This is a genomic window from Variovorax sp. Varisp41 (assembly GCF_047325085.1).
Lineage (GTDB): Bacteria > Pseudomonadota > Gammaproteobacteria > Burkholderiales > Burkholderiaceae_C > Variovorax.
Genome location: NZ_CP168540.1, coordinates 6,342,210 through 6,399,880, shown reverse-complemented (window position 1 = coordinate 6,399,880; position 57,671 = coordinate 6,342,210). Strand labels below are relative to the sequence as shown.

Sequence of the window (57,671 nt, the reverse complement as noted above, 5' to 3'; positions counted from 1 at the left end):
CTCGCCCACCGGTTGCCCGGTGAGCCGGCGCGCCGCCGACTTCGATCCCTTCGAGGACGGCTACCAGCAGGACCCGCCCGAGTACGTGCGCTGGGCGCGCGAGCAGGAGCCGGTGTTCTACAGCCCGAAGCTCGGCTACTGGGTGGTCACGCGCTTCGAGGACATCAAGGCCATCTTCCGCGACAACATCACCTTCAGCCCCTCGATCGCGCTCGAGAAGATCACGCCCACCGGCCCCGAGGCCAACGCGGTGCTCGCGAGCTACGGCTTCGCGCTCAACCGCACGCTGGTCAACGAGGACGAGCCGGCCCACATGCCGCGCCGCCGCGTGCTGATGGACCCGTTCACGCCCGAGGCGCTCAAGCATCACGAGCCGATGGTGCGCCAGCTCGCGCGCGAATACGTCGACCGCTTCATCGACGACGGCCGCGCCGACCTGGTCGACCAGATGCTGTGGGAGGTGCCGCTGACCGTGGCCCTGCACTTCCTCGGCGTGCCCGAGGAGGACATGGACACGCTGCGCCAGTACTCGATCGCCCACACCGTCAACACCTGGGGCCGCCCGAAGCCCGAGGAGCAGGTGGCGGTGGCGCACGCGGTCGGCAACTTCTGGCAGTTCGCGGGCAAGGTGCTCGACAAGATGCGCCTGAACCCCGACGCGCCGGGCTGGATGCCCTACGGCCTGCGCAAGCAGAAGGAGCATCCCGAGGTCGTGACCGACTCCTACCTGCACTCGATGATGATGGCCGGCATCGTGGCCGCGCACGAGACCACCGCCAACGCCACGGCCAATGCGATGAAGCTGCTGCTGCAGCATCCGCAGGCCTGGCGCGACATCTGCGAGGACCCCGGCCTGATCTCGAGCGCGGTGGAGGAATGCCTGCGCCACAACGGCTCGGTCGCGGCCTGGCGCCGTCTCGCGACCAGGGACGTGCAGGTCGGCGGCATCGACATCCCCGCCGGCTCGAAGCTCCTGATCGTCACCTCCTCGGCCAACCACGACGAGGCGCATTTCGCCGATGCCGACCTGTTCGACATCCGGCGCGACAACGCCAGCGACCACCTGACCTTCGGCTACGGCTCGCACCAGTGCATGGGCAAGAACCTCGCGCGCATGGAGATGCAGATCTTCCTCGAGGAGTTCACGCGCCGCCTGCCGCACATGAAGCTGGCCGAGCAGCAGTTCAGCTACGTGCCCAACACTTCGTTCCGCGGCCCCGAGCACCTGTGGGTCGAATGGGACCCGGCCCACAACCCCGAGCGCCGCGATGCCGCGCTGCTGCAGCAGCAGGTGCCCGTGCGCATCGGCGAGCCTTCGAAGCATGCGATCTCGCGCCAGATGGTGGTGCGCAGCGTGACCCCGGTCGCCGAGGGCGTGGTGAAGCTGCGCCTGGCCACGCCCGACGGCCGCCCCGTGCCGCGCTGGACGCCGGGTTCGCACATCGACATCGAATGCGGCTCGCCCGAGCGCTCGCGCCAGTACTCGCTGTGCGGCGACCCGGCCGAGGCCGACGTGCTCGAGATCGCCGTGCTGCGCGAGGAAGAAGGCCGCGGCGGCTCGGCCTGGGTGCATGCCAACGTGCGCCCCGGCGACAAGCTCAAGGTGCGCGGCCCGCGCAACCACTTCCACCTCGACGAGAGCCGCCAGCGGCTGATCCTGATCGCCGGCGGCATCGGCATCACGCCCATCGCCGCGATGGCACGCCGCGCCAAGGCCCTGGGCCTGGCCTACGAGATCCACTACAGCGGCCGCAGCCGCGCGCGCATGGCCTTCGTCGACGAGCTGGCGGCGCTGCATGGCGAGCGCCTGCACGTCTACGCGAAGGAGGAAGGCCGGCGCTGCGACCTCGCCGCCCTGCTCGCCACGCCGCGCGAAGGCACCCAGGTCTATGCCTGCGGCCCCGCGCGCATGCTCGACGCGCTCGAGGCCTGCTGCGCCGCCTGGCCCGAGGACTCGCTGCGCGTGGAGCATTTCGAATCGAAGCTCGGCACGCTCGATCCGTCGAAGGAGCATGCCTTCGAGGTCGAGCTCAAGGACTCGGGCATCGTCGTGCCCGTGCCCGCCGACCGCACCGTGCTCGACGCACTGCGCGCCGCCAACATCGACGTGCAGAGCGACTGCGAGGAAGGCCTGTGCGGCTCGTGCGAGGTGCGCGTGCTGGCCGGCAGGGTCGACCACCGCGACGTGGTGCTGACGCGCTCGGAGCGGGAGGCGAATGGACGGATGATGACTTGCTGCTCGCGGGCTTGTGCGGGGGAGCGGTTGGTGCTGGAGCTTTGAGCGCCGCCAGGCCCGTTCAGGGCCGCAGCGTCTCCCGCACCAGCAACGGATCGCGCGCGATCTCCTCCTCGCGGAACGGAAAGCGCAGCCAGTCCTTGCGCGCATAGCGCAGCACCGGCGCGGCGCCCGCGCCGTTCGTCACCGCGGTCTCGCGCTCGCCGTGCGCGAGCAGCGTACGAGCCTGCACGCCGCGTGCGTCGAAATGGACGATCTGCAGGTAGGTGTTGCCGTGCGAAAGCTCGCCCATCGCGTAGTCGCCGTCGCGCGCGCAGGCCACGGTGAAGTAGCCCTCGGCATCGCAGCCGCCGTAGAGCGGCACGGCGCGGCCCTCGCTGCGCGCGAAGCGTTGCGCGCCCAGCGGGGTGTCGAGCGGCCAGCCCCTGGCCGCCATGTCCTCGACCGCGCCCGCGAGCGCGCGCGCCACGCGCGGGTCCGACGCCCGGATGGCGTCCGGCGTCGTCAGCGGCGATCGCGGCGAGAACGGCGTGGCATAGAGCTCGGCCGGCGCGATCTTCTGCACGCGGGCCCAGAAGAAGTCCCACAGCAGCGCACCGCGGTCCTGCGCATCCGCGCGGTCGGACCAGCGGCGCAGCACCTCGCAGGCCGGCTGGATGTCGACCGAGCGCGCGGCGGCCACGGCCTGGCCCGGGGCGGGATCGCCGGCGCCGAGCGCCACGCTGCCGGCCGGGCAGATGCCGTCGAGCAACGGCGTCTTGAAACGCTCGGCGCTGTAGGCGCGCGCTTCGAGCACCTTGGCGGCCACGCGGTCCGCGAGGGAGCGGGCCGAGCGCGAGCCGGCGCCCGCCAGTTCGCCCGCGATGCCGAGGCCCTCGAGCGCGCGCAGCGACAGCGCCGCTTCGCCACCGCCGAGGTTGCTGGCGAAGCCCGTGAGCGGTTGCGCCGGATTGGCCAGCCAGTGGCTGTTGTTCATGTTGGCGACGAAATCCCGGCGCAGCAGGCCGGGCATGCGCGCGGCGGGTATCGCGCCCTGCTGGACGGCGGCGCCATCGCCTTGCCAATCGCAGGCCGAGCGGCTGCCGTCGAGCACCGGCGTGGCCGCGTCGAAGGCCGCGAAGGCCTGCGACAGCGGCGTGGCGCAGGCGGCTCGCAACGCATCGGGCACGTTCGGCGCGGCGCCGATGTCGGCATACCAGGCACGGTCGTCGCCGCGCCCGATGGCCGCGGTGTTGACCCAGGGCATCGCGGCCTCCTCGCGCTGGATGGCGATGAACTCGTCGAGCGAGCGGGCCTGGTTCCAGCGGAAGAAGTTGCGGAAGATGCGGTGGTTGTCGGCATTGACGTCGCGCAGCGCGACCGCCTTGCGCGCGCTCCAGCCGAGCGCCGGGTGGCGCGCGCCGAGATCGGCCACCGGCCCGAAGCGGGTGCTGTAGAGGGTGCGGCGCTCGATGGCGGTCGAACCGTCGGGCCGCCGTACCTCGACGGCCAGCGGCCGCGCCCGCATCGGCTGCGAGACGCCATCGACCATGTAGCGCGTGGGATCGGCCGGGTCGAGCGTGAGGTCGAACAGGCCGAAGCGCCGCGCGGCCGACACGGTGTGGCTCCAGGCCACGTCGTTGTTGAAGCCGATCATCACCACCGGGATGCCGAGGAAGGACACGCCCGCCACGTCGAGCCGGCCCGGCAGCGTGAGGTGCGACTGGTAGAAGCGGTCGGGCCCGCCCCAGTACCAGTGCGGATTGCCGAACAGTACCCCGCCCCGCCCGCCGGTGGCCTGGCCGCCGAAGGCCAGCACGTTGCTGCCGATGCCGATAGCGTCGCCGACCGGGATGGCCAGGCGCGAGGACAGCGAGAGCCGGTCGGGCGACACGGGCGGCGCATCGGCCGCGGGCCGGGCCTTCACGATCTCGGCGAGGAAGGGGAGGTAGCCGCCCACGAGGGCCGCGGCCACCATCCGCCGGTAGACGTCGTCGGCGCCGATGGGCTGCACCCAGGGCGCATCGGCGCAGGCCGGCCTCGCGGCGCCCCGGGGCCGCGGCTTGTCCAGCGTCGCCAGGTAGCGGTTGTAGCCCTCGGCGTAGCCCGCGATCAGCGCATCGAGCGCCGCGGGCTGCTCGCGCTTGAGCGCCTCGATGGCCGGCGCATCGGCGAAGGCCTTGAAGAAGAAATCGAGGTCGAGGTTGGCGGGCGTGCCGAAGGTCGATCTCGTCGCGGGCTTGCTGTCGGGACCGAAATAGAACGAACGCTGGCCGCGGTAGGTGACGAAGGCATCGGCCAGCGTGCACAGGGCATCCTGTGCCTGTGCATAGCCTTGCCCGATGCCCAGGCCGCGCCAGTCCGATGCGCGCACGTGCGGCATGCCGTCGGCGGTACGGCGGATGTCGATCGCGGAGGCGGACACGCGCTCGCGAACGGGCTCGCCGGGCTCGCGCGCGCCGGCGGGCGGGCCCGCCAGCAGCGCCAGCACGAACGCCATGCCCAGGGCACGCGTGGCGCGCGCCGTCGGTTGCCGGCCCGATGCCGCCGGGGCACCTGCCATCGAAGAAAAGATCACGCGCGACTCCGCCTGGTTGCGGCAACACAGCCCGATCGGTAGCCGAGGGCCGTTGCTCCTCCGGAAGACGGCGGTGGCGCCGCCTTGTTCACTGCAGCCCGGTGCGCGGGACGGTGGCGTCGTCGCCGCACGCGGGCCGCGACAGCGCCGCGCCGGCCAGTGCCCACAGCGTGAGGGCATCGTCGAGCGCGCGCACATGCAGCGGGTCCTCGCCGAGCCAGGTCACCAGCCTGTGGGCATGGGCGCGCGAAGGCTCGTCGTGCAGGCGGCTGAAGAGCGTCCAGGCAGTCGCGACGGCAGCTTCGGAACGCGTGAGAGAAGAGTTTTTCATCGTCGACTGCCTTGCGAATGTGCCGAAGCGTTGTCTGCGTCTTCGTACTGACGCACGACCCTGGCCTATGTTCATTCCGGGCCGCTCCGGGAAAGCAGGCGCTCACCCGGGCGCGCGGCGCGAAGGCCTCGGCCGCCCGGCGGCGCCTCGCGCCATCCCCCGCCGAGCGCCCGATAGAGCGCCACGCGCGCCTGCAGGCGCGACTGCAGCAGCTGCACCTGCTGGTCGCGTGCGCCGTAGAGCGTGCGCTGCGCATCGAGCAGCGCGAGCAGCGTCTCGGCACCGGCGCGGTAGCGCGACTCCGAGAGCTCGGCGGCACGGCGGGCCTGCAGCAGTTCCTCGGCCTGGATCTCGGCCTGGGCGTCGAGACCGGCCAGGCCGTTGAGGGCGGTCTCCGTGTCCGCGAAAGCGGCGGCGATGCTGCGGCGGTAGGCCTGCAGCAGTTCTTCGCGGCGCGCCTCGGCCAGCGCCTGCTCGCCGCGCAGCCGTCCGCCATCGAAGACCGGTGCCGCGAGGCCCGCCACGAGGCCGTAGGCCGGGTTGTCGAACGGGTTGCCCGCGCCGCTGCCGCCGCGCCATCCGAGCGTGGCGCTCAGCGACACGCTCGGCAGCAGCGCGGCGCGCGCGGCCTGCACGTTCGCATCGGCCGCCGCCAGGCGTGCCTCCGCGAAGGCGATGTCGGGCCGGCGTGCCAGCAGTTCGGAAGGCAGGCCGGCGTCGATCGCGGGCACGCGCAGGGCCTCGAGGCGCGCGTCGCCGGCCGGCACCCCGCCCTGCGCCGACGACGGCAGACCGAACAGCAGGGCCAGCGCCGTCTGGGCGTCGGCGGCCTGCTGCCCCAGCGCGAGAAGCTCGCGCTGACGCGCCGCCACCAGCCCGCGCTGCTGCGCGAGCTCGAGCGGCGTGGCGGCACCGGCGGCATGGCGCGATGCCACGAGCCGCAGCACGCGCCGTGCGTTGTCGAGGTTGTCGCGCGCGATGGCTTCGCGCTCGCGCAGCGCCGCCCGCTGCAGCCATGCCGAGGCCACCTGGGCATTCAGTCCGAGGCGCGCGGCATCGCGGTCGAATTCGCTGGCGCGCAGCCCCTGCAGCGCCTCGCGCCGCGAGGCTTCGAGGCGGCCCCAGAGGTCGAGTTCGTAGCGTGCCGCGAAGCCCAGGAAGTTCGAGTCGCCGCCTTGGCCGCCGCGGCCGCCAAGGCGCGCGTCGCGGCTGGCGTCGACGGTACCGGCCAGCGTGGGCAGCAAGGCCGCGCCCGCGATGCGCGCCTGCGCGCGGGCCGCCTGCACGCGCGCGGCCGAGATCGCGAGGTCATGGTTGCCGGCCTGCGCCCGTTCGATCAGCTCGTCGAGCTCGGCGCTGCCGAAGCCACGCCACCACTGCGCATCGGCGGCGCCGGCCTGCGCGGCGGCCGGCGCCGCGGAGCGCCACGCGGCGGGCAGGACCACCGCGCGGTCGGCGTCGGCCGGCGGCGTGGCGCATCCCGCCAGCAACAGGGCACCGAGCGCCAGCGGGAGCCACGGCGCGCGAGGGAACGGGGAAGTCAGCGGCATGGCGTCGGAAGGCTGGGGACGAAAAGGGCGCACGGTCGCTGCCTACTGGGATGCGAGGGCCACCACGGGATCGAGGCGGGCCGCGCTGCGCGCCGGCATGAAGCCGAAGACCAGGCCGGTCAGCACGGCGCAGCCGAAGGCGCCGAGCGTGGCGGCGAGCGAGAACACCACGGGCACGCTCGCGAGCATCAGGCCCGCGACGATCAGCAGCCCGGCCACCACGCCGACGGTGCCGCCCACCGAGGTGACCAGCACGGCCTCGGTCATGAACTGGCGCAGGATGTCGGTCTGGCGCGCGCCGGTCGCCATGCGGATGCCGACCTCGCGCGTGCGCTCGCGCACCGTCATCAGCATCACGTTCATCACGCCGATGCCGCCGACCACCAGCGAGATCGCGGCGATCAGGCCGAGCATCACGGTCATGGCGCGCGCGGTGGCCGACTGCACGCGGATCGCCTCGACGCGGTTCCACACGCGCACGTCGCGCACGCGGCGGCGCTCGGCGAGCGCCGTCTCGATCGCCTCGGCGGTCTGCGTGGCCTGCTCGAGGTCGCGCACCTGCACGCCGATCCAGGTCGGGTTGCGGTGGCCGAACAGCCGCGCGGCGGCCGAGGAGAACGGCACGATGACGCGTTCGTCCTGGTCCTCGCCGTCGGTGGAGCCCTTGGCCGCGAGCACGCCCACGACCTGGAACGGCACCTTGTCGATCAGGATGTCCTGCCCGACCGGATCGCTGCCGTCGGCGAACAGCGCACGGCGCACGGTCTGGCCGATCACCGCCACCTTGGCCACGCGCCGCTCGTCGAGCGCGTCGAACATCTGGCCCTCGCTCACGCCCCAGCCGAGCACGCGCGCGAAGCCCGGCGTGGTGCCGCCGCCCTCGGTGGCATGGTCGACGTTGCCGCGGCGCGCGACCACGCGGTCCTCGATGTAGGGCGCGACGTCCTCGACGTTGGGCACGCCGGCCACGATCTCGGCATCCTCGAAGGTCAGCGGCGCCACGGGCGAGCGCACGCTGCCCTCGCGCGCGGCGAGGAACATGGTGCGCACGCCGAAGGTCTCGAACTGCGCCATGACCTGCCGCTGCGAGCCGCCACCGACCGCGAGCATCGCGATCACCGAGGCCACGCCGATCACGATGCCCAGCAGCGTGAGCCCGGTGCGGAAGCGATGGGCCCACATCACGCGCCAGGCGGCGCGCGCTGCCTCGTGCAGGTCGGCGGCGAGCGAGGCCTGCGAGCGCGGGCCCGCGCGCCTCGAGGCGGCGGCATGCGCCGGCGGCGGCGCATCGGTCGCGACGGCGCCGGAATCCGCCACGATCTCGCCGTCGCGGATCTCGATCACGCGCCGTGCCTGCGCCGCGACCTGTCGGTCGTGGGTGATCAGGATGACGGTGTGGCCCGCGTCCGCGAGTTCGCGCAGGAGCTTCATGACCTCGGCGCCGCTGCGGCTGTCGAGGGCCCCCGTGGGTTCGTCGGCCAGCAGGATGCGCCCGCCGTTCATCAGCGCGCGCGCGATCGCCACGCGCTGCTGCTGGCCGCCCGAGAGCTGGTTCGGCCGATGGTCCAGCCGCGCGCCCATGTCCAGCCGCCGCAGCAGCGCGGTGGCGCGTCCGCGGCGCTCGGCCTCGGGCATGCCGGCATAGAGGGCCGGGATCTCGACGTTCTCGCGCGCCGACTCGGTCGGCACCAGGTGATAGCCCTGGAACACGAAGCCGAAGGCCTCGCGGCGTAACCAGGCCAGCGCGTCGGCATCGAAGCCGGCCACGTCCTCGCCCTCGAACAGGTAGCGGCCGCCGCTGGGCCGGTCGAGGCAGCCCAGGATGTGCATCAGCGTGGACTTGCCCGAGCCCGAGGCACCGACGATCGCGACGAACTCGCCGGCATGGATGTCCAGCGAGATGCCGCGCAGCACCTGCGTGGCGGGACTGTCGGGGTCGCCCTCGCGGCCGTAGGACTTGCGGATGTCCCGCAGCGAGATCAGCGCCGCCGCGCTCACGGCTTGGGCGCCCCCTGCGCCAGCGCGCCGACCACGACGCGGTCGCCGGGCACCAGGCCCTCGAGCACCTGCGCGCTCACGCGGTTGCGCACGCCGATGCGGATCGCCCGGGTCTCGATCGAGCCGTCGGCGCGCAGCAGCCGCACCGAGGGCCGGTCCGCGGCGCCCGCCCCTGCCGGCAGCAGCGCCGCCGCGGGCACCGCGACGACGTCCTTCGCCGAAGCCTCGACGAAGGCGACCTGCGCGGTCATCTGCGGCATCAGTTCGCCATCGGCGTTGTCGACGTCGAACAGCGCGGTGTAGACCACCACCTTGCTCGGCGCGCCGGTCGGCGTGGCGCCGCTCTCCGTGCTGCCGGTCTTCGAGGCGGGCGTGGGCGGCGCGGGCAGCAGCTGGCGCACGGTGCCGCTCCAGCGGCGCTGGTCGGCGGCGCCGAGCGTCGTGAAGTAGACCGCCATGCCGGGCTTGACGCGCCGCACGTCGGCCTCCGAGACCTCGGACCAGACGGTCATCGAGGACAGGTCGGCGATGCGCAGCACGTTCGGCGTCTGGTAGGTGGCATTGAGGGTCTGGCCTTCGCGCGCGTCGACCGAGACCACGGTGCCGGCCATGGGCGCGAAGATGCGCGTGTAGCCCAGGCGCGCCTCGTCGGCCTGCAGCGTGGCCTGGGTCTGGGCGATCTGCGCGGCGAGGTTGTCGATGCGCGCCGCGGCCGAGGCCAGCGTCGCCTCGGCCGATTGCACGTCCTCCTCGCGGGTCGCGTTGTCGGCGGCCATCCTGCGCTGCCGCGCATGCTGCTGCCCGGCCCAGCGGTGCTGGGCGCGCTGGTCGGCGAGTTGCGCGCGCAGGCCCGCGAGCGAGGCGCGCCCGGCATCGACCGTCGCGCGCTGCACGCTCGGATCGATCTCCACCAGCAGCTGCCCCTTCTGCACCCGGTCGCCGGGCTGCACCGCCAGCCGCAGGATCTGTCCCGAGACCTGGGCGCCGACATCGACGTAGCGCCGCGGCTGCAGCGTGCCGACGGCGGTCACGCTCGATTCGATGTCCGCGCGCGCGATCGCGACCGAGGCCGCTGGCGCCGCGGGCCGGCTCGTCCAGAGATAGCCGGCCCCGACGGTGGCCGAGACAAACACGAGGAACAGGGGAAGGACGAATCTGCGCATGGAAGAGGAACGGGGCATTCGGCGGAAGCGGGCGATGGAGGACGCCGCTCGCGCCCGGCGCGCGGGACACCGGGGGAAAAAGGCGGCGCACATGGCGGGACGCGGACCGGCGCCGGCCGCGCATGACCGCACGGGACGACGGTCCGTGCCGCCGCGCCGGCGGCGACGCGGGCCCGGTGCCTAGAGCTGCGCCACCCGGACGTCCTCGCGCGCCGCGCTGCGCATGCGCGGCAGTGCGGCGAGCAGCGCGTTGCCGATCTCGCCGGTGCGCACGGAGGTCACCGACAGCAGCGTGTCGCTGATGCCATGGCTGTCCTCGCAGGCGCCCTGCAGGAAGATGCCCGGCTGGAAATCGGGCGTGGCCTCGAGGCGGTAGTGGCGGTCGACCGAGAAGTCGCCGAGGTACGGCGCCAGCGGCTGCAGCAGGCCCTTGTGCTGCTCGCGTTCGTAGCCGGTGGCGAGCACCACGGCGTCGTAGCGCACCGTGCTTTCCACGCCCGCGTCCTGGTCGCGCAGCTGCAGGTGGATGCCGTCGGCCGAGGCGCGCACAGCGCGCACCTCGTGCTGGCGCAGCATGCGCAGGCGCTCGCCGCGCGCCACCTTCTGGTCGTAGAAGACCTTGTAGATCTGCTGGATCAGGTCGAGGTCGGCCACCGCGTAGTTGGTCTGCGCGACCTCCTCGAGCAGCGCGGCGCGCTCCTCGCTCGGGCGGCTGTAGACATAGTCGGTGAAGTCGACGTTGAAGACCTCGTTGACGAACGGACTGTCGTCCGACGGCCGGATCGAGCGGGCCCGCATCACGAAGTCGACCTGCGGCGCGCCCGGGCGGCCCTGCAGGTCCATGAAGATCTCGGCCGCGCTCTGGCCCGCGCCGACGATCGCGATGCGCCGGCCCGCGCCGCCATCGAGCACCTTGGCGATGTCGCGCAGGTAGCCGCTCGAATGCAGCACGCGCCCGTCGCCGCGCAGCGGCCGGAAGCACTCGGGAATGCGCGGCGTGCCGCCGATGCTCACCACCAGGTTGCGCGCGAGCCGCTCCTGCACGCCGCCGCCCTCGCGCCGCGAGCGCACGCGCAGCAGCGGCACTTCGGCGCCCTGCTTCTCGGGCAGCACCTCGAACACCTCCTCGCCGTAGGCGCAGGCATCGTCGAACTGGCGCGCGGCCCAGCCCAGGTAGTCGTTGAACTCGTGGCGGCTCGGGAAGAAGCTCTTGAGGTTGATGAAGTCGGGCAGGCGCCCGCTCTCGTGCAGGTAGTTGATGAAGGTGAAGCGGCTGGTGGGATTGCGCAGCGTCGCGAGGTCCTTGAGGAACGAGATCTGCATGTGGGCCTGCTCCAGCAGCATGTGCGGATGCCAGGCGAAGCTGGGCTGCCGCTCGATGAACAGCGCGTCCGCCGGCCGGCCGCCATGGCGCTTCTCCTCGAGCGCGATCGCCAGCGCGATGTTCGACGGGCCGAATCCGACGCCGATCAGGTCATGGATGTGCTGCATGAATCTCAACTCCTGTCTGTTGGGTGTGGGCGTGCGCGGGCCGCGCCTCAGGCCGCGAGGCTGCCGGGCGCGCGCGCGCGGTCCTCGGCGATGCGTCCCGCGCGCATCGTGATGACGCGGTCGGCGACGTGGAAGTAGCGGTCGTCGTGCGAGATGACCACCAGCATGTGGCCCTTGGCGCGCAGCTCGGGCAGCAGCTCGGTGTAGAAGAGATGACGGAAGGCCGGGTCCTGGTCGGCCGCCCACTCGTCGAACACCAGCACCGGCCGGCCCTCGAGGTAGGCATGCACCAGCGCGAGCCGCTTGCGCTGGCCGGTCGAGAGGTCGACGGTGCTGAAGGCGCCGTCCTTCACGCTCACCTTGTGCGCGATCTCCAGCCGCTGCAGGTAGGGCAGCGCCGCCTGCGGCAGCGCGTGCGCGGCGGCCTCGCCCTTCTCGCGCGACACCAGGTCCTCGAACAGGTAGAAATCGGAGAACACGGTGGTGAAGAGCTGGCGGTAGTCGTCGCGCGACTGCGGCGTGACGGCGGCGCCGTCGAGCAGCACCTCGCCCTGCTGCGGCGCGTACAGGCCCAGCAGCAGCTTGATCAGCGTGGTCTTGCCCGAGCCGTTGTCGCCCACCACGAAGACCATCTCGCCGCGGCGCAGCTCGAGGTCGATCGGGCCGAGCACGAACGGCGCCTCGCCCTCGGGCGCGTCGAAGGCATAGCGCACGCCGCGCATGCCGATGCCCTGCGCCATCGCGGCGCCGCCGCCGGCGCGCTCCAGGTGCAGATGCGGCTCGGGCGTGGCGAAGCGCGCGGACAGGTCGGCGATGCGCTTGAAAGCGACCTTGGCGCGCCCGACGTTCGGCAGCGTGCCCGCGATGATGTCGATCGGCCCCTTGATGAACAGCAGCACCAGCACGAAGCCGCTGAGCACCGCGGGCTCGGTGCTGCGGAACGCGGCCCAGCCGAGGATCAGCGCGATCAGCAGGAAGAACAGCGCCGAGCCGAAGGCGGTGGCCATGACGTGGATGTTGATCGCGCGGCCGTTGACGCGGCGGATGTCGTCGACGATGCGCTCGATCTGGCCGCCGAAGATGCCGACGCGGCGCTCGCGGTGCATGCGCAGTTCCTTGGCGCCCTCGCTGATCTGGCGATAGGCCTTGTGCAACTGGTCCTCGTGCTCGCGCGCCTTCCAGAAGCCGGCCTCGGCGCGGGTCTGGGCCACGATCTGCGCCGTCGCGCCGAGCACCAGCGCCACCATCAGCAGGCAGAACAGCGGCAGCGACAGCACCGCCAGGTAGGTCAGGCAGCCGAGCGCGACCGCCAGCGCGATCAGCGTGGACGAGAGCACGAAGGCCGCGTCGCTGATCATGTCGACGTCCTGCGACAGCACCGGCATCAGGCGATGGGTGCGGTAGCGCTCGAGCGCGTCGATCGGCGCGGCGAGGATCTTCTGCGCCAGGCTCTTGCGCACCTGCGCCACCAGCCGCTGGCCGACGAAGTTGGTCGACACGTCGGAGGCCATGCGCCCGAACAGCGCGACCAGGCACAGGCCGATGAAGGTGAACAGCAGGCCCCCGGCCATGCCGCCCTGCTGGTTGAGCACCTCGTTGATGGTGCGCAGCAGGAACACGGTGGCCACGCCGGCGCACACGCCGGTGATCGCGGACAGCGCGATCCAGGGCAGGAAGGGTCGCAGCAGGCGCAGGGCCTCGGAGCGGTGGCCGCCAGGGGATGTCATTCGAAGACTCTTTCCGCCACGAGGGGCGATTGCACGGCCCCGCAGGGCACGGATTGCCGGCGGCACGACGCCGCTTGCGGGGTAGACGCGCCAGCGGCGCCGATGTTCATCGCGCAGCCGGCGATGAACATGCGGCGTGGCCGAACGTCCTTGCGTGATGTACCGCCCCATCCGTTGCCCGTGTCGCGGGCGAGCCCACCCATGCTCGCGCTGCTGAAGCCGTTCTTCCAGGGCCAGTTCGCGCCGATGGGCGAACGCCTCCAGTGCGCGGACGCGATCCCGCCCGGTGCACTGCGGGTCGACAGCCTGCTGCACGGCGACGTGCTGCGCGCCCTGATGCAGCGCCAGGCCGCGGTGCGGCAGGTGGCCGGCCCCGACCTGCGCGCGGTCGCCTCGGCCTGGGTGCTGGACTACCTGGGCGCGCTGCTGCCGCCGGTGGTGGCCGCGGCCACGGTGGTGCAGCACGTGTTCCCGATGGATGCCGCCGAGGTCTGGGTGCGGCTCGACGCCGGCGGCGGTCCGATCGACTTCCACCTGCGCGAGATCGGCATGCCGCTGCCCGGCGCCGATACCGCGCAACGCTACGAGGCCCTGCTGTGGCGGCACCTGCATCCGCTGTTCGAGGCGCTCTGCGCGCTCACGAAGGTGGCGCCGAAGATCCTCTGGGGCGACGTGGCGCGCGTGCTCGAGCCGATCCTCGCGCAGGCCCATGCGCTGACCGGCGGCATGGCCCGCGTCGCCGAGGACCGCGAGCACCTGCTGTGCGCCACCCGCTGGCCGCGCGCCCCGGAGAGCCTGCAGGGCGCGAACCCCATGCACGGGCGGCAGCGCGTGCTGCCGCGCCCGGCGGGCGATCCCCGCCCACCGCTGCGGCTGCACCGGCAATGCTGCCTCTACCACCTGCTGCCCGGCGAGGAGCACTGCGGGGCCTGCCCGCTCGCGCCGCGGCATCGCGAGGCCGGCGCCGCCGAGGCGTGAACAGATCGCACGCCCCCGCGTCTCTTCACGAAGGTACCGGCGGCGGCCCGCCTGCGAGCGGTCGCCGCCGGCGTTCGTCCATCCCAACCCGCACACATCCATGCCCAAGGCAAAGCTCGTCTACGTTCTTTCGCTGAGAAACGGCGCCGCCGACAAGGCCGGCCAGCACATCGCCTACCAGGGCGGCCAGCGCTACATGAAATCGCCGCTCGAGTACCTGGCCCACGCGCTCGAGCACACGCCGCTGGGCGAGCAGTATTCGCTCGAGGGCATCGTCTACGACGACGACGAGCAGTCGCCGCGCGACCAGGCGGCCCTGCGGGACTACGGCTTCGCCTGGCATCCCGACAAGGCGTGGATCTTCCCGGCCGAACAGCGCGTGCAGGGACGACTGCTGCGCGAGATGCTGCACGCGGTGCCGTCGACCTACAGGCGGCTGCCGCTCGATGCCGCCGAGCGGCCGGCCGCGAAGAGCGCCTACGAGCGCACGCTGCTCGACAAGCTGCTCACGCTGCAGGCCGACATCGTCGTGCTCGACGGCCTGCTGATCATCCTCGACGAGCTGGTGCGGCCCGGCGCGCATTTCCATCGGCGCATGGTCAACATCCATCCGGGCATCACGCGCATCGAGTCGCCCTACGAGCGCCGCGGCGCGCACGCCACGCTCGACGCGCTGCACGGCGCGCAGGGCCTGCGGGTGAGCGACTGGCACACGATGGCGAAAGTGCCCGCGCCACGAGTGACGAAGACCGGTGCGTCGCTGCACTACGTGGACAACGGCATCGACTCGGGCGAAGTGATCTTCGACGTGCTCGGCACCGACATCGGGCCCGGCGATTCGATCCTCGAGCTGCGCTGGAACAACTTCAACCTGAGCCTCTTCCCCGCGCTGCACCAGGGCCTCGAGTTGCTCGCGCCGCACGTCAGGCGCGGCGCATAAATACGAAAGAACTATTTCGCCACCCGGTTGCAGAAAAAGCGCATGCCTCGGGGAACACCTGTTGTAACCATGTCACACAAATAAGAACCATTCTCACTAAAATCCGGCCGGCTCAACAATGAAGAGAACTTTCATGCGCAACCTTCCCCTGCCCCGCCAACGCCTGCTGAATGCCTCGCTCGTGGCGGCCTTCGGAACCGCCACCGCGCTGTGGGGGCTCTGCGCCGCGGCACAGACCGCCGACGCGCCGCCGGCCGGCACGGCCCCCGTCACCGGCCAGAGCGGCCAGACGCTGCCGCCGGTGACCGTCAACTCCGAGACCGAGTCCTCGGCCACCAGCCGCGTGAACGGCTACGTGGCCAAGCGCAGCGCCACCGGCACCAAGACCGACACGCCGATCATCGAGACGCCGCAGTCGATCTCGGTGGTGACGGCCGATCGCATCAGCTCGCTCGGCGTGACGCGCCTGTCCGACGCGCTCGCGTACACCGCGGGCGTGAAGATGCTCGACGGCCTCGACAGCCGCTTCGACTGGCTCACGCTGCGCGGCTTCGACGCCTACTCGCCGGGCTTCTATCTCGACGGCATGCAGGTGCGCAACAACTCCAACTACGCGGTGTGGCGCCTCGAGGGCTACGGCGCCGAGCGCATCGAGGTGCTGCGCGGCCCCTCGTCCGTGCTGTACGGCCAGACCGGTCCCGGCGGCATGATCAACGTGGTGAGCAAGCGCCCGACCGAGGAGCGGCTGCGCGAGATCCAGGTCCAGGTCGGCAACCATTCGCAGAAACAGATCGCGGCCGACTTCTCGGGCCCGATCGACGCCGAGGGCAAGCTCCTCTACCGCCTCACCGCGCTCGGCCTGGACAGCAACACGCAGGTCAACTACGCGGCCGACAAGCGCCAGTACTTCGCGCCCTCGCTCACCTGGCGGCCCTCGAGCGACACCTCGATCACGCTGATGGCGCACTACACGAACTACAAGGTCGGCAACACCTACGGCTTCCTGCCCCCGCAGGCCTCGCTGCTGGCCTCGCCCAACGGCCGCATCGCGACCTCGACCTTCCTCGGCGAACCCGACTTCGACCGCTTCAACCAGAAGCAGTGGGACGTCGGCTACCAGCTCGAATCGCGGCTGAACGACACGATCACCATCCGCCAGAGCGCGCGCTACGGCAAGATCAAGACCGACTACCGCCAGATCTACGGCGGCGGCTTCGCCACCCTCGATCCCGAGAACCCGTTCAGCCCGCTGAACTACCGCGTGGTCAACCGCCAGCTGTTCGCCAGCAGCCCCGAGCAGGGCGACCTCTTCACCATGGACAACCAGATCCAGGCCAAGCTGAAAGCGGGCTCCTGGCAGCACACGCTGCTGGCCGGCCTCGACCACCAGCGCAGCAGCTTCGACACGGTCCAGTACTACGGCGCCGGCCCGCAGCTGGACGTCTTCGCGCCGGTCTACGGCGCGCCCTTCGAGCTGCCCGCCACGCCGAGCACCAACTCGTACGTGCGCCTGGTGCAGACCGGCTTCTACCTGCAGGACCAGATCAAGTGGGGCGATCGCTGGGTCGCCACCCTGGGTGGCCGCTGGGACCGCGCGAGCGTCTTCAGCATCAACCGGCTCGATGACAACAGCACCTCCTACCAGGTCGACCGCAAGTTCACCGGGCGCGCCGGCCTGGTCTATCTCGCACCCAACGGCATCGCGCCGTACGTGAGCTATTCCGAGTCGTTCTCGCCCTCGACCTTCATCAACCCCGACACCAAGAAGCCGTTCCAGCCCGAGACCGGCAAGCAGTACGAGGTCGGCGTGCGCTACCAGCCCACGGGCACCAAGAGCAGCTACAGCGCCGCCCTGTTCGACCTGCGGCGCAAGAACATCGTGACCTTCGACTCCGACTTCGTGCCGCGCCAGACCGGCGAGGTGCGCGTGCGCGGCCTCGAGCTCGAGGCCACCTTCGAGCCGGTGAAGAACCTCAACCTGGTCGCTGCCTACACCTACACGCCCTCGGCCAAGATCACGGCGGACGCGAACCCCGAGAAGATCGGCAGGCAGCTCATCGCCACGCCGCGCAACCAGATCGCGATCTGGGGCGACTACCGCTTCGGCAACGGCGTGAAGACCGGCCTGGGCGTGCGCTTCGTCGGCTCGACCTGGGGCGCCAACAGTTCCTCGATCGCGAAGATCCCCTCCTACACCGTGGTCGATGCGATGGTGGGCTACGACTTCGAGAACTGGAGCCTCGCGCTCAACGTGCGCAACCTGACCGACAAGATCTACGTGGGCCGCAGCTGCGACCAGTACAGCTGCGGCTACGGCGAGCGCCGCAAGGTGGTGGGCACCGCGACCTATCGCTGGTAGGCACCCGCGCCGCGAGGCGCACTCCACGCAAGAAGAGCGGGGCCATCGGCAACGAAGGTCCCGCTCTTCCTTTTGGGGAAGGTCGCCGCTCGCTGCAACCTGGTCGGGCGGGGACGCGGCCGGCGGACGCGCCCGCCGCGCCCCGGCTTCAGGCGCTCGCTTCCCGCGCGAGCAACCTCGACAGCGCCTGCAGCAGCGGTTCGCTCTCCACGATCCGGATGTGGTCGGCATCGACATAGCCGTGCGCGACCGACGCGCCGAGCTGCCGGCCCAGCCCCTGCACCTGCGCCTGGGGCCGGTCCTTCACCCACCAGCAGTGGGCGGCGGCGGCCACCGCGTCCACCGGTCCGCGCGAGCGCCGTGCCGTCTCGGCGAGAGCGCGGCTGGTGACGTACAGGCGCACCAGCTCGCCGGCCGTCACGCCTTCGTGGGCGCCGAGGCCCGTCGCGCGGCCCTGCGCCATCTGCGCCTGCATCCAGTCGCGCAGCGCCTCCTCGGCCTGCATCGGGTCGGCGATGCCCTCGGGCAGCACGCAGCCCGCATCGAGCCGCACGCCGATCGATTCGAGGAAGACCGGGAATTCGCCGCGCCAGGGCTTGGGCGCCTCGTGCTCGCCATCGAGCGAGACATAGGAATCGACCAGTCCGAGGAAGCGCACGTCCTCGCCCATGGCCTCGAGCCGCGCCGCCATGCGCGCGGCCAGCGTGCCGCCGAGCGACCAGCCCAGCAGGTGATAGGGACCGACGGGCTGGCGCTCGCGGACCATCGCGACGTAATCGTCCGCCATGCGGTCCAGCGACTCGTCTCGATGCGCGGGATCGGCCAGCGTCCGGCAGGCCAGGCCGAGGACCGGGCGCACGCCGTCGAGCCGGCGCGCGATCGGCAGGTAGCCGAGCACGGTGCCGAAGCCCGGATGGATACAGAACAGCGGCGGCACCGCCTCCACCGCCTTGTTCAGCGGCGTGAGCGCCGAAGCACTCGTCGCACTCGCTTCCACGAGGCCGCTGATGGTCGGCCGCGCCATCAGCCGCTGGAGATCGAGGCCCAGGTCCGGCAGGCGGCGGCGCAGTTGCTCGAGCAGGCGCAGCGCGAGCAGCGAGTGCCCGCCGAGCTCGAAGAAGTTGTCGTTGCGCCCCACGCGCTGCACGTCCAGCACCTCCGCCCAGATACCCGCCAGCGCCTGCTCCACCTCCCCCTCGGGCGCCTCGTACGCCCGCGCACTGTCCAGCTCCGGCGCCGGCAGCGCCCTGCGGTCCACCTTCCCGCTCGCATTCAGCGGCAACCCCTCCAGCACCACCACCGTCGCCGGCACCATGTAGTCCGGCAGCACCGCCCCCAGCCGCTCGCGCAAGCGCGCCACATCCAGCGCCTGCCCCGCATGCGCGCTCACATAGCCCACCAGCCTCGCGCCGCCCGCGCCCTCCAGCGCCACCACCACCGCCTCGCGCACCTCCGGCTGCGCCAGCAGCTGCGCCTCGATCTCCCCGAGCTCGATGCGAAGCCCGCGCACCTTCACCTGGTGGTCGATGCGCCCCAGGTAGTCCAGGTGCCCGCGCGCATTCCAGCGCACCAGGTCCCCCGTGCGGTACAGCCGCTGGCCGTCGGCCGCCGCCACGAAGCGCTCCGCCGTCAACCCCGCCCGGTGCAGGTACCCGCGCGCGAGGTTCACACCGCCCAGGTACAGCTCCCCGGCCACCCCCACGGGCACCGGCTCCAGCTGCGCGTCCAGCACCCACGTGCTCGTCTCGCTGATCGGTACCCCGATCGGCACCTGGTTCGTGCCGTCGTCGCGGCAGCGCCAGTGCGTCACGTCGATCGCCGCCTCCGTCGGCCCGTACAGGTTGTACAGCGCCGCCGCGGGCAGCCGGCGCAGCACCTCGTTCTGCGCCTCCGCCGGCAAGGCCTCCCCGCTGCACACGATGCGCCGCACGCTCGTGCACGTCTCCACCCCGCGGTGCGCGAGGAAGGCCTGCAGCATCGAGGGCACGAAGTGCAGCGTGCTCACCGCGTGCCGCCGGATCAGCTGCACCAGCCGCTCGGGGTCGCGATGGTCCCCCGGGGCCGCCACCGCCAGGCGCGCGCCCTGCATCAGCGGCCACAGGAACTCCCACACCGACACGTCGAAGCTGAACGGCGTCTTCTGCAGCACCGTGTCCGTGGCCTCCAGCGCGTAGGCCTGCTGCATCCAGGCCAGCCGGTTGAACAGCGACCGGTGGCGGTTGGCCGCTCCCTTGGGCCGCCCGGTGGAGCCCGAGGTGTAGATCACGTACGCCAGGTGCTCGCCGTGCACCGCCACCCCGGGGTCGGTATCGGGCTCGTCCGACAGATCCAGCGTGTCCAGCGCCAGCACACGCAATCCCTCGCAGCCCGGCACGCTCAGGTGGCTCTGCGTGAGCACCAGCGCCACGCCGCTGTCGGCCACCATGTAGCTCAGCCGCTCCGCCGGGTACTCCGGGTCCAGCGGCACGTAGGCGCCGCCGGCCTTCAGGATCCCGAGGATCCCCACCACCATCTCGATGGAGCGCTCCACCGCCAGGCCCACGCGGCTCTCCGGGCCCACGCCCATTGCGATGAGACGGTGCGCCAAGCGGTTCGCGCGTGCGTTCAGCTCGCCGTAGCTCAGTTGCAGCTCGCCGAAGACCACCGCCTGTGCGTCGGGGCGCGCCGCCGCCTGGCGCGCGATCAGCCGGTGCACCGGCTCGGCGCCCTCATGGCGCCGCGGGTTCTCGCTCCACGCGGCGAGTTCGCGGCGCTCGTCCTCGGGCATCGGCGCGAGCTCGCCCACGAGCGGCTCGGGCGTTCCATCCTGCGCCAGCGCCAGCGCCCGCGCGATGCCGCGCAAGGCCGCATGCATGTAGTCGCAGACGCGGCGCGCGCTGACGGTGTCGTGGATCTGCGCCACCAGTTCGAAGCCCTCGCCCTGGTCGTCGACCGACAGCGTCACCGGATAGTTGGTGCGCTCCTCGCCGCCGAGCACCTGCAGGCCTTCCCAGGCCGAGCCGGCCGGCGCCGCGCCGGGCACTGCCTCCGGCGGCCGCGTGTAGCGGTAGTTGAGCAGCGCCGAGAACAGTGGCGTGCCACCGGGCAGCGCGCTGCAGCGCTGCGCCAGCGAGAGGTTCGCATGCTCGTGGTGCAGCAGCGCGCTCAGCGCCTCGTGCGCGCCGCGCACGCTCTCGCGCACCCCGCGCGCGCCCAGCTTCAGCCGCAGCGGCAAGGTGTTGATGAACAGGCCCAGTGCCCGCTGCGCGCCTTCGCCGCCCTGCATGCGGCCGAACAGCACCGTGCCGAACACCACGTCGTCCTTGCCCGTGGCCTTGGCCAGCACCAGCGCCCACGCCAGGTGGAACAGCGTCGCCGCGCTCACGCCATGGCGCTGCGCCTCGGCGCGCAGCTGCGCGGCCAGCGCCGGCTCCAGCGCCTGGCGCGCCTCGACGATGCGCGTGCCGTCGCCCTGCACGTCGAGCAGCCCGAAGGGTGCCGTGGGCTCGTCCACGTCGCCCAGCATCTCGCCGAAGAAGGCCTCGTGCTCGGCCTGGCTCACGCCCAGCCGCGCCTGCGCCACGTAGCGCCGGAACGGCACCGGCGCGGGCAGCTCGGCCGCGCGGCCCTGCTGCACCAGCGCGATCTCCTCGACCAGCAGTTCCAGCGTGGTGTGGTCCAGCACCATGTGATGGTTCGACAGGTGCAGCAGCCAGCGGCCGCGCGCCGCGTCGTGCGCCGCGAGGGCGCGGATCATCGGCGCCTCGCGCACGTCGATGCGATGCCGCGCGGGATCCACCCGGGCATCGAGTTCGGCGTCGATGTCGCCGGCATCGCCGCCGGCCGCGCCGCGCTCCAGCCATTGCACGGGCAGGCGGGCCTGCCGGTGGACGACCTGCACCGGCTCGGGCAGTCCTTCCCACAGCACCGCGGTGCGCAGGATGTCGTGCCGCGCGATCACCTGGTCGAAGCTCGCGACGAAGCGCTCGAGACGCTCGCGGCTGTCGAAGCTCAGGCGCTGCGGCGTGATGTAGGCGTCGCCCTGTGTCTGCAGCAGGTGATGGAACAGCATCCCCTCCTGCAGCGGCGCGAGCGGATAGATGTCCTGGATGTTCGCGGCGCCACCGGGCACCGCGGCCTCGATGCGCGCGATCTGCGCCGCGTCGAGCGCGACCAGCGTGAGCATCTCGGGCCGGATCGCCTCGCAGCCCGCCGGGATCAGGTTGTCGGGCACGACCACCTCGCGCCGGCCCTGCTCCTGCAGCAGCGCACGCGCGAAGCCCTCGAGCTGCGGCTGCTGGAACAGCGTGCGCACCTGCGCCTTGAGGCCGCGCGCGCGCACCAGCTCGAGCAGGCGCAGCGCGAGCAGCGAGTGCCCGCCGAGCTCGAAGAAGTTGTCGTGGCGCCCCACGCGCTGCACGCCCAGCACCTCCGCCCAGATATCCGCCAGCGCCTGCTCCACCTCCCCCTCGGGCGCCTCGTACGCCCGCTCGCTCGCGAACTCCGCCTCCGGCAGCGCCTTGCGATCCACCTTCCCGTTCGCGTTCAGCGGCAACCCCTCCAGCACCACCAGCGCCCCCGGCACCATGTAGTCCGGCAGCACCGCCCCCAGCCGCTCGCGCATGCGCGCCACGTCCAGCACCTGCCCCGCCTGCGCGCTCACATAGCCCACCAGCCTCACGCCGCCCGGGCCCTCCTTGGCCACCACCACCGCCTCGCGCACCTCCGCCTGCGCCAGCAGCTGCGCCTCGATCTCCCCGAGCTCGATGCGGAACCCCCGCACCTTCACCTGGTGGTCGATGCGGCCCAGGTAGTCCAGCTGCCCTTCCGAGTTCCAGCGCACCAGATCTCCCGTGCGGTACAGCCGCCGGCCATCGGCCGCCGCCACGAAGCGCTCCGCCGTCAACCCGGGGCGCCCCAGGTAGCCGCGCGCCAGCCCCGCGCCCGAGACATGCAGCTCCCCCGCCACCCCCACCGGCACCGCGTTCAGCTGCGCATCCAGCACGCACAGCCCCAGGTCCGCGATCGCCGTGCCCACCGGGCTGCGCTGGCCCGCGAGGTCCGCGCGCGTGATGCGCCGGTACGTCACGTGCACCGTCGTCTCCGTGATCCCGTACATGTTGATCAGCCGCGGCGCCTCGTCCCCCATCCGCTCCATCCACGGGCGCAGGCTCTGCGGCTCCAGCGCCTCGCCGCCGAAGATCACCTGGCGCAGCGCCAGCCGACCGGCCGCCGCCTCCAGCCCCGGCGCGTGCACCAGCTGCCCGAAGGCCGAGGGCGTCTGGTTCAGCACCGTCACGCGCTGCTCGCACAGCAGCCGCAGGAAGTCCTCCGGCGAGCGGCTCACCCAGAACGGCACCACCACCAGCCGCCCGCCCGTGCACAGCGCCCCGAAGATCTCCCACACCGAGAAGTCGAAGGCGTACGAGTGGAACATCGTCCAGGTGTCGCGCTCGCCGAAGTCGAACCACTGCCGTGTCGCGTCCAGCAGCCGCGTGACGTTGCGGTGGCACAGCTGCGCTCCCTTGGGCCGCCCGGTGGAGCCCGAGGTGTAGATCACGTACGCCAGGTGCTCGCCGTGCACCGCCACCCCCGGGTCGGTATCGGGCTCGTCCGACAGATCCAGCGTGTCCAGCGCCAGCACACGCAATCCCTCGCAGCCCGGCACGCTCAGGTGGCTCTGCGTGAGCACCAGCGCCACGCCGCTGTCGGCCACCATGTAGCTCAGCCGCTCCGCCGGGTACTCCGGGTCCAGCGGCACGTAGGCGCCGCCGGCCTTCAGGATCCCGAGGATACCCACCACCATCTCGATGGAGCGCTCCACCGCCAGGCCCACGCGGCTCTCCGGGCTCACGCCCATTGCGACGAGACGGTGCGCCAGGCGGTTCGCGCGTGCGTTCAGCTCGCCGTAGCTCAGGTGGTGCTCGCCGAAGACCACCGCCTGCGCGTCCGGGCGTGCCGATGCCTGACGCGCGATGCGCTCGTGCAGCGTCGCCTCGCCCGCGAAACGGCCACGCGGCGCGCCCCAGGCGGACAGCTGCGCCGCCTCTTCGCTCGACAGCAGCGGGAGCTCGCAGATCGGCCGCGCGGGCGCGCGGTCGAGCGCATCGACGATGCCGTCGACCGCCGCGCGCATGCAGTCGCACACGCGCCGCGCGTCGATCGCCTCGTGGATCTGCGCCACGAGTTCGAAGCCCTCGCCGAGGTCGTCGACCGACATCACGAAGGGATAGTTGGTGCGCTCCTCGCCGCCCAGCGATGCCATGCCCTCCCAGGCCGAGGCGCGCGCCGGGTCCGGCGTGGCCGGTGCCTCGGGGCTGTAGCGGTAGTTGAGCAGCGCCGAGAACAGCGGCGTGCCGCCAGGCAGCGCGCTGCAGCGCTGCGCCAGCGAGAGGTTCGCATGCTCGTGGTGCAGCAGCGCGCTCAGCGCCTCGTGCGCGCCGCGCACGCTCTCGCGCACCCCGCGCGCACCCAGCTTCAGCCGCAGCGGCAAGGTGTTGATGAACAGGCCCAGTGCCCGCTGCGCGCCTTCGCCGCCCTGCATGCGGCCGAACAGCACCGTGCCGAACACCACGTCGTCCTTGCCCGTGGCCTTGGCCAGCACCAGCGCCCACGCCAGGTGGAACAGCGTCGCCGCGCTCACGCCGTGGCGCTGCGCCTCGGCGCGCAGCCGGCGGGAGAGGCCCGCATCCAGCCTCGCCCTCGCTTCGCGCACGCGCGTGCCGTCGCCCTGCACGTCGAGCAGCCCGAAGGGTGCCGTGGGTTCGTCCACGTCGCCCAGCATCGCGCCGAAGAAGGCCTCGTGCTCGGCGCGGCTCACGCCCAGCCGCGCCTGCGCCACGTAGCCGCGGAATGGCACCGGCCGCGGCAATTCGGCCTCGCGGCCTTGCTGGATCAGCGTGATCTCCTCGACCAGCAGTTCCAGCGTGGTGTGATCCAGCACCATGTGATGGCTGGGCAGTTGCAGCAGCCAGCGGCCGCTTTGCGCGTCGTGGGCCGCGACCGCGCGGATCAGCGGTGCGCGGCGGATGTCGATGCGATAGCGCGACGGATCCACGTGCGCCTGCAACCGCGCGGCCGCGTCGGGCGCCGCATCGTCCAGCCATTCCAGCGCCAGGGCGGCGTGGCGCTGTACCACCTGCACCGGCTCGGGCAGTCCTTCCCACAGCACCGCGGTGCGCAGGATGTCGTGCCGCGCGATCACCCGGTCGAAACTCGCGACGAAGCGCTCCAGCCGCTCGCGGCTGTCGAAGCCCATCGCATGCGAGGTGATGTAGGCATCGCCCTCGGCCTGCAGCAGGTGATGGAACAGCATGCCCTCCTGCAGCGGCGCGAGCGGATAGATGTCCTGGATGTTCGCCGCGCCACCGGGCACCGCGGCCTCGATGCGCGCGATCTGCGCCGCGTCGAGCGCGACCAGCGTGAGCATCCCCGGCTCGATCGCCTCGCAGCCCGCCGGGATCAGGTTGTCGGGCACGACCACCTCGCGCCGGCCCTGCTCCTGCAGCAGCGCGCGCGCGAAGCCCTCGAGCTGCGGCTGCTGGAACAGCGTGCGCACCTGCGCCTTGAGGCCGCGCGCGCGCACCTGCTCGAGCACGCGCAGCGCCAGCAGCGAATGCCCGCCGAGCTCGAAGAAGTTGTCGTTGCGCCCCACGCGCTGCACGCCCAGCACCTCCGCCCAGATATCCGCCAGCGCCTGCTCCACCTCCCCCTCGGGCGCCTCGTACGCCCGCTCGCTCGCGAACTCCGCCTCCGGCAGCGCCTTGCGGTCCACCTTCCCGTTCGCGTTCAACGGCAACCCCTCCAGCACCACCAGCGCCCCCGGCACCATGTAGTCCGGCAGCACCGCCCCCAGCCGCTCGCGCATGCGCGCCACGTCCAGCACCTGCCCCGCCTGCGCGCTCACATAGCCCACCAGCCTCGCGCCGCCCGGGCCCTCCTTGGCCACCACCACCGCCTCGCGCACCTCCGCCTGCGCCAGCAGCTGCGCCTCGATCTCCCCGAGCTCGATGCGAAGCCCGCGCACCTTCACCTGGTGGTCGATGCGACCCAGGTAGTCCAGCTGCCCTTCCGAGTTCCAGCGCACCAGGTCCCCCGTGCGGTACAGCCGCCGGCCATCGGCCGCCGCCACGAAGCGCTCCGCCGTCAACCCGGGACGCCCCAGGTAGCCGCGCGCCAGCAGGCCTCCGCCGATGTACAGCTCCCCCGCCACGCCCAGCGCCACCGGCTCCAGCTGCCCATCCAGCACCCACGCGCTCGTCTCGCTGATCGGACGGCCTATCGGCACCTGGCTGCTTCCATCGTCGCGGCACGTCCACTGCGTCACGTGGATCGTCGTCTCCGTCGGCCCGTACAGGTTCTGCAGCGATGCCCCCTTCAGCCTGCGCAGCGCCTCCGACTGCGTCGCCGCCGGCATCGCCTCCCCGCCGCAGATGATGTAGCGCAGCCGCGTGCTCCGCTCGATCCCCTCGTGCCCGAGGAAGGCCTGCAGCATCGAGGGCACGAAGTTCAGCGTCGTCACCTGGTGGCGCTGGATCAGCCGCACCAGCCGCTCCGGGTCCCGGTGGTCCCCGGGGTTCGCGATCACCAGCTTCACGCCGGTGGTCAGCGGCCAGAACATCTCCCACACCGACACGTCGAAGCCGAACGGCGCCTTGTGCAGCACCGTGTCCGCCGCCGTCAGCCCGTAGTTCGCCTGCATCCACGCCATGCAGCTGGACAGCGCCGCGTGGCGCACCGCCGCGCCCTTGGGGCGCCCCGTCGAGCCCGAGGTGTAGATCACGTACGCCAGCTGCTCGCCGTGCACCGCCACCTCGGGGTCGGTCGCGCGCTCGCCCGAGACATCCACCGTGTCGAGGTCCAGCACCCGCGGGCCGCCCGCCATCGAGGCCACCGAGGCCGGCGCGCGCAGGCCGCCCTGCACCAGCAGCAGCGCGATGCCGCTGTCCTCGATCATGTAGCCCAGGCGTTCCGCCGGGTACTCCGGATCCAGCGGCACATAGGCGCCGCCGGCCTTGAGCACCGCGAGGATGCCCACCATCATCTCCACCGAGCGCTGCGCCAGCAGGCCCACGCGCGTCTCGGGCTTCACCCCCAGCGCGATCAGGCGGTGCGCCAGCCGGTTCGCGCGCGCGTTGAGCTCCCCGCGGCCGAGCACCTGCTCGTCGAAGGCCAGCGCCGGCGCAGCGGGCTCGGCCCGCGCGTGCGCCTCGATCAACGCGTGCACCGCTCGCCCATCGCCGTGCGCGCTCGGGTTCTCGCTCCAGGCGGCGATGCGCAGCCGCTCGTCCTCGGGCACGACGGCGATCTGCGAGACCAGCCGGCCCGGCTCGTCCGCGAGCGCATCCGCCAGGCCGCGGATCGCGGCCGCCAGGTAGCCGTTGACGCGCGCGGCGCCCACGCGCTCGTGCACCTGCGCCACCAGCTCGAAGCCCTCGCCCAGGTCGTCCACCGACATGCCGAACGGATAGTTGGTGCGCTCCCTGCCGCCCAGCACTTCCATGCCGTTCCACGCGGCCCCCTCGGACGGCGCCGCCTGCGGGCTGTAGCGGTAGTTGAGCAGTGCCGAGAACAGCGGCGTGCCGCCGGGCAGCGCGCTGCAGCGCTGCGCCAGCGCGAGGCTCGCATGCTCGTGGTGCAGCAACCCGGCCAGCGCGGCGTGGGTCTCGCGCACGCCGTGCACCACATCGGCCGTGCCGATGCGCACGCGCAGCGGCAGCGTGTTGATGAACAGGCCCAGCGCGCGCTCGCCGCCTTCGCCGCCGTCCATGCGGCCGAACAGCACCGTGCCGAACACCACGTCGTCCTTGCCCGTGACCTTGGCCAGCACCAGCGCCCACGCCAGGTGGAACAGCGTCGCCGCGGTCACGCCGTGGCGCTGCGCCTGATGCCGGATCCGCGCGCTGAGCTGCGCGTCCAGCGGCTCGCGCTGCTCGACGATGCGCGAGCCGTCGCCCTGCACGTCGAGCAGGCCGAAGGGTGCCGTGGGCTCGTCGACATCGCCGAGCACGCGCGAGAAATAGGCCTCGTGCTCGGCGCGGCTCACGCCCAGGCGCGTCTGCGCCACGAAGCGCCGGAACGGCACCTGCGCGGGCAGCTCGCGCTCGCGGCCCTGCTGCACCAGCGCGATCTCCTCGACCAGCAGGTCCAGCGTCGCATGGTCGAGCACGAGGTGATGGGTCGCCACCTTGAGCAGCCAGCGCCCCCGCGCCGCATCGTGCGCGGCGATGGCATGGATCATCGGCGCCTCGCGCACGTCGATGCGGTAGCGCGACGGATCGACGAAGGCATCGAGCCGCGCGGCCACGTCCCCTTCCGCGCCAGCCTCTTCGGCCGGCAGCCAGCGCAGCCGCACGCCCGCGCGCCGCAGCACCACCTGCACCGGCTCGGGCAGTCCTTCCCACAGCACCGCGGTGCGCAGGATGTCGTGCCGCGCGATCACGCGGTCGAGGCTCGCGACGAAGCGCTCCAGCCGCTCGCGGCTGTCGAAGCCCAGGCCCAGCGGCGTGACATAGGCGTCGCCCTGCGTCTGCAGCAGGTGATGGAACAGCATGCCCTCCTGCAGCGGCGCGAGCGGATAGATGTCCTGGATGTTCGAGGCGCCGCCGGGCACCTCGGCCTCGATGCGCGCGATCTGCGCCGCGTCGAGCGCGACCAGCGTGAGCATCTCGGGCCGGATCGCCTCGCAGCCCGCCGGGATCAGGTTGTCGGGCACGACCACCTCGCGCCGGCCCTGCTCCTGCAGCAGCGCGCGCGCGAAGCCCTCGAGACGCGGCTGCTGGAACAGCGTGCGCACCTGCGCGGACCAGCCCCTGGCCCGCACCAGCTCGAGCAGGCGCAGCGCCAGCAGCGAGTGCCCGCCGAGCTCGAAGAAGTTGTCGTTGCGTCCCACGCGCTGCACGCCCAGCACCTCCGCCCAGATACCCGCCAGCGCCTGCTCCACCTCCCCCTCGGGCGCCTCGTACGCCCGCGCACTGTCCAGCTCCGGCGCCGGCAGCGCCCTGCGGTCCACCTTCCCGCTCGCATTCAGCGGCAACCCCTCCAGCACCACCACCGTCGCCGGCACCATGTACTCCGGCAGCACCGCGCCCAGCCGCTCGCGCAAGCGCGCCACATCCAGCGCCTGCCCCGCATGCGCGCTCACATAGCCCACCAGCCTCGCGCCGCCCGCGCCCTCCAGCGCCACCACCACCGCCTCGCGCACCTCCGCCTGCGCCAGCAGCTGCGCCTCGATCTCCCCGAGCTCGATGCGAAGCCCGCGCACCTTCACCTGGTGGTCGATGCGCCCCAGGTAGTCCAGGTGCCCTCGCGCATTCCAGCGCACCAGGTCCCCCGTGCGGTACAGCCGCTGGCCGTCGGCCGCCGCCACGAAGCGCTCCGCCGTCAACCCCGCCCGGTGCAGGTACCCGCGCGCGAGGTTCACACCGCCCAGGTACAGCTCCCCGGCCACCCCCACGGGCACCGGCTCCAGCTGCGCGTCCAGCACCCACGTGCTCGTCTCGCTGATCGGTACCCCGATCGGCACCTGGTTCGTGCCGTCGTCGCGGCAGCGCCAGTGCGTCACGTCGATCGCCGCCTCCGTCGGCCCGTACAGGTTGTACAGCGCCGCCGCGGGCAGCCGGCGCAGCACCTCGTTCTGCGCCTCCGCCGGCAAGGCCTCCCCGCTGCACACGATGCGCCGCACGCTCGTGCACGCCTCCACCCCGCGGTGCGCGAGGAAGGCCTGCAGCATCGAGGGCACGAAGTGCAGCGTGCTCACCGCGTGCCGCCGGATCAGCTGCACCAGCCGCTCGGGGTCGCGATGGTCCCCCGGGGCCGCCACCGCCAGGCGCGCGCCCTGCATCAGCGGCCACAGGAACTCCCACACCGACACGTCGAAGCTGAACGGCGTCTTCTGCAGCACCGTGTCCGTGGCCTCCAGCGCGTAGGCCTGCTGCATCCAGGCCAGCCGGTTGAACAGCGACCGGTGGCGGTTGGCCGCTCCCTTGGGCCGCCCGGTGGAGCCCGAGGTGTAGATCACGTACGCCAGGTGCTCGCCGTGCACCGCCACCCCGGGGTCGGTATCGGGCTCGTCCGACAGATCCAGCGTGTCCAGCGCCAGCACACGCAATCCCTCGCAGCCCGGCACGCTCAGGTGGCTCTGCGTGAGCACCAGCGCCACGCCGCTGTCGGCCACCATGTAGCTCAGCCGCTCCGCCGGGTACTCCGGGTCCAGCGGCACGTAGGCGCCGCCGGCCTTCAGGATCCCGAGGATCCCCACCACCATCTCGATGGAGCGCTCCACCGCCAGGCCCACGCGGCTCTCCGGGCTCACGCCCATTGCGATGAGACGGTGCGCCAGGCGGTTCGCGCGCGCGTTCAGCTCGCCGTAGCTCAGTTGCAGCTCGCCGAAGACCACCGCCTGCGCGTCGGGGCGTGCCGCCGCCTGGCGCGCGATCAGCCGGTGCACCGGCTCGGCGCCCTCATGGCGCCGCGGGTTCTCGCTCCACGCGGCAATCTGCGCGTACTCCCCGGCGCCGAGCAGCGCCACCGCGCCGGCGGCCTGCTGCGGCGCGTCCACGAGTGCCCGCAGCAGCGCCAGGTAGTGCCCCGCCATGCGCTCGATGGTCGCGGCATCGAACAGCTCGGCGGCATAGTTCAGGCTCGCGCGCACCCGGCCGTCGGCGCTCTCGAAGGTGTCGAGCGTGAGTTCGAACTGCGCGGCCTTCTCGCCGAGCTCGTGCTCGGCCAGGGCCAGGCCCGGCAGGCTCTCCAGCGCGCCGAAATCGGTGCGCTGGTGGTTGAACATGACCTGGAACAGCGGGCTGGTGCCCAGGCTGCGCTCGGGCTGCAGCGCCTCCACCAACTGCTCGAACGGCAGGTCCTGGTGCGCCTGCGCGCCCAGCGCCGCGTCGCGCGCCTGGCGCAGCGCCTGCAGCAGGCTCGCGCGCTCGTCGATCAGGTTGCGCTGCACCTGCGTGTTGACGAAGAAGCCGATCACGCCCTCGGTCTCCACGCGATGGCGATTGGCCACCGGCACGCCCACGCGGATGTCGCGCTCGCCGGTGTGGCGGCTCAGCAGCACCTGGAAGCCCGCCAGCAGCGCCATGAACAGCGTCGCGCCCTCTGCCTGCGCGCGCTTCTGGAGCCCGGCCACCAGCTCGCTCGGCAGCTCGAACCGCGCGAGCGCCGCGCGGTAGCCGCCCTCGGCGCGCCGCGGCCGGTCCACCGGCAGCTGCAGCACCGGCTGCCCGCCGCCGAGCTGCTGCGTCCAATAGGCCAGCTGGCTGTTCTTCTCGCCGGCCTCGAGCCAGTTGCGCTGCCACACGGCGTAGTCCGCGTACTGGATCGGCAGCGTGTCTTCGGCGCCCGTCTCGCCGAGCACGCGCGCGCGGTACTGCGCCACGAATTCGTCGACCACGATCTGCATCGACCAGCCATCGGAGACGATGTGGTGCATCACCACCACCAGCAGGTGCTCGTCCGCCGCCATGCGAACCAGGCCCACGCGCAGCAGCGGTCCGTGCGCGAGGTCGAAGGGCGTGCGGCCCAGGCGGCGCGCGGCCTCGTCGGCCCGCGCCGCGCGCTGCGCCGGCTCGACCTCGCCGAGGTCCACCCGCTGCAGCTCGAAGCCGCCCGCCTCGAGGATCACCTGCTCGGCCAGCCCGTCGGCATCGGCGCGGAACACGGTGCGCAGCGCCTCGTGGCGCGCCACGATCGCCGCGAAGCTCGCCTGCACGGCCTCCACGTTCAGTGCGCCCTTCAGGCGCAGCGCGCCGCTGATGTGGTAGGCCGTGCTCTGCGGATCGAGCTGCCAGAGGAACCACTGGCGCAGCTGCGCGTAGGAAAGATGGCAGCGCCCGCGCGCCGACGCGTCGCGCGCCAGGATCGGGAACTGGCCGATGCTCAGGCCCTCGGCGCGGATCTTGTCGTAGACGGCGCGGCGTTGTTCCGGGCTCAGGCGGGAAAAGCGCTCCGCGATGCGGCGAGTCGCCGTGGTTTCCATCAAGCTGTCTCCATGCTGTCGATGAACGAGTCGATGTCCAGCAGCGCCTCGTCGGTGGGTTTGCCCCGGCCCGCCTGCGCGATCAGCGCGGCCATGCCGGCCAGGGTCGGGTTCGGGAAGATGTCCTGGATGCGCAGCTCGGCGCGCAGCGCGGACTGCACGCGCGAGGCGACCTGCACGGCCAGCAGCGAATGGCCGCCGAGTTCGAAGAAGTTGTCGTGGCGGCCCACGCGCGCGGCGCCGAGCAGCTCGCGCCAGATCGCGGCCAGCGCTTCCTCCAGCTCGCCCTGCGGCGGCTCGAAGGGCCTGTCGCTCGCGTACTCGGCCTCGGGCAGCGCCTTGCGGTCCACCTTGCCGCTGCCGTTGAGCGGCAGCCGCTCGAGCACCACGATCGCCGACGGCACCATGTAATCGGGCAGCGCCGCGGCCACGCGCTCGCGCAGCGCGGCTGCATCCGCCTCGCGGCCCGCGTGCGATGCGACGTAGGCGACCAGCCGCGCGCCGGCCGCGTCCTCGCGCGCCACCACCACCGCCTCGCGCACCTCGGGCTGCGCGAGCAGCTGCGCCTCGATCTCGCCGAGCTCGATGCGATAGCCGCGCACCTTGACCTGGTGGTCGAGCCGGCCCAGGTACTCGAGCTGGCCCTGCGCGTTCCAGCGCACCAGGTCGCCGGTGCGGTAGAGGCGCTGGCCGTCGTGCGCGGCCACGAAGCGCTCGGACGTCAGGCCCGCGCGCCGGTCGTAACCGCGCGCCAGGCCGACGCCACCGATGAAGAGCTCGCCCGGCACGCCCGCGGGCGCGGGGTTCAGCGAGGCATCGAGCACGCGCAGCTGCGTGTCGGCGATCGGCCCGCCGATGCGTGGCCGTCCGTCGACCCGCACCGCGGCCGACCAGATGGTGGTCTCGGTCGGGCCGTACATGTTCCACAGCTCGACGCCGCAGGCGCGCAGGTCGTCGGCCAGGTCCGGCTGCAGCGCCTCGCCGCCGCACAGGCCCTTGAAGTTCGGCAGCGCGCTGCCCTTCCAGCCGGCGGCGCGCAGCAGGCGCCAGCCCGCGGGCGTGGACTGCAGCATGGTCGCGCCGCTGCGCTCCATCAGCTCGCCGAGCGCGCCGCCGCTGCGCACCACGTCCCTGGAGGCCAGCACCAGCCGGGCGCCCGACAGCAGCGGCAGGTACAGCTCCAGCGCCGCGATGTCGAAGGACAGCGAGGTCACGGCGACCAGCACGTCGTTGGCCGAGAGACCCGGCGCCTCCTTCATGCCGAGCAGGAAGTGGCCGAGCGCCCGGTGGCGCACCATCACGCCCTTGGGCCGGCCGGTGGAGCCCGAGGTGTAGATCACGTAGGCCAGGTGCTCGCCGCTCACGGCCACGCGCGGGTCGTGCGCGGGCTCGCCCGAGAGGTCGAGCGTGTCGAGCGCCAGCAGCCGCAGCGCCCCGGTGCCGGGCACGCGCAGGTGGCTCTGCGTGAGCAGCAGCGCGATGCCGCTGTCCTCGACCATGTAGGCCAGCCGGTCGGCCGGGTACTCGGGGTCGAGCGGCACGTAGGCGCCGCCGGCCTTCAGGACCGCCAGCACGCCCACCACCATGTCGATGGAGCGCTCCACCGCGATGCCCACCTTGGTGTCGGGACGCACGCCCAGCGCCACCAGGCGATGCGCGAGCCGGTTGGCGCGCGCGTCGAGCTCGGCATGGCTCAGCGACTGCTCGCCGAAGACCAGCGCGACGGCCTGCGGCGTGCGCCGCGCCTGCAGTTCGATCTGCCGGTGCACCGGCGGCACCGCGTCGTGGCGCCGCGCATTCGTGCCCCAGGCCTCCAGCGCCTCGCGCTCGGCGGCGGGCATCGGCACCAGGTCGGCGGCGAGCGCGGCCGGCCGGCCGTCGTCGGCCGCCAGCGCCTGCACCACGCCCTCCAGTGTCGCGAGCACGTAGCCGCAGACACGGCGCGCGTCGACATCCTCGTGGATCTGCGCCGCGAGTTCGAAGCCCTCGCCGAGGTCGTCCACCGACAGGGTCACGGGGTAGTTGGTGCGCTCCTCGCTCGCGAGCACGCGCACGCCGTCCCACACCATGCCCTCGGCGGCTTCCGGCCCGGCCTCGCGCCGCGGGGCATAGCGGTAGTTCAGCATGGCCGAGAACAACGGCGCACCGCCCTGCAGGCCGCTGCAGCGCTGCGCGAGCGACAGCCGCGCGTGCTCGTGCTGCAGCAGGCGGGTCAGTGCTTCGTGCATGCCCGCGAGGCAGGCGCGCAGGTCGCGCGCGCCGAGCCGCATGCGCACCGGCAGCGTGTTGATGAACAGGCCCAGCGCGCGGCCGGCGCCCTCGCCGCCGTCCATGCGGCCGAACAGCACCGTGCCGAACACCACGTCGTCCTTGCCCGTGGCCTTGGCCAGCACCAGTGCCCACGCCAGGTGGAACAGCGTCGCCGCGCTCACGCCGTGGCGCTGCGCCTGCCGACGGATCGCGCGGGCCAGCGCGGCATCGAGCACCTGGCGCGCCTCGACGATGCGCGTGCCGTCGCCCTGCACGTCGAGCAGGCCGAAGGGCGCGGTGGGTTCGTCCACGTCACCCAGCATCTCGCGGAAGAAGTCCTCGTGCTCGGCCTGGCTCACGCCCAGCCGCGCCTGCGCCACGTAGCGGCGGAACGGCACCGGCTCGGGCAGTTCGGCCGCGCGGCCCTGCTCGATCAGCGCGATCTCCTGCACCAGCAGCTCCAGCGTGGTGTGGTCCACCACCATGTGATGGGCGGGCAGTTGCAGCAGCCAGCGGCCCTGCGCGGCATCGTGCGCCGCGAGGGCGTGGATCATCGGCGCCTCGCGCACGTCGATGCGGTGGCGCGCGGGATCGACCCGCGCCTCGAGGCGGCGCGCCACGTCCATGCCGGCCTCGTCCGCGCCGGGTTCCTCGAGCCAGCGCAGCTTCAACGCCGCCTCGCGCAGCACCACCTGCACCGGTTCGGGCAGTCCTTCCCACAGCACCGCGGTGCGCAGGATGTCGTGCCGCGCGATCACCCGGTCGAAGCTCGCGACGAAGCGCTCCAGCCGCTCGCGGCTGTCGAAGCCCAGCAGGTGCGGCGTGACGTAGGCATCGCCCTCGGCCTGCAGCAGGTGATGGAACAGGATGCCTTCCTGCAGCGGCGCGAGCGGATAGATGTCCTGGATGTTCGCCGCGCCACCGGGCACCGCGGCCTCGATGCGCGCGATCTGCGCCGCGTCGAGCGCGACCAGCGGGAGCATCCCCGGCTCGATCGCGGCGCAGCCCGCCGGGATGCCGTTGGGCGGCACCACGACCTCGGCCGGCGCCGTGTCCTGCGACTGCACGAGCGCCTGCGCGAAGGCCTGCAGCCGCGGATGCTCGAACAGGGTGCGCACCTGCACGGACCAGCCGAGGGCGCGCAGCTTCTCGAGCAGGCCGAGCGCGAGCAGCGAGTGGCCGCCGAGCTCGAAGAAGTTGTCCTGGCGCCCGACACGCGGCACGCCCAGCAGCTCGGCCCACAGCGCGGCCAGTCGCGTCTCGACCTCGCCCTCGGGCGCTTCGTGGGGGCGCTCGGCGGCGAAGGCCGGCGCGGGCAGCGCCTTGCGGTCCACCTTGCCGTTGGCGTTGAGCGGCAGCGCGTCGAGCAGCACCAGCACGGCGGGCACCATGTAGTCGGGCAAGGTCGCGCCCAGGCGCTCGCGCAGCGCCGCGACATCGATCGCGCGGCCCGCATGCGCGCTCAGATAGCCCGCGAGCTGCGCGCCGCCGGGCCCTTCGACGGCCAGCACCACGGCCTCGCGCACCTCCGGCTGCGCGAGCAGCTGCGCCTCGACCTCGCCGGGCTCGATGCGAAAGCCCCGCACCTTGACCTGGTGGTCGGCGCGCCCGAGGTATTCGAGCTGGCCGTCGGCATTCCAGCGCACCATGTCGCCGGTGCGGTAGAGGCGCCGGCCGCCCTCGGCGGCGACGAAGCGCTCGGCCGTGAGGCCGGCGCGGTTCAGGTAACCGCGCGCCAGCCCCTGGCCACCGAGGTAGAGCTCGCCGGCCACGCCGGGCGGCACCGGGTTCAGCGCGGGATCGAGCACCAGCGCGAGACGGTCGCCGACCGGCCGGCCGATCGGCGCGTAGTGGCTGCGGGTCTCGCCCACGCGCCACGCGGTGGGCCCCACCACGGCCTCGGTCGGACCGTAGGCATTGACCAGGATCTGCGCGCGCACCCGCTCGCGGGCGCGTTCCACGGTATCGCGCGGCCAGCCCTCGCCGCCGACCATGCACAGCCGCAGCGGCAGCACCTCGTCCGCATCCTCCAGGCTGCGCACCAGGGCGCCCATGTAGGGCGTGGGCATCACGACCGAGTTGACGCGCTGCGCGCGCATCTCCCGCAGCACCTCGGCCACGGTCTGGCGCCGCGCGTCGCACAGCACCATCGCGCAGCCGGTGCTCAGGGTGGCGAGGAAGCGCTCCTGCGCCGCGTCGAAGGAGATCGACAGCAGCGCCATCTCGCGATCGCCGGCATCCATGCCGTTGGCCCGCGCGACCGCGCGCACGTGCATGGCGATCGGGCCGTGCGCCACGGCCACGCCCTTGGGCTGGCCCGTGGAACCCGAGGTGTAGATCACGTAGGCCGCGTTCGCCGCGTGCAGCGCCGGGCGCGGGTCGTGCGCGGGTTCGTCGTCCAGCGCCAGCGTGTCGAGCGCGAGCACCGGCCACGCCTCGCCCGCCGGCAATGCCGGGGCCGAGCGGCCGTGCGTGAGCAGCAATGCGATGCCGCTGTCGCGCAGCATGTGGGCCAGGCGCTGCGCCGGATAGTCGGGGTCCATGGGCACGTAGGCACCGCCGGCCTTGAGCACCGCGAGCAGCGCGGTCACCGCCTCGGCGCTGCGCTCCATCGCGATGCCGACGCGCCGTTCGGGCCCGATGCCGAGCGCCGCGAGGCGGTGCGCGAGACGGTTGGCGCGGCGGTTGAGTTCGCCGTAGCTCAGCACGCGCTCGCCCTCGACGACCGCCGGCGCATCGGGCCGCGCCCGCGCGTGCGCCTCGAACAGGCGGTGGACGAAGCCCTCGCCTTCGGCATCGACGGGCGCGTTGACGCCCCAGGCAGCCAGTTGCTGCCGTTCACGCGCGCCCAGCAGCTCGACCTCGCCGACGCGGCAGGCCGGCGTCTCGGCCAGCGCGCGCAGCACGGCGGCATAGTGGCCGCCCATGCGCTCGACGGTGCGCGGCTCGAACAGCTCGCGCGCATAGACGAAGGCCACGCTCAGGCGGCCCTGCGCGTCCTCCATGGTGTGCAGCGTCAGCTCGAACTGCGCCTTCTGGCTGCCGAGAGGGAAATCCTCGAGCGCCAGCCCCGGCAGTTGCGCCAGCGGCTCGGTGTTGCTGCGCAGGTGGTTCATCAGCACCTGGAACAGCGGCGTGTGGCCGAGGCTGCGCTCGGGCTGCAGCGCCTCCACCAGTTGCTCGAAGGGCAGGTCCTGGTGCGCTTGGGCCTGCAGCGAGGCCTCGCGGACCTGCTCGAGCACCTGCTGCAGCGGCAGCTCGGCGCGCAGCGCGCCGCGCAGCACCTGGGTGTTGACGAAGAAGCCGACCAGGCCCTCGGTCTCGGGATGGTCGCGGTTGGCGATCGGCACGCCGACGCGGATGTCCTCCTCCGCGGTGTAGCGGTGCAGCAGCACCTGGAAGCCCGCGAGCAGCGCCATGAACAGCGTGCCGCCATGGGCCTGCGCGCGGCGGCGCAGCGCTTCGACCAGCTGCGGCTCGAGCACGCTCGCATGGCGGGCGGTGCCGTAGTCGGGCACGGCGGCGCGCGGATGGTCGGTGGGCAGCTGCAGCACCGGCTGCCAGCCGCCGAGACGGGCCTGCCAGTAGTCCAGCTGCCGATCGCGCTCGCCGGCCTCGAGCCAGCCTCGCTGCCAGGCCGCGTAGTCGGCGTACTGAACCGGCAGCGCGCGCGTCGTGCGTGCCTCGCCGAGCACGTGGGCGCGGTAGTGCGCGACGAACTCGTCGATCATGACCTTCATCGACCAGTCGTCGGACACGATGTGGTGCATGACCAGCATGAGCACGTGCTGCGGCGGCTCGCCGGCGGCGCTCATGCGGATCAGGCCCACGCGCAGCAGCGGTCCGTCGGCCAGGTCGAAGGGCGTCTGCACGAAGCGGCGCGCGATGGCCTCGGCCTCGTGCTCGCGCCGCGCGGGCGCCGTCGCGCCGAGGTCGAAGATCGGCAGCGCCAGCGCCATGCGCGGCAGGACGTGCTGTTCGCCCTGTCCGGCCGCATTGCCGCGGAACACGGTGCGCAGCGATTCATGGCGCGCGACCAGCGCCTCGAAGCTCGCGCGCACGGCCGCGGTGTCGAGCGGGCCGCGCAGCCGCAGTGCCCCGGGCACATGGTGCGCGGAACTCGTGGGATCGAACTGCCACAGGAACCACAGCCGCTGCTGCGCGTGCGAGAGCGGGAACACCGCGACGCCATCGGCTGTCGCGCGCGGCAGGGCCTGCATCCGCATCGCGGGCGCGCTTGCCGCGGGACCGGCCTCGGCCGCGCGGGCCGCGAGCGCGCGCAGCGCCTGGTGCTGGAACAGGTCGCGCGGCGTGAGATGCAGCCCGGCCTTGCCGGCCTGCGCCACGACCTTGAGGCTCAGGATCGAATCGCCGCCGAGCTCGAAGAAGTTGTCGTTGCGTCCCACGCGCTGCACGCCCAGCACCTCGGCCCAGATACCCGCCAGCGCCTGCTCCACCTCCCCCTCGGGCGCCTCGTACGCCCGCTCGCTCGCGAACTCCGCCTCCGGCAGCGCCTTGCGGTCCACCTTCCCGTTCGCATTCAGCGGCAACCCCTCCAGCACCACCAGCGCCCCCGGCACCATGTAGTCCGGCAGCACCGCCCCCAGCCGCTCGCGCATGCGCGCCACGTCCGGCACCTGCCCCGCCTGCGCGCTCACATAGCCCACCAGCCTCGTTCCGCCCGGGCCCTCCTTGGCCACCACCACCGCCTCGCGCACCTCCGCCTGCGCCAGCAGCTGCGCCTCGATCTCCCCGAGCTCGATGCGGAACCCCCGCACCTTCACCTGGTGGTCGATGCGACCCAGGTAGTCCAGCTGCCCGTCCGAGTTCCAGCGCACCAGGTCGCCCGTGCGGTACAGCCGCCGGCCATCGGCCGCCGCCACGAAGCGCTCCGCCGTCAACCCGGGGCGCCCCAGGTAGCCGCGCGCCAGCCCCGCGCCCGAGACATGCAGCTCCCCCGACACCCCCACCGGCACCGCGTTCAGCTGCGCATCCAGCACGCACAGCCCCAGGTCCGCGATCGCCGTGCCCACCGGGCTGCGCTGGCCCGCGAGGTCCGCGCGCGTGATGCGCCGGTACGTCACGTGCACCGTCGTCTCCGTGATCCCGTACATGTTGATCAGCCGCGGCGCCTCGTCCCCCAGCCGCTCCATCCACGGGCGCAGGCTCTGCGGCTCCAGCGCCTCGCCGCCGAAGATCACCTGGCGCAGCGCCAGCCGACCGGCCGCCGCCTCCAGCCCCGGCGCGTGCACCAGCTGCCCGAAGGCCGAGGGCGTCTGGTTCAGCACCGTCACGCGCTGCTCGCACAGCAGCCGCAGGAAGTCCTCCGGCGAGCGGCTCACCCAGAACGGCACCACCACCAGCCGCCCGCCCGTGCACAGCGCACCGAAGATCTCCCACACCGAGAAGTCGAAGGCGTACGAGTGGAACATCGTCCAGGTGTCGCGCTCGCCGAAGTCGAACCACTGCCGCGTCGCGTCCAGCAGCCGCGTGACGTTGCGGTGGCACAGCTGCGCTCCCTTGGGCCGCCCGGTGGAGCCCGAGGTGTAGATCACGTACGCCAGGTGCTCGCCGTGCACCGCCACCCCCGGGTCGGTATCGGGCTCGTCCGACAGATCCAGCGTGTCCAGCGCCAGCACACGCAATCCCTCGCAGCCCGGCACGCTCAGGTGGCTCTGCGTGAGCACCAGCGCCACGCCGCTGTCGGCCACCATGTAGCTCAGCCGCTCCGCCGGGTACTCCGGGTCCAGCGGCACGTAGGCGCCGCCGGCCTTCAGGATCCCGAGGATCCCCACCACCATCTCGATGGAACGCTCCACCGCCAGGCCCACGCGGCTCTCCGGGCCCACGCCCATTGCGATGAGCCGGTGCGCCAGGCGGTTCGCGCGCGCGTTCAGCTCGCCGTAGCTCAGTTGTAGCTCGCCAAAGACCACCGCCTGCGCGTCGGGGCGCGCCGATGCCTGGCGCGCGATGCGCTCGTGCAGCGTCGCCTCGCCCGCGAAACGGCCGCGCGGCGCGCCCCAGGCGGACAGCTGCGCGCGCTCGGCCTCGCCCATCAGCGCCACGGCGCCGACGGCCTGCGACGGCGCATTCGCGAGCGCATCGAGCACCGCGAGGTAGTGGCCCGCCATGCGCTCGATGGTCGAGGCATCGAACAGCTCCGACGCATAGCGCAGGCTGGCGCGCACCTGGCCGTTCATGTCCTCGGAGGTGTCCAGCGCCAGCTCGAACTGCGCGGCCTGCGCCTCGAGTTCGTAGTCGCCGAGCACGAGGCCGGGCAGCCCCTGGAGCGCGCGGAAATCGGCGCGCTGGTGGTTGAACAGCACCTGGAACAGCGGGCTGGTGCCCAGGCTGCGCTCGGGCTGCAACGCCTCCACCAGTTGCTCGAACGGCAGGTCCTGGTGCGCCTGCGCGCCCAGCGCCGCGTCGCGCGCCTGGCGCAGCGCCTGCAGCAGGCTCGCGCGCTCGTCGATCGGGTTGCGCTGCACCTGCGTGTTGACGAAGAAGCCGATCACGCTCTCGATCTCGGGCCGGTGCCGGTTCGCGACCGGCACGCCGAGCCGGATGTCGCGCTCGCCGGTGATGCGGTGCAGCAGCACCTGGAAGCCCGCCAGCAGCGCCATGAACAGCGTGGCGCCCTCGCCCTGCGCGCGCCGCCGCAGCGCCGCCACGAGTTCCGCGGGCAGCGCGAAGTCGTGGCGCACGGCGACATAGCGGCCGTCCGCGCGGCGCGCGCGGTCCGTGGGCACCTGCAGCACCGGCTGCGCGCCGCCGAGCTGCGCGGTCCAGTAGGCGAGCTGCCGCTCGCGCTCGCCGGCCTCGAGCCAGCCGCGCTGCCAGGCGGCATAGTCGGCGTACTGCAGCGCCAGGGCCGGCAGCGCGAGCGGCTGGCCGAGCACGCGGGCGCGATAGCGCTCGACGAACTCGTCGACCACGATCTGCATCGACCAGCCGTCCGACACGATGTGGTGCATCACCACCACGAGCAGGTGCGACTCGGCCTCGATGCGCACGAGGCGCACGCGCAGCAGCGGGCCTTCGCCGAGGTCGAAGGGCGTGTCGCTCAGCGCGCGCGCCTCCTGTCTCGCGCGGGCCTCGCGCGCCTCGCGGCCGGCCACGTCGCGCAGGTCGACCAGCGCGAAATCGAGCGGGCCCGGATCGAGGATCCATTGCTCGGCCAGGCCCTGCGCGTCGGCGCGGAACACGGTGCGCAGCGATTCGTGGCGCTGCACGATCGCATGCAGCGCATCGCGCACGGCCTCGGCATCCAGCCTGCCGTCGAGCCGCAGCGCGCCGCTGATGTGGTAAGCGGTGCCGCGTGGATCGATCTGCCACAGGAACCATTGGCGCAGCTGTGCGTGCGACAGCGCGAGCCGGCCGCCACGCCGCGCGGCGGGCAGCGCGGTGATCGCCGGCGCCTCATGCGCCGATGGCTGCGCGGCAGCCCCGACGGCATGCGCGAGCTCCGACAGCAGCTGGTGCGCGAGCATCTGGCGTGGACTCGCGCGCAGGCCGGCGCGATGGGCGCGGGCCACGACCTTGAGGCTCAGGATCGAATCGCCGCCGAGCTCGAAGAAGTTGTCGTTGCGCCCCACGCGCTGCACGCCCAGCACCTCCGCCCAGATATCCGCCAGCGCCTGCTCCACCTCCCCCTCGGGCGCCTCGTACGCCCGCTCGCTCGCGAACTCCGCCTCCGGCAGCGCCTTGCGGTCCACCTTCCCGTTCGCATTCAGCGGCAACCCCTCCAGCACCACCAGCGCCCCCGGCACCATGTAGTCCGGCAGCACCGCCCCCAGCCGCTCGCGCATGCGCGCCACCTCCAGCACCTGCCCCGCCTGCGCGCTCACATAGCCCACCAGCCTCGCGCCGCCCGCGCCCTCCTTGGCCACCACCACCGCCTCGCGCACCTCCGCCTGCGCCAGCAGCTGCGCCTCGATCTCCCCGAGCTCGATGCGAAGCCCGCGCACCTTCACCTGGTGGTCGATGCGGCCCAGGTAGTCCAGCTGCCCTTCCGAGTTCCAGCGCACCAGGTCCCCCGTGCGGTACAGCCGCCGGCCATCGGCCGCCGCCACGAAGCGCTCCGCCGTCAACCCGGGGCGCCCCAGGTAGCCGCGCGCCAGCAGGCCTCCGCCGATGTACAGCTCCCCCGCCACGCCCAGCGCCACCGGCTCCAGCTGCCCATCCAGCACCCACGCGCTCGTCTCGCTGATCGGACGGCCTATCGGCACCTGGCTGCTCCCGTCGTCGCGGCACGTCCACTGCGTCACGTGGATCGTCGTCTCCGTCGGCCCGTACAGGTTCTGCAGCGACGCGCCCTTCAGCCTGCGCAGCGCCTCCGACTGCGTCGCCGCCGGCATCGCCTCCCCGCCGCAGATGATGTAGCGCAGCCGCGTGCTCCGCTCGATCCCCTCGTGCCCGAGGAAGGCCTGCAGCATCGAGGGCACGAAGTTCAGCGTCGTCACCTGGTGGCGCTGGATCAGCCGCACCAGCCGCTCCGGGTCCCGGTGGTCCCCGGGGTTCGCGATCACCAGCTTCACGCCGGTGGTCAGCGGCCAGAACATCTCCCACACCGACACGTCGAAGCCGAACGGCGCCTTGTGCAGCACCGTGTCCGCCGCCGTCAGCCCGTAGTTCGCCTGCATCCACGCCATGCAGCTGGACAGTGCCGCGTGGCGCACCGCCGCGCCCTTGGGCCGCCCCGTCGAGCCCGAGGTGTAGATCACGTACGCCAGCTGCTCGCCGTGCACCGCCACCTCGGGGTCGGTCGCGGGCTCGCCCGAGACATCCACCGTGTCGAGGTCAAGCACCCGCGCGCCGCCAGCCATCGAGGCCACCGAGGCCGGCGCGCGCAGGCCGCCCTGCACCAGCAGCAGCGCGATGCCGCTGTCCTCGATCATGTAGCCCAGGCGTTCCGCCGGGTACTCCGGATCCAGCGGCACATAAGCGCCGCCGGCCTTGAGCACCGCGAGGATGCCCACCATCATCTCCACCGAGCGCTGCGCCAGCAGGCCCACGCGCGTCTCGGGCTTCACGCCCAGCGCGATCAGGCGGTGCGCCAGCCGGTTCGCGCGCGCGTTGAGCTCCCCGCGGCCGAGCACCTGCTCGTCGAAGGCCAGCGCCGGCGCAGCGGGCTCGGCCCGCGCGTGCGCCTCGATCAACGCGTGCACCGCTCGCCCATCGCCGTGCGCGCTCGGGTTCTCGCTCCAGGCGGCAAGCAGCGCGCGCTCCGGCTCGCCGAGCATCGGTACCTCGCCGATCGCCAGCTGCGGCGTCTGCGCGAGCGCGCGCAGCAAGGCGACGTAGTGCGTCGCCATGCGCGCGATCGACGCGGCATCGAACAGCTCCACCGCATGCAGCAGCGTGGCGTCGATGCGACCGTCCTCGAACTCGAGGGTCTGCAGCGTCAGCTCGAACTGCGCATCCTCTTCCTCGAAGTCCAGCCGCTCGACGGCGATGCCCGGCCAGTCGGCCAGCGAACGGTGGTCGCGCCGCACATGGTTGAACATCACCTGGAACAGCGGGTTCACGCTGAGGCTGCGCTCCGGCCGCAGGGCGCCGACCAGCCGCTCGAAGGGCAGGTCCTGGTGCGCCTGCGCGCCGATCGCCGCGTCGCGCGTCTGCGCCAGCAGTTCGTCGAAGGACATGCGTGGATCGACTCGCGCGGGCAGCACCTGCGTGTTGACGAAGAAGCCGACGATGCCGGCGGTCTCGGGGCGATGGCGGTTGGCGATCGGCACGCCCACGCGCAGTTCGGACTGCGCGCAATGGCGATACAGCAGGGCATTGAAGCCCGCCAGCAGCGCCATGAACACGGTCGCGCCCTGCGCCTGCGCGCGCTGGCGCAGCGACTGCACCACGTCCGCCGGCAGCGTGACCGTGTGGTGCGCGGCGCGATAGCGGCCGTCGGCGCGGCGCGGCCGGTCGGTCCGCAGCGCGGTCGCCGGCTGGTCGGTGCCCAGGCGCGCGCGCCACCAGGCGAGCTGGCGGCCGCCTTCGCCCTCGTCGCCGCCCTCGTCGAGCCAGCGGTTCTGCCAGGCGGCGTAGTCGCCATAGCGCACCGGCAGCGGCGCATGCGTGGGCTGCTCGCCGCGCACCCGCGCCGCGTATTCGAGCGCGAGTTCGTCGAGGATCAGCTGGACCGACCAGCCGTCGGACACGATGTGGTGCATCACCACCAGCAGCCGGTGGTCGGCATCGCCGGTGCGCAGCAGCCGCGTGCGCAGCAGCGGCCCGCGCACCAAGTCGAAGGGCTCGGTGCGGATCGCCTCGACCCGCTCGTGCACCGCGGCATCGCGCGCCGCGTCGTCGAGACCGCGCAGGTCCTCGCAACGCAGATCGATCTCGAGCGAGGCCAGCACGCGCTGCATCGCCTCGCCATCGTCGCGCGCGCTCTCGACGAACACGGTGCGCAGCGATTCGTGCCGCTCGACCAGCGCCTGCAGGCCGGCGCGCAGCGCATCGGCGTCGAGCGCGCCGGCGAGCCGCAGGCCTCCGCTCAGGTGATAGGCGGTGCGCGCGGGATCGAGCTTCCAGAGGAACCACTGGCGCTGCTGCGCCGCGGACAACGGCGCCAGGCCGTCCTCCGAGGCATGCCGCGGAATCGGCTGTTCGGCGCGGCCGCTGTCGGCGCCGCCGCGCAGCCGCTGCTTCAGCCGTTCGCGCTGTTCGGGGGTGAGGTTGGCGCGGCGCGCGGCGATGTCTTGGATGTTGGACATGGTTTCTTCGGCGAACAGGTGCGGGCGGGCCATGGGCCCCGGGGGGAGCCAGGGCTAGGCGGCGTTCTCTATCTCTTCGATCAGCCGCGTCTCGACCAGCACGGCGAGCTCGCGGATGGTGGGCGCCTTGAAGAAGGCGGCGGGATGCAGTTCGACCTCGTAGGCCTTGCGGGCACGCGCGAGGATCTGGATCGCGAGCAGCGAATCGCCGCCGAGCTCGAACAGGTTGTCGTCGACGCCGACGCCGGCGATGCCCAGCATCTCCTGCCAGAGGCCGGCGAGGCCCTGCTCGAGGTCGCCGTCGGGCGCGGCGTAGGCGGTGGAGAGCGCGGGACGCGGATGGCTGCGGCGCTTCTTCCGTACCGCCGGGCCGGTCTCGACCAGCGCCAGCATGCCGTTGTCGAGCTGGCCCAGGCGCTGCGCGAGGTCGGTGGTGGAGATCGCGACCTGCGCGAAGGCCGGGCCGTTGACGATGCGCTCGAGCGCGCGCGCGCCCTCGGGGCCGTCCATGCCGATGCCCTCGGGCAGCACGCGGCCCGCGGCCATGCCGAGGTCGCGCCAGGCGTCCCAGTTGACCGAGACCACCGGGTACGGCGCGCTGCGCTGCCACAGCGCCGCCAGCGCATCGAGGCAGGCGTTCGCGGCAGCGTAGTCGCTCATGCCGAGGCCGCCGGCCATGCTGGAGATGGACGAGCACAGCAGCACGAAGTCGAGCGGCTCGTCGCGCAGCGCCTCGAGCAGGCAGCGCGTGCCGCGCAGCTTGGGCGCGAACACCGCGTCGACGCGGGCGCGCGTGCGCTGGCCGATCATGCCGCTGTCGGCATGGCCGGCCGCGTGGATCACGCCATGCACCGCGCCGAAGCGCTCGCGCGCCTGCGCGGCGACCGCGCGCATCTGCGCGGCATCGGCCACGTCGGCCGACAGCACCAGCACCTCGGAACCCAGGGCTTCCAGTTCGAGCAGCTGGCGCAGCTTCGCGCGCAGGGCCGGCGGCTGCGCGTCGTCGCCGGCCAGGCCTTCCCATTCGGCGCGCGCGGGCACCGGCGAGCGGCCCAGCAGCACGAGGCGCGCCTGCCACGAGGCAGCCAGGTGGCGTGCGACCGCGAGCCCCACGCCGCCGAGGCCGCCGGTGACGAGGTAGACCCCGCCTTGGCGGAAGCGCTGGATCGGCGTGCCCGATGCCGCCGGCAATGGCTCGTAGCCGCGGACCCAGCGGTGCGGGCCGCGCAGCGCGATCCGCGTCTCGTCGGTGCCCGCATGCGCGCCCGCCGCCAGCTGCGCGAACAGCCGCGCCTGCGCGCCGCTGCCCGCGGCCGGCAGCACCACGTCGGCCACGCGCGCATCGATGTGCGGGTATTCCTGGCCGATCACCTTGCAGAGGCTGAAGACGGTGGCCTTCTCGGGGCACAGCAGTTCATCGCCCGCGACGTCCTCGGACTGGGTGAGCACCGCCTGCAGCGACAGCCGACGCTCGCCGCCCGCGGCGACGGCCTCGAGCGCCTGCGCCAGCGCGAACAGGCTGAAGAAGCCGCGCTCGAGCGCGGTCTCGGCAGCCGCATCGGCAGCGACGGGCGCGTCGGCATCGATACCACCCAGGTGATGGATGCGCGCGACCGGCCCGAAGGCCGACCGCACCTTGCGCAGCACGGCCTCGTGGTCGGCGCGCTCGCCGGCGCGCAGCGCGTAGTGGTGCGGCGCATGCTCGGCGAAGGCCTGCGCATGGTCGACGCGCACGACCGCGTGGCCGGGCCAGGCCTGGCGCAGGTGCTCGACGAAGGCACGCTGGAACTCGTCGGCATTGCCGATCACCAGCGTGCAGCCGTCGGCGGGCGCGGCGCCCGCCACGGGCTCGGCCGGGTCGAGGCGCTTCCATGCGGGCACGTGGAACGGGCCGCTGGCGGCGGCGGCCGGTGCATCGGCGGGCGCGGCCTCCTTCCAGTACGACTGGCGCTGGAACGCATAGGTCGGCAGCGGCACGCGGCGCGCGGCGCGGCCGGGATGGCAGGCCTGCCAGTCGATCGGCACGCCGGCGCACCACAGCGCGCCGATCGCGCCGGCCATGTGGCGCTCGTTGTGCAGCCGCTGCTGCGGATGACCCTGGCTCGACACGATGCCGGCGGCCGAGACCGCCAGCGGATGCTGGCGCGCGAGGCCGCTGAGCGTTTCGCCCGGCCCCACTTCGAGCAGCACGCGGCCTGGCGTGCCCAGCAGGTGCGCGAGGCCGTCGGCGAAGCGCACCGTGCCGCGCAGGTGGCGGGCCCAGTAGGCCGGATCGACGGCTTCCTGCGCGGTGATCGGCCGGCCGGTGACGTTGGAAAGGAAGGGAATGCCCGGTGCCTGGCGCGGCACGCCCGCGACCACCTTCTGCAGCGCCTCGACGATGGGATCGGTCAACGCCGAATGCGAGGCGATCGACACCAGCAGCCGGCGCGGCAGCAGGCCGCGCGCGCTCATCCGCGCCTCGGCCGCCTCGATGGCCGCGAGCGGCCCGGCCAGCACGCACAGCTGTTCGCCGTTGATGGCGGCGATGTCGCAGCCGGTGGCCAGGAAGGGCTGCAGTTCGGCTTCGGACAGCGCGATGGCGGTCATGGCTCCGGGCTGCATCGACTGCATCAGGCGGCCGCGCTCGGCCACGATGCGCAGCGCGTCCTCGAGCCGGAACACGCCCGCGAGGCAGGCCGCGACGTACTCGCCGAGGCTGTGGCCCAGCATCAGCGCGGGCCGCACGCCGCGCGCCATCCACAGCCGCGCCATCGCGTACTCGGCGACGAACAGCAGCGGCTGCGTGTACTCGATGCGCGCGAGCCGCGCGTCGGCCTCCGCCTCCGCCTCCGGCGCGGGGTACAGCAGCGCGCGCAGGTCCTCGCCGAGGATGTTCTCGAGCAGCGCGCAGCAGCGGTCGACCTCCTCGCGGAACACCGGATGGTCGCGGTACAGCGCGAGGCCCATGTTGGCGTGCTGCGTGCCGCCGCCCGGGAACAGGAAGACGACCTCGGGCGCCGTCTCGGGCGCGCGCTGCGGCGCATCGAGATCGTCCGCGGCCGCGCGCAGCGACTGCAGCGCGAAGGCTGTGTCGCCCGCCACCACCGCGGCGCGCTGCGCGAAGGCACGGCGGCCGTTCTGCAGGGTCTGCGCGACATCGGCCAGCGATGCCTCGGGATGCGCCTCGAGGTGGTCGGCCAGCAGCGCCGCGGCCTCCCGCAGCGCGGCGGGCGCCTGCGCCGACAGCGGCAGCACCTGCCAGCCGCCCGCGTTCCTTTCGGCGCGAACGGCGGGCGCTTCCTCGAGCACCACGTGCACGTTGGTGCCGCCGATGCCGAACGAGCTCACGCCCGCGCGGCGCGGCACCGGGCCTTCGGGCCAGGGCTTCGACACCGTGTTGACGTAGAACGGGCTGTTCGCGAAGTCGATCCGCGGATTGGGCGCGCGGAAATGCAGGCTCGCGGGCAGCACGCGGTGGCGCAGCGCCTGCGCGGCCTTGATGAGGCCGGCCACGCCGGCGGCCGCGTCGAGGTGGCCGATGTTGGTCTTGACCGAACCGAGGGCGCAGAAGCCGCGCCGCTCGGTGTCGGCGCGGAAGGCCTGGGTCAGCGCGGCGATCTCGATCGGGTCGCCGAGCGTGGTGCCGGTGCCGTGGGTCTCGACATAGCCGATGGTGTCGGCCGACACGCCCGCGATCAATTGCGCCGCGCGTATCACCTCGGCCTGGCCGTCCACGCTGGGCGCGGTGAAGCCGACCTTGGCCGAGCCGTCGTTGTTGGCCGCGCTGCCCTTGATGACCGCATGGATGGTGTCGCCGTCGCGCAGCGCCTCGTCGAGCCGCTTGAGCACGACCACGCCCGCGCCGCTGCCGATCACCGTGCCGGCGGCCTCGGCGTCGAAGGCGCGGCAGTGGCCGTCGGGCGAGAGGATGGCGCCGGCCTGCCAGCGGTAGCCGCCTTCCTGCAGCAGGTCGAGCCATACGCCGCCCGCGAGCGCCATGTCGCAGTCGTGCGCCAGCAGCGCCTGGCAGGCGGTGTGCACCGCCGTCAGCGAGGTCGAGCAGGCGGTCTGCACGCTCACGGCCGGGCCGCGCAGGTCGAGCTTGTAGGCCACGCGCGTGCACAGCGAACCGCCCGAGTTGCCGCTCATCAGGCCCAGCAGGTCGGCGATGCCGCTGTGCGCGCCGAGGCCGAACGAGGGCAGCAGGTTGCGGATCAGGTAGACGTTGGCGCCCTCGCCCGCGTACACGCCGACCTTGCCCTGCCAGCGCTCGGGATCGCAGCCCGCATGCTCGAGCGAGGACCAGGCGCATTCGAGAAAGATGCGCTGCTGCGGATCGAGGGTCTCGGCCTCGCGCGGCGCGTAGCCGAAGAAGGCGGCATCGAACTGGTCGAAGCCCTCGAAGCGCACGCCGGCCTTGACGTAGTCGGGCTCCGCGAGCACCGAATCCGGCACGCCCTGCGCGCGCAGCTCCTCGTCCGAGAAGCGCCGGATCGACTCCACGCCGTCGCGGATGTTGCGCCAGAAGGCATCGACATCGTCGGCGCCGGGAAAGCGCCCGGCCATGCCGACGATGGCGATCTCCAGGCCGGTGGGTTCGCCGGGAACGGCGTCGAAGGACTCGGGCGTGGTCATCAGTGGACTCTTTCTGCCGCCTTGCGGCGTTGAAGCATGGCGGCGCGCTGGCGCAGCGCGCGCTCGTCGATGGCGGCCGACGCGGCGGCGGCCTCGGCACGGCCACCGCCCTGCTCGATGGCGCGCGCCAGCGACTCGACGGTGGGGTGCTTGAACAGCTGGACCAGCGGCAGCTCGATGCGCAGCCGGTCCTGCAGCAGGCGGTGCGCGCGGATCAGCAGCAGCGAATGGCCGCCGAGGTCGAAGAAGTTGTCGTGCTGGCCGACCTGCGGCACCTGCAGCACCTCGGACCAGATGGCCGCGAGCGTGCGCGCCACCTCGCCCTGCGGCGCCTCGTAGGCGCGCGCGCCGGCCAGGCCGTCGGGCTCGGGCAGCGCCTTGCGGTCGACCTTGCCGTTGGCATTGAGCGGCAGCGCATCGAGCACGACGATGGCGCGCGGCACCATGTAGTCGGGCAGCGACCGGCCGAGGCGCTCGCGCAGCGCGGCGGTGTCGACGGGCGCGTCGCCGCGCGGCGAGACGTAGCCGACCAGCGTCGCGCCGGCCGGGCCTTCCTTCGCGACCACCACCGACTCGCGCACCTCGGGCTGGGCCGCGAGCTGGGCCTCGATCTCGCCGAGCTCGATGCGCAGGCCGCGGATCTTGACCTGGTGGTCGATGCGGCCCAGGTACTCGATCTGGCCTTCGGCGTTCCAGCGCACCAGGTCGCCGGTGCGGTAGAGCCGGTCGCCCTGGCCGAAAGGATCGGCCACGAAGCGCTCGGCGCTGAGGCCGGCGCGGTTCAGGTAGCCGCGCGCGAGGTTGACGCCGCCGAGATAGAGCTCGCCGGCCACGCCGCGCGGCACGCGGTTGAGTTCGGCGTCGAGCACCCAGGCCCGGGTGTCGCTGATCGGGCGACCGATCGGCACCAGGCTTTCGCCATCGTCGCGGCAGGTCCACCGCGTGACGTGGATGGTGGTCTCGGTCGGACCGTAGAGGTTCTGCAGCGAGGCACCGGCCAGGCGCCGCAGCGCCTCCTTCTGCGTCTCGGCCGGCATCGCCTCGCCGCCGCAGATGATGTAGCGCAGCCGCGTGCGCGACTCGATGCCCGGATGCGCGAGGAAGGCCTGCAGCATCGAGGGCACGAAGTTCAGCGTCGTGACCTGGTGGCGCTCGATCAGTTGCACCAGCCGTTCGGGATCGCGGTGGTCGCCGGGGTTGGCGACCACGAGCCGCGCGCCGGCCGTCATCGGCCAGAACATCTCCCACACCGACACGTCGAAGCCGAACGGTGCCTTGTGCAGCACCGTGTCGTCGCGCGAAAGACCGTAGACGCGCTGCATCCAGGCCATGCAGCTGTGCAGCGCGCCGTGCCGCACGGCCGCGCCCTTGGGCCTGCCGGTGGAGCCCGAGGTGTAGATCACGTAGGCGAGGTTCTCGCCGTGCAGCGCGACCTCGGGGTCGGATTCGGGCTCGCTGCCGAGATCGAGGCTGTCGATCTCGAGCACCCGGAGCCCGCCGCGCGCGGCGATGCAGTCGCGCGTGGCGCGGTGGGCGAGCAGGAGGTCGATGCCGCTGTCGTCGACCATGTAGGCCAGGCGCTGCGCCGGGTAGTCGGGGTCGAGCGGCAGGTAGGCGCCGCCGGCCTTGAGGATCGCGAGCAGGCCCACGACCAGCTCGACGCTGCGTTCCATCGCGATGCCCACGCGCGCATCGGGCCGCACGCCGAGCGCGACCAGGCGGTGCGCGAGGCGGTTGGCGCGGCGGTTGAGCTCGGCGAAGCTCAGGGCCTCGTCGGCGAACAGCAAGGCGATGGCCGCGGGCTGCTGCCGCGCATGGCGCGCGATGGCGCGGTGCACCGGCTCGGCATCGGGCTCGCGCGTGGCATCGACGCTCCAGCGCGCGATCTCGGCCTGCTCGCTCGCCGCCAGCAGCGCGACATCGCCGACCGCGCGCGCGGCATCGCCCGCCAGGGCCTCGAGCAGCGCGAGGTAGTGGCCGGCCATGCGCTCGATGGTGTCGGCGTCGAACAGCTCCGCCGCGTAGATGAAGTCGAGCCGCGGCGGACCGTCCATGCGCTCGCGCACTTCGAGCACGAGTTCGAACTGGGCCTCGAGGTCGGGCAGCGCATGGTCCTCGGCATCGAGGCCGCCGAGCTGGCGCAGCGCGCCGCGGTCCTCGAGCAGGTGGTTGAACATCACCTGCACCAGCGGGCTGTGGCTCATGCTGCGCTCGGGCTGCAGCAGCTGCACGAGCTGCTCGAACGGCAGGTCCTGGTGCGCCTGCGCGCCGAGCACCGCTTCGCGCGCCTGCGCGAGCACGCCGGCCAGCGGCGTGCGGCCGTCGATGCGGTTGCGCAGCACCAGCGTGTTGACGAACAGGCCGATGATCCGCTCGAACTCGGGCCGGCCGCGGTTGGCGACGGCGGCGCCGACACGGATGTCCTGCTGGCCGGTGTAGCGGTGCAGCAGCGCCTGCAGCCCCGCCAGCAGCACGACGAACAGCGTGGCGCCCTCGGCCTGGGCCAGCGCGCGCAGCGTCGCGAGCAGCGGCGCGGGCAACTCGAAGCCGTGGCGCGCGGCGCGGTAGCTCGCGCGCGGCTGGCGCGGGCGGTCGGTGCGCAGCTCGAGCACCGGGTGCTCGTGGCCCAGCTGCGCGCGCCACCAGGCGGCCTGGCGCTCGGCCTCGCCGGCCGCGAGCCAGTCGCGCTGCCAGGCGGCGTAGTCGGCGTATTGCAGCGCGGGCGCGGCGATGCCGGCCGCGCGGCCCTGCAGGCGCGCGACGTAGCCCGCGGCCAGTTCCTCGAGCAGCACCTGCATCGAGGCGCCGTCGGAGACGATGTGGTGCATCGCGACGACCAGCAACTGGGCCGCGTCGGCGGTGCGCAGCAGCGCGACGCGCAGCAGGCCGCCTTGCGTGAGATCGAAGGGGGTGGCCTTGATGCGGCGCGCTTCCTCGGCCAGCTCGGCCGCGCGCGTTTCGGCGGGCAGCGCGCGCAGGTCGACGATCTCGACGCCGGCTTCGGCGGCCTCCCGGACCCATTGCATCGGCACGCCGTCCGCGCCCGCGCGGAACACGGTACGCAGCGACTCGTGGCGCGCCATCAGGTCGCCGAGCGCGGCGCGCAGCGCATCGGCATCGAGCGCGCCGCGCAGCTGCATCGCACCGCTCATGTGATAGGCCGCGCTTCGGGGATCGAGCTGCCACAGGAACCATTGGCGCTCCTGCGCATGCGAGAGCGGCAGGCCCTGCGCGCGCTGCGCCGCGCCGAGCACGGCGACGGGCGCGGGACGCTCGCGCCGGCCCGTGGCCCGCAGCCGGCCCACGGCGGCCGCGCATTCGCGCAGGCGCGGCTGCTCGAACATCAGCCGCACGGGAAAGTCGATCTCCCAGTGCGAGGCGATACGCGCGGCGGCCTGCGTGGCGCTCAGCGAGTTGCCGCCGCGCGCGAAGAAGTGCGCGTCGCGCGGCAGCGCGGGCGCGTCGGCCTGGCGCAGCACCTCGCGCCAGATCGCATCGAGGACGCGTTCCGTGTCGTCGAGCGCCACTTCAGCGACCGCCTCGGTGGCGGGGCCGCCCTTCACGAAGCGGCCGCGCTCGTGGATCGCATAGGCATCGGCACTGCGATCGAGCCAGCCCGCGCGGCAGGCGCCGCGCTGCAGCTTGCCGCTGGTGGTCTTGGGCATGCCGCCCGGGTTGAGCAGCACCACGGCCGACAGCGGCTCGCCGAACACCTCGCTGACCGCGGCGCTCAGCGCTTCGACCAGCAGCTGCGGCGGCACCAGCTTCTGCATGCTGCGCGAGATCTCGGCGGCCGCGCCGATGCCCTCGCCGTCGGGACCATGGGCCGCGAAGACCGCGACGCGGCCCTTGCGCACCGCCTCGACCTCGGCCTCGATCGCGCGCTCGATGTCCTGCGGATAGATGTTGTGGCCGCGCACGATGATCAGGTCCTTGATGCGGCCCGTGACGTAGAGCTGGCCCTCATGGAAGAAGCCGAGGTCGCCGGTGCGCAGCCAGCGCAGGCCGTCGCGCTCGACGAAGGTCTCGCCCGAGGCGCTTTCGTTGCCCCAGTAGCCGGCGCCGATGCTCGCGCCGGCGATCCAGATCTCGCCGATGGCGCCCTCCTCGAGCACCGCGCGCGTGGCCGGATCGACGATCTCCACGCGGTGCTCGACCGCCACGCCGCCACAGCCGACCAGCACCGTGCCGTCCTCGCCCGGCAGGCTCGGCGTGCCCTGCCCCGCGGCCAGGCCCGCGTTCGAGAAAGCGCGCGCGACCATGCCGTCGCCGCGCCGCCCGCCCGTGACGTAGAGCGTGGCCTCGGCCAGCCCGTAGCAGGGATAGGCCGCGCCGGCATCGAAACCGGCGGCGGCGAAGCGCTCGATGAAGGCAGCCTCGGTGTCGGCGCGCACCGGCTCGGCGCCGGTGTAGGCCACGCGCCAGCTCGACAGGTCGAGCGTGGCGAGCTGCGCGTCCTTCACGCGCTCGAGGCAGAGGCGGAACGCGAAGTCAGGCCCGCCGCTGAGCGTGGCGCGGTGGCGCGAGATCAGCTCGAGCCAGCGCACCGGCCGCTCGAGGAAGTGGCGCGGCGAGGTCAGCACCAGCGGGATGCCGCTGTAGAGCGGCTGCAGCAGGCCGCCGATCAGGCCCATGTCGTGATAGAGCGGCGCCCACGAGACGAACTTGTCGCCGGGCCCGATGCCCATGCCGACCTGGATCGCATGCTCGTTGGCCATCAGGTTGCCGTGCGTGACGATCACGCCCTTGGGTGCCGAGGTCGAGCCCGAGGTGTATTGCAGGAAGGCGATGTCGTCGTCGCCGGGATCGAAGGGCTGCCAGGACTCGGCCAGCGCTGCGTCGACCGCATCGACGGCGAGGATCGCGGCACCGGCGAACTGCGTCGGCGCGGTCTCGGCGATGGCCGCTTCGAGCGCCGCGGTGGTCAGCACGCAGCGCGCGCCGCAGTCGGCGGCCACGCCAGCGAGGCGCGCGAGGTGCTGGGGCCGGGCCGACTCGGGCGGGAAGATCGGCACCGCGATCACGCCCGCGTAGAAGCAGGCCAGCATGGCGATCACGTAGTGCTCGCCGTTGTCGAGCATGACCAGCGCGCGGTCGCCGCGCGACAGGTCGCGCTGCAGCCGCGCGGCCAGCGCGCGCACGCCATGCTCGAACTCGCCGTAGCAGAAGGACTGCTCGCGCGGAACGCCGCCGATTTCGTCGACGACGGTGAGCCAGGTGTGGTCGGCGCGCTGCCGCGCCAGTGCGCGCAGATGGGCCACGAAGTTGCGCGGGCGCGCGGATGCGGATGCCGGCGCCGCTGCCTTGCTTGTCATTTCTCTAGCCTCCAGACGATCGAAAGCGGCATCGCGGCCGCGTGTCATTGGGGTGCATCCCTGCACCGTCGCCGAGCCCACCGCCTCATGTCCTGGCCATCGTCAGACCAGCGAAGGGGCCGCGTGGCGGCCGCCCGGCACGACCGCTCCCGGAGCGAGCCGTCGCGACAAGGCCTCGAGGAACGCGCCTTCGCCATGCCGCAGGAAGAAGTGGCCGCCATCGAACCAGTCGAGCGTGACCGCATGCGTCGCCTCGCACGACCAGGCCTCGACACGCGCCGCGTCGATGTCGTCGTCGCGGCCCGCGAAGACATGGATCGGCAACGGCAGCGGCGGCCGTTCGCGCTGGCCGAAGCTTTCGCAGATGCGGTAGTCGGCGGCGAGCACGTCGAGGGTGATGCGCATCAGCTCCTCGCTCGCGAAGACCTCCTCGGGCGTGCCGCCCTGCCTGCGCAGGTCGGCGATCAGCGCCCGGTCGTCGTTCCTGTCCGCGAAACGATCGGGATCGCGGCACGAAGGCGCCGCGCTGCCGGACACCAGCAGCGCCCGAGGCAAGGCACGCCGCTCGTCATGCAGGCGCCGCGCGATGCCCCAGGCCAGCAACGCGCCCATGCTGTGGCCGAAGAGCGCGAAGCGCCCCTGCAGCGCCGCGGCCTGCTCGGTGCACAGCCGCGCCACGAGCGCATCGAAGTCCTCGACGAAATCCTCGCCCATGCGCGCGCCACGGCCCGGCAGTTCGACGGGCACGATCCGCAGCCATTGCGGCACGAGGCGGCGCCAGCGCAGGTACATGGTGGCGCTCGCGCCGGCACAAGGCAGGCACAGCAGCGCGAGCTCCGGCGTGCCCACGCTCAACCGATCGCGCCTTCGGTGGCCGCGGACCGACCTTCCTGCGCGGCCATCCATTCGCGCAGCGAGCGGGGGCGCATGTCGGTCCAGGTCTGCTCGACATAGGCCAGCACCGTCTTCTTGTCGCCCTTGACGCCGTCGACGGCGGTCCAGCCGCTGGGCACGGCCTTCCAGTGCGGCCAGATGGAATATTGGTCTTCGTGGTTGACCAGGACGATGAAGGTTTCGTCTTCGCGGTCGAAACAGCTGGTAGACATCGAGGCATCCTTGTGCGGTTGAACATGGGAAGCGCCGGCGACCGCCCGTGCGGGCGTCGCGTGGAAGGGCGCTCCTGCTCAACAGGACGCTTCAGCGGGTCATCTGTTCATTTGCACGGGGTCGACGGGCCCCGGATGCGGACGCGCGGGCGAGGCGTTCGCCGCGCGTCGATGCGTCAGTGCTTGCCGGGCGCGTGGCCGGCGTCGTCGTGCGGGATGTCGTCGCCGCCGATGTCGTTGACGGGTGGCACCATGCCCGCGAGCAGCCAGAGGCGGGCCGCCTTGTCGTAGGCGCGGCGGTGGGCCGGGTCGGCCGCCAGCCAGGTCGTCATTTCGTCCCGCGCCGCGTCGTCGAAGGTGTCGCGGTCGTATTCCCGCTGCACCCACGTCCACGCGGCATTCCAGACGGGATCGTCCTTGTCTTGAGTCATGCCAGAAGGTGGTTCGCTTTGTTCTTGCCGGTGCCGGTGGCCCCTTGCTGCCAGCGCAGCAGGCACGAACCATACCAAACCATGCCCATGCCTCGATGCATGGACGGTCTTCGGCCCTCAGTCGGCGTCGAGCAGGTGGGCACAGCCCTTGATCGCGGCCGCGGCATCGGCGATCAACCCGTTGACGAGGCCCAACGCGCAATCGAGCCGCGCCGCGATCTCGCGCTGCGTGAGCCCCTCGAGGCGATAGAGCTCGAAGACCAGCCGCGTGCGCGGCGGCAGCCCGGCCAGCGCGCGATCGATCGCATGCAGGACCTGGCGCTCGCGCATGCGCCGATCGGGCGTCTCGACGTTCGGGATCTCGAGCACTTCCACGTCCACGTCGAAGGTGCGGTAGTTCGCCTCGACGCGGTGGCGCCGGCAGTAGTCGAGCGCCATGTTGCGCACCACCTGGCAGCAGTAGCCGATGGGTTTCTCGGCCAGCCGCACGGACGCGCCGTCGACGATCTTCAGATAGGCGTCCTGCACGACGTCGTCCGCGAGGTCCGGGGTGTTGACGATCTTGCGGGCAACGCGCCACAGCTGTGCTCGATGGGCGATGAAGACTTCTCCGAGCGAGGGCTCGGACAAATGCGATGGCATGTGCAACACCTCTTGAGAGCGGGACGAAGTGGACGACGCGAATCCTGGAGGCTCTGGATTACTACTTTGGTAATCCAAAACAGAATAAGAATCATTCCTATCTATAACCATGTTTCCGGGCACCTCTGAGCTCGCGTTCGGGCGAGAAATCAGGACGAAAAAACTTGGGGGGACTGACGTTGCAGCGGGACCGGAACGATGTTCCGCGAAAGGAACATCAGGCCCGCATTGGCTTGCGCGGTGGCGGGCGATGATAGCCCAGATTGTTTGACAGGCATGCGTCAGGCATTGCATGCCGGCCATTGCGGCACGTCGACAATCCAGCGCCCTGCTTCACGGCATTGCAGCACCGGCGGCCCTCTAGAATTCCGCCCCTCAGCCCGATCGCGCCTCCATGAACATCGTCGTCAACGAAGAACTCAAAGCCTATATCGATCCCCTCACGCCCGAGGAGCACGAAGCCCTCGAACGCAGCATCCTGACCGAAGGCTGCCGCGATGCGCTGGTGCTGTGGGGCGACGTTCTCGTCGATGGCCACAACCGCTATGCGATCTGCCAGAAGCATGGCCTGCCGTTCCAGACCGTGCAGAACACGCGCTTCCAGTCGATCGAGGACGTGCACCTGTGGATGATCGACCAGCACCTGGGCCGGCGCAGCATCTCGGACTTCGTGCGCGGCGTGCTCGCGCTGCGCAAGAAGGACATCGTGACGGAGCGCCGCGCGCGCTCGGCGAACGTGTCGTCTTCGACCACCGACGCCGAAGCGCCCGCGAGCTCGGCCGCGAGCGCCGACGATGCGAGCGTGCCGCCGCCTCCACCGCTCAACAGCCGCGAAGCCATCGCCAAGGCCGCGCGCATCAGCAGCACCCAGGTGCAGATGATCGAGAAGATCCAGAAGCAGGCCGCGCCCGAGGTGGTGGCCGCGGTGAAGTCCGGCACCATCTCGATCAACGCGGCTGCTGCCGTCGCGAGCCTGCCCGCCGAGGAGCAGGTGGCCGCCGCGAACGCGGGCAAGGACGAACTGAAGCTCGCGGCCAAGCGAGCGCGCGAAGCGAAGCGCAAGCCGCGCGAGGACGATGCCGAAACCTCGTCCGACACCGAATCGCCGCCGTTCGATGTGGCCGATTCCGAGCAGGTTCAGGCGCTGAAGCAGCGCGTGGCGGCGCTCGAATCCGAGAACAAGGCACTGCGCGAGCAGATCGCCACGCTGCAGCTGCAACTGGCGGCCGCCTGAGCGCGCGGCCGCGGGCACCGCGTCAGAGCGCGATCTCCGTCACCTTCGCGCCCTGCACCGAGACACCG

21 protein-coding genes (2 of these 21 cut by a window edge) are annotated in these 57,671 nt (G+C 72.5%); 5 read left to right on the top strand and 16 right to left on the bottom strand.

Annotation, left to right across the window (positions count from 1 at the left end):
* On the top strand, positions 1–2,281 hold the 3' portion of the coding sequence (locus tag ACEN9J_RS29605) for a cytochrome P450/oxidoreductase (protein WP_413762780.1). 77 nt of this gene lie to the left of the window's left edge; the window shows 2,281 of its 2,358 coding nt (coding positions 78–2,358); its start codon lies off the left edge, out of view; its stop codon occupies positions 2,279–2,281.
* Between the two features lie 16 nt (positions 2,282–2,297).
* Here ACEN9J_RS29605 and ACEN9J_RS29600 read toward each other — a convergent pair whose 3' ends face one another.
* From ACEN9J_RS29600 to ACEN9J_RS29570, 7 genes are all read right to left on the bottom strand, one after another.
* Positions 2,298–4,793, bottom strand: coding sequence for a penicillin acylase family protein (locus ACEN9J_RS29600; protein ID WP_413762779.1), 2,496 nt, complete (start codon positions 4,791–4,793; stop codon positions 2,298–2,300).
* An 88-nt stretch (positions 4,794–4,881) separates the two neighbouring features.
* The gene (locus ACEN9J_RS29595; RefSeq protein WP_057596710.1) at positions 4,882–5,124 is read right to left on the bottom strand and encodes a hypothetical protein; all 243 of its coding nucleotides are present in this window, start codon (positions 5,122–5,124) and stop codon (positions 4,882–4,884) included.
* 71 nt (positions 5,125–5,195) lie between these two features.
* Positions 5,196–6,674 carry an efflux transporter outer membrane subunit gene (locus tag ACEN9J_RS29590; protein WP_413762778.1) on the bottom strand — a complete coding sequence of 493 codons (1,479 nt, stop codon included), beginning with the start codon at positions 6,672–6,674 and terminating at the stop codon, positions 5,196–5,198.
* Positions 6,675–6,716: 42 nt separating this feature from the next.
* Entirely contained in the window at positions 6,717–8,672 is a 1,956-nt protein-coding gene (locus tag ACEN9J_RS29585; protein WP_413762777.1) for a MacB family efflux pump subunit, read from the bottom strand.
* Entirely contained in the window at positions 8,669–9,835 is a 1,167-nt protein-coding gene (locus ACEN9J_RS29580; RefSeq protein WP_296733886.1) for an efflux RND transporter periplasmic adaptor subunit, read from the bottom strand. Before ACEN9J_RS29580 ends, ACEN9J_RS29585 begins: the two co-directional genes overlap by 4 nt.
* Positions 9,836–10,015: 180 nt before the next feature.
* Positions 10,016–11,326 (bottom strand): lysine N(6)-hydroxylase/L-ornithine N(5)-oxygenase family protein, encoded by a 1,311-nt coding sequence (locus ACEN9J_RS29575; protein WP_413762776.1) that lies wholly within the window; start codon positions 11,324–11,326, stop codon positions 10,016–10,018.
* A 47-nt stretch (positions 11,327–11,373) separates the two neighbouring features.
* A complete protein-coding gene (locus ACEN9J_RS29570) occupies positions 11,374–13,053 on the bottom strand; it encodes a cyclic peptide export ABC transporter (RefSeq protein ID WP_413762775.1) in 1,680 nt (559 codons plus the stop codon).
* A gap of 201 nt (positions 13,054–13,254) precedes the next feature.
* On the opposite strand from ACEN9J_RS29570, the gene fhuF reads away from it, so the two are divergent.
* The 3 genes from fhuF (at position 13,255) to ACEN9J_RS29555 (ending at position 17,330) form a co-directional block, all read left to right on the top strand.
* On the top strand, positions 13,255–14,031 hold the full coding sequence (gene fhuF, locus ACEN9J_RS29565) for a siderophore-iron reductase FhuF (protein WP_261214323.1): 777 nt from the start codon (positions 13,255–13,257) through the stop codon (positions 14,029–14,031).
* Positions 14,032–14,131: 100 nt separating this feature from the next.
* Positions 14,132–14,971 carry a formyltransferase family protein gene (locus tag ACEN9J_RS29560; RefSeq protein WP_261214322.1) on the top strand — a complete coding sequence of 280 codons (840 nt, stop codon included), beginning with the start codon at positions 14,132–14,134 and terminating at the stop codon, positions 14,969–14,971.
* Positions 14,972–15,104: 133 nt separating this feature from the next.
* On the top strand, positions 15,105–17,330 hold the full coding sequence (locus ACEN9J_RS29555) for a TonB-dependent siderophore receptor (RefSeq protein WP_261214320.1): 2,226 nt from the start codon (positions 15,105–15,107) through the stop codon (positions 17,328–17,330).
* A gap of 148 nt (positions 17,331–17,478) precedes the next feature.
* Here ACEN9J_RS29555 and ACEN9J_RS29550 read toward each other — a convergent pair whose 3' ends face one another.
* The 8 genes from ACEN9J_RS29550 to ACEN9J_RS29515 all read right to left on the bottom strand — a co-directional run bounded on the left by ACEN9J_RS29550 (position 17,479) and on the right by ACEN9J_RS29515 (position 56,369).
* Positions 17,479–31,293, bottom strand: coding sequence for an amino acid adenylation domain-containing protein (locus tag ACEN9J_RS29550; RefSeq protein ID WP_413762774.1), 13,815 nt, complete (start codon positions 31,291–31,293; stop codon positions 17,479–17,481).
* A complete protein-coding gene (locus ACEN9J_RS29545) occupies positions 31,293–44,258 on the bottom strand; it encodes a non-ribosomal peptide synthase/polyketide synthase (protein WP_413762773.1) in 12,966 nt (4,321 codons plus the stop codon). The genes ACEN9J_RS29550 and ACEN9J_RS29545 overlap by 1 nt, the downstream gene beginning before the upstream one ends.
* Before the next feature lie 54 nt (positions 44,259–44,312).
* Positions 44,313–48,875 (bottom strand): SDR family NAD(P)-dependent oxidoreductase, encoded by a 4,563-nt coding sequence (locus ACEN9J_RS29540; RefSeq protein WP_413762772.1) that lies wholly within the window; start codon positions 48,873–48,875, stop codon positions 44,313–44,315.
* On the bottom strand, positions 48,875–54,190 hold the full coding sequence (locus ACEN9J_RS29535; protein ID WP_413762771.1) for an amino acid adenylation domain-containing protein: 5,316 nt from the start codon (positions 54,188–54,190) through the stop codon (positions 48,875–48,877). The genes ACEN9J_RS29540 and ACEN9J_RS29535 overlap by 1 nt, the downstream gene beginning before the upstream one ends.
* A gap of 102 nt (positions 54,191–54,292) precedes the next feature.
* Entirely contained in the window at positions 54,293–54,982 is a 690-nt protein-coding gene (locus tag ACEN9J_RS29530; RefSeq protein ID WP_413764638.1) for a thioesterase II family protein, read from the bottom strand.
* 59 nt (positions 54,983–55,041) lie between these two features.
* Positions 55,042–55,296 carry an MbtH family protein gene (locus tag ACEN9J_RS29525; protein ID WP_057596095.1) on the bottom strand — a complete coding sequence of 85 codons (255 nt, stop codon included), beginning with the start codon at positions 55,294–55,296 and terminating at the stop codon, positions 55,042–55,044.
* A 176-nt stretch (positions 55,297–55,472) separates the two neighbouring features.
* On the bottom strand, positions 55,473–55,727 hold the full coding sequence (locus tag ACEN9J_RS29520; protein ID WP_261216649.1) for an isopentenyl transferase family protein: 255 nt from the start codon (positions 55,725–55,727) through the stop codon (positions 55,473–55,475).
* Between the two features lie 117 nt (positions 55,728–55,844).
* Positions 55,845–56,369: a sigma-70 family RNA polymerase sigma factor gene (locus ACEN9J_RS29515; protein WP_057596097.1), complete on the bottom strand. Its 525-nt coding sequence runs from the start codon at positions 56,367–56,369 to the stop codon at positions 55,845–55,847.
* Positions 56,370–56,763: 394 nt separating this feature from the next.
* Between ACEN9J_RS29515 and ACEN9J_RS29510 the strand changes: the two genes are divergently transcribed.
* Positions 56,764–57,603, top strand: coding sequence for a plasmid replication/partition related protein (locus ACEN9J_RS29510; RefSeq protein ID WP_413762770.1), 840 nt, complete (start codon positions 56,764–56,766; stop codon positions 57,601–57,603).
* Positions 57,604–57,625: 22 nt separating this feature from the next.
* On the opposite strand, the gene ACEN9J_RS29505 is transcribed toward ACEN9J_RS29510, so the two are convergent.
* On the bottom strand, positions 57,626–57,671 hold the end of the coding sequence (locus tag ACEN9J_RS29505; RefSeq protein ID WP_413762769.1) for a YSC84-related protein. The gene runs 539 nt beyond the window's last position; 46 of the gene's 585 nt are visible here — the last part of the coding sequence; its start codon lies beyond the right edge, outside the window — the gene reads right to left on this strand; its stop codon occupies positions 57,626–57,628.

Excerpts from the sequence above, each read along its gene's own strand:
- ACEN9J_RS29595 (WP_057596710.1), bottom strand. The coding sequence starts at position 5,124 with ATGAAAAACTCTTCTCTCACGCGTTCCGAAGCTGCCGTCGCGACTGCC.
- ACEN9J_RS29590 (WP_413762778.1), bottom strand. The coding sequence starts at position 6,674 with ATGCCGCTGACTTCCCCGTTCCCTCGCGCGCCGTGGCTCCCGCTGGCG.
- ACEN9J_RS29580 (WP_296733886.1), bottom strand. The coding sequence starts at position 9,835 with ATGCGCAGATTCGTCCTTCCCCTGTTCCTCGTGTTTGTCTCGGCCACC.
- ACEN9J_RS29575 (WP_413762776.1), bottom strand. The coding sequence starts at position 11,326 with ATGCAGCACATCCATGACCTGATCGGCGTCGGATTCGGCCCGTCGAAC.
- ACEN9J_RS29570 (WP_413762775.1), bottom strand. The coding sequence starts at position 13,053 with ATGACATCCCCTGGCGGCCACCGCTCCGAGGCCCTGCGCCTGCTGCGA.
- fhuF (WP_261214323.1), top strand. The coding sequence starts at position 13,255 with ATGCTCGCGCTGCTGAAGCCGTTCTTCCAGGGCCAGTTCGCGCCGATG.
- ACEN9J_RS29560 (WP_261214322.1), top strand. The coding sequence starts at position 14,132 with ATGCCCAAGGCAAAGCTCGTCTACGTTCTTTCGCTGAGAAACGGCGCC.
- ACEN9J_RS29555 (WP_261214320.1), top strand. The coding sequence starts at position 15,105 with ATGCGCAACCTTCCCCTGCCCCGCCAACGCCTGCTGAATGCCTCGCTC.
- ACEN9J_RS29550 (WP_413762774.1), bottom strand. The coding sequence starts at position 31,293 with ATGGAAACCACGGCGACTCGCCGCATCGCGGAGCGCTTTTCCCGCCTG.
- ACEN9J_RS29545 (WP_413762773.1), bottom strand. The coding sequence starts at position 44,258 with ATGTCCAACATCCAAGACATCGCCGCGCGCCGCGCCAACCTCACCCCC.
- ACEN9J_RS29540 (WP_413762772.1), bottom strand. The coding sequence starts at position 48,875 with ATGACCACGCCCGAGTCCTTCGACGCCGTTCCCGGCGAACCCACCGGC.
- ACEN9J_RS29535 (WP_413762771.1), bottom strand. The coding sequence starts at position 54,190 with ATGACAAGCAAGGCAGCGGCGCCGGCATCCGCATCCGCGCGCCCGCGC.
- ACEN9J_RS29530 (WP_413764638.1), bottom strand. The coding sequence starts at position 54,982 with ATGTACCTGCGCTGGCGCCGCCTCGTGCCGCAATGGCTGCGGATCGTG.
- ACEN9J_RS29525 (WP_057596095.1), bottom strand. The coding sequence starts at position 55,296 with ATGTCTACCAGCTGTTTCGACCGCGAAGACGAAACCTTCATCGTCCTG.
- ACEN9J_RS29520 (WP_261216649.1), bottom strand. The coding sequence starts at position 55,727 with ATGACTCAAGACAAGGACGATCCCGTCTGGAATGCCGCGTGGACGTGG.
- ACEN9J_RS29515 (WP_057596097.1), bottom strand. The coding sequence starts at position 56,369 with ATGCCATCGCATTTGTCCGAGCCCTCGCTCGGAGAAGTCTTCATCGCC.
- ACEN9J_RS29510 (WP_413762770.1), top strand. The coding sequence starts at position 56,764 with ATGAACATCGTCGTCAACGAAGAACTCAAAGCCTATATCGATCCCCTC.